Here is a 57671-nt window from a genome sequence, read left to right as displayed (position 1 = left end):
CCCGGGCGGAAGCCGGGCCGAACCCGGACCGGGCCCTGCCGAAAACCGCACGACCCCTGCGCACGGCTGTGCCGACGCCCATGGGACGGACGTCGGCACCATCGTTGCGCAGGGGTCTGACAATCGGCGCCGGAGCGGGCCCGGGCCGGTGCCCCGGAGGTCAGCGGGCCCGGTCGGCCTTCGACTCCTTGGCCTCCTTGGCCGCCTGGGCGGCGGCCTCCTTCTCGTGCTTCTCCTTGATCCGCGCGGTCTCCTTGCGGAGGTCGACCTGGTTGGCGCGCTCGTGCTGCAGCCAGAGCGGGTTCTCGGCCTTGATGGCCTCGATCTCGTCGGTGGTGAGCGCCTCGGTCACGCCGCCGCGGGCCAGACCGGAGATCGACACGCCGAGCTTGGCGGCGACCACCGGGCGCGGGTGCGGGCCGTTCTGGCGCAGCTCCTGGAGCCACTGCGGCGGCTCGGCCTGCAGCGCGTTCAGCTCCTCGCGGGAGACCACGCCCTCCTGGAAGTCGGTCGGCGCCGCGGCGAGGTAGATCCCCAGCTTCTTGGCCGCCGTGGCCGGCTTCATGGTCTGGCTGGTCTTCTGCTTGAGCGATGTCATGGTGACAAGGGTAAGGGAGCGCGCGGGCGCTTCCGGTCACGGTCGGTAGCCTTGCCCTGTGACAGACATGCAGGTGAACCCGACCTTCCGGCTCGTGTACGTCCCGGGCGTGACCCCCGGCAAATGGGTCCGGGTGTGGGGCGAGCGGCTTCCGGACGTGCCGCTCGACCTCCTCGCGGTGCCGGTCGGCGACGCCGAGCGGACCCTGCGCGAGGGCGGCGCGGACGCCGGCCTGGTGCGGCTGCCGGTCGACAAGGACGTGCTCAGCGCGATCCCGCTGTACACCGAGGCCACCGTCGTGGTCTTCCCCAAGGACCACTGGCTCGCCGCCGCGGAGGAGGTGGCGCTCGCCGACCTCGCCGACGAGGTGGTCTTCCACCCGCTGGACGACACCCTCGGCCTCACGGCCGACACCCTGCCCGGGCGCCCCGCCATCGCCCGGCCGGACACCACGGCGGACGCGGTCGAGCTGGTGGCGGCCAATGTGGGCGTGCTCCTGGTGCCGCAGTCCCTGGCGCGGCTGCACCACCGTCGGGACCTCACCTACCGGCCGGTGGCGGAGGCCCCGCAGTCGCAGGTGGCGCTGTCGTGGCAGCAGGAGCGGACGACGGACCTGGTGGAGGAGTTCATCGGGATCGTCCGGGGCCGCACGGTCAACAGCTCGCGCGGACGCGGGCAGGCGGAGCAGCCCGCCCAGCCGAAGAAGGCGGCCGCCCAGAAGGCGGGGAGCCAGAAGGCGGGGAGCCAGAAGGCCGCCGGCCAGAAGACGGGCGGGCAGCGGGCGGGAGCGCAGAAGGCCGGCGGGGCGAGGACGGGCGGCCCGAAGCCGAAGGCGTCGGGGGGCGGTCGGGGCGCGGCGGCGGCCAAGCGGGGCAAGCCGAAGCGCCGTTCGTAGCCTCCGGTGGCGTAGCGTCGGCCCCGTTCCGTCGCGTCGTGGTGGGAGGAGCGGGGCCATGTGGCATGACCTGGCGGTCGTCCAGATTCCGATCGTCGAGAAGGTCCTTCGGACGGTCGCGGTCTACGTGCTGATCCTGGTGCTGTTCCGGTTGGCGGGGAAGCGCGGGCTGGCCGGGCTCAACACCTTCGACATGGTGGTCGTCTTCCTGCTCTCCAACGTGGTGCAGAACGCCGTCATCGGCAACGACGACAGCCTGCTCGGCGGTGCGATCGGGGCGGTCACCCTGATCACGGTGAACGCGGCCGTCACCCGCTGGCTCGCCCGTGACCCGAGGGCGGCCCGCATCCTCGAGGGCACGGCCACCACGGTGGTCCAGGACGGCAAGCTGGTGCCCGGCGCGCTGCACGGCCTGGCGCTGCGCCCGTCCGAGCTGGAGCACGCGATTCGGATCCAGAACGGGGACAAGGTGAGCGGCGTCGCCCGCGCCCGGTTGGAGCCGGACGGGCAACTGCTGGTCAGCCTGAAGAAGAGCGAGCAGAGCGCCACCCGGGGCGATGTCGAGGACCTGCGGCGACGGTTGGAGACGATCGAGCGCCTGCTCGCCGACATCGCCGCCGACCGGCGGCCGCCGAGCTGACCCGGTCGGCGGCCGGAGGGGGCGGCCGAAGGGGGGCGGCGCGCCGTCGTTCCGCCGGGCGCGATCAGGGGTGGACGTCCGCCGTGGCCGGGACGGCGGCTTCGGCCCGGCGGCGGCGCGCGGCGGTGACGGCCGCGGCGCCGGCCAGGGCGAAGCCGAGGGCGGCCGAGACGAGGTGGCCCACGGTGGTGAAGTCCGGTAGCGGGCCGGGCCATTCGCTGTCGCCCGAGAGCGGCCAGGCCACGACGAAGGCGGCCCAGGGCAGGCGGGCCCAGCGGGGCAGCGCGAGGGTGGCGAACGCGAGGGTGGCCTGGGCGCCGTAGCTGATGCCGTAGTCGAAGTCGGCCCGCACGCTGTCCGGGTACCAGCCGTGCCGCAGGGCGGTCAGGATGACGACGGCCGTGACCAGGGTGGCGCCGATGTGCCCGCCGAGGAACACGGCGGCGGCCCGCAGCCGGCCGAAGCGGCGCTCCGCCCAGGCGAGGCAGCAGCAGATGCCGAGGCCGAGGGTGATCAGGGTGCTGGCGAAGCCGGTGGAGGCGACGTCGGTGAGCGTGCCGTCGTAGAGCAGGGCGCTGCCGAGCAGCGCGGTGATCGGATGGTCGTGCAGGTTGTCGAGGTTGGTGCTGAGGTAGGCCCGCACGGTGTCCGCCTGGTCGGCGGAGAGCCGGCCCTCGACCCAGATGTGGCCGAGGACGAGCAGGCCGACGTAGCCCAGCGTCAGGGGCGAGCGCCGCGGGTACGACCGGACGGCGCGGAGCAGCCCGGACAGGAGCCCCCGCGGTGATCGAGCGTTCATGGTCTGATGCCGTCCCAGTCGAGCCGAAAGTCCGACCGGCGCAACCCCGCCGGCCTCCGCGGTGACAGTACCGTCCGTCGGCTGCTGCCCACCCGTCAGCTGCCCACCGATCACCTGCGGTCCGGGGGCCCGTCGGTCCGTCGGCCCGTTGCCCGTCGGCCCGTCCGCCGGCCGTCCGGCGCTCATCTCGACCGGCGGGCCAGGGTGGCGGTGAACGGGCGGGGGGCGAGGGAGGAGCCGCGGGTGGGGCGGACGGGCCGGCCGGGGGTGGGGGTGACGGTCCAGCGGGCGGCGATGGTGGCGATGGCGAGGGCGGCTTCGGTGGTGCCGAAGGTGTCGCCGATGCAGCGGCGGGCGCCGAGGCCGAAGGGGATGTAGGTGCCGGCGGCGGGGTGGGCGGTGGTGAGCCAGCGGTCGGGGTCGAAGCGGTCGGGGCAGGGGAAGAGGTCGGCCCGGCGGTGCAGCAGGTACGGGCTGAACAGGACGGTGGCGCCGGCCGGGAGGTGGTGGCCGCCGAGTTCGGTGTCGGTGGTGACGGTGCGGCTGAGGATCCAGACCGGCGGGTAGAGCCGCAGGGTCTCGCTGACGATCCGGGCGGTGAGCGGGAGGGAGGGCAGGTCCTCGTGGCGGGCGGGACGGCCGTCGAGCACGGTGTCGAGTTCGGTGTGCAGGCGGTCGCGGACGGCCGGGTTGGCGGCGAGCAGGGCCCAGGCCCAGGAGAGGGTGGCGGCGGTGGTCTCCGTGCCGGCCAGCAGGAAGGTGACCACGTGGTCGTGGATCTCCGCGTCGGAGAGGCCCTGCCCGTCCTCGTCCCGCGCGCCGAGCAGCACGGAGAGCAGGTCCCGGTGGTCGCTGGCGTCGGCCCGGTAGTGGGCGATCAGTCGGCGGGTGACCTCGCGCAGGTCCTGCCGGGCGCGTCGGAAGCGGCGGTTGCCGGGGGTGGGGAGGCGGTCGGCGCCGGGCAGCGGCATCATGCCGCGCCGGGCGACGCCGCGGGTGACGGCGGCCATGCTCGCGTGGACGGGCAGCGAGCCGGCCCGTTCGGGTGCGGCGACCAGGCAGCGGGCGGTGACGGCGGTGGCGAGCCGGTGCATCGCGGCGGGGACGTCGACGGTGTCGCCGTGACGCCAGGGGGCGGTGGTGCCGGCGATCTCCTCGGCCATCATGGCGGCGTGGTCGGGCAGCCGGTCGGGGTGGAACGCGGTCTGCAGCATGCGGCGTTGGCGCCGGTGGGTGGCGGCGGGGCAGGTCGCGAGGCCGTCGCCGAGGACCTCGCGGGCCTCGTCGAGGACGAGGCCGCCCTTGTCGTACGTGCGGTGGTCGGCGAGCAGCCGGCGGACGAGCTCGGGGTGGCAGGCGACGTACGCGTCGAGGGGGCCGAGCCGGATCCGGACGAGGTCGCCGTGGGCGGCGAGGCCGGCGACGAAGTCGAGTGGGCGGTGGACGAAGGCGGGGGCGTGGCCGAGCAGGGGGAGGGCGCCGGGAGCGGTGGCGGCGGTGGACCGGGTGGTGGGGAAGAGTCTGGTCGGCACGGGCGTCACCTTGGGTCGGGTGGAGGGGCCGGGGCGGGTGGAGGGGCCGGAACGGTTCGTGGACGTGATCTTTCCCGGCGGCCGTCGGCGAAACGGTCGTGGCCCGGCGGGCGGGGTGAACGTGGGGGCGCATGCCGAACGTCCGTGCTCCATTGAAGATTTAACGGGTCGTTTGGCCATGGACGGGGCCCGGGGATCCGGCGGCGCCGCGCGCGGCCTACACTCGAACGCCGGTGAGACTACTGGTCGGTAGAACCGGGCAGTACCACCCATCGGCGCGACGACCGGACGATCGAACGTCCGGCAGGGAGTGGGGAGTTCGGATGTCCGACGAGCGGGTTCACGCGTTCACCGACGATGCCCTCGGCCCGCACGACGCGGTGGCTCTCGCCGCCCTGGTGCGGTCCGGCGAGGTCAACCCCCGGGAACTGGTCGGTGCGGCCGTCGCCCGCGCCGAGCGGGTGGACAGCGCGTTGCTGCCCGTCGCCCATGCCTCGTACGACAAGCCGCGGATCAGCCGGGAGGGCATCGGCGGCCCGCTGTGGGGCGTGCCGACCTACCTCAAGGACAACGTCGACGTGCGCGGCCTGCCGACCGCGATGGGCAGCGAGGCCTTCCGCCCCCGACCGGCCCGCCGCAACGCGCGTTTCACCGACCAGTTCCTCGCCACCGGCCTGGCCGTCCTCGGCAAGACCCGGCTGCCCGAGTTCGGACTCAACGCCTCCACCGAGTTCGCCACCGCCCAGCCGGTGCGCAACCCGTGGAAGCCCTCGCACTCGCCCGGCGCCTCCTCGGGCGGCGCGGCGGCCCTGGTGGCCTCCGGCGTCGTGCCGATCGCCCACGCCAACGACGGCGGCGGCTCGATCCGCATCCCGGCGGCCTGCTGCGGCCTGGTCGGGCTCAAGCCCACCCGGGGCCGGCTGGTCACCAACGCGCAGGGCGGCAAGCTGCCGATCGACCTGGTCACCGACGGCGTCCTGACCCGGTCCGTGCGCGACACCGCCGCCTTCTTCGCCGCCGCCGAACGGCACCGCCGCAACCCCGAACTGCCCCCGCTCGGCCTGGTCGAGGGGCCCGGCGAGCAGCGGCTGCGGATCGGGCTGGTGGTGGACTCGCCGATCGCCAAGAGCGACGAGCAGACCCGCCGGGTGGTCGAGGAGACCGCCGCCCGGCTGGAGGCGATGGGCCACCGGGTCGAGCCGGCCGCCCTGCCCTTCGGCGAGGAGTTCTCCCGCGACTTCCTCTCGTACTGGGGCTACATCGCCTGGGCGATCGCGGTCACCGGCCGACTGCTGATCGATCCGAGCTTCCGCGCCGACAGGCTGGACGGCCTGACCACCGGGCTGCGCCGCCGGTTCCGGGCGGAGTTCCCGCAGACCCCGGGCGTGCTGCGGCGGCTGCGCCGGGCCGAAGGGGTGTACCGGCAGGTGTTCCGCCACCACGACGTGATCCTCTCGCCGGTGCTCGCCCACGCCGCCCCGCCGATCGGCCACCTGAGCCCGAACGTCGCCTTCGACGAGCTGCTGGACCGGCTGCTGCGCTACGTGGCCTTCACCCCGGTCAACAACGTGACCGGCGGGCCGGGCATCGCGCTGCCGGCGGGCTCCGCGCCCAGCGGCCTGCCGGTCGGGGTGCACCTGTCGGCCGCGCACGGGCAGGAACGGCTGCTGCTGGAGCTGGCCTTCGCGCTGGAGGCGGACCGGCCCTGGCGGCGGATCCAGGACTGAGGGGTTCGGCGGGCGCCGGGCCGGGCGCTCTCCGGGCGCTCACCGGGGGCACGGCCCGGGCCCGGCGAGCCACCCGGCGCGGGAACGCCCAGGCGCGGGCACATCCCGGCGCGGGCGAGCCACCCGGCGCGGGCACGCCCCGCGGGGCGTGCCTGCCGCGGGGCGGGCAGGCGCCCGGTGCTCAGGGCGCGGGTGCGGCCACCGACCGTGCCGCGTGCACCTCGTGGTGCAGCCGGGCCAGCGCGCCGTCGGGCGCGAGCGCGTCCGGGGCCGCCGCCGGCAGCGGCCGGCCGGTGCGCAGCGTCTCGGCGAGATCGGCCAGTTCCCGGGTCACGGCACCGACTTCGGCCGCGGTCGGCCCGGGCGCGCCGTGCTCGATCCGCACCCGGGTCGCGGTGGTGGCGTCCACGATCCGTTCGACCGCGATGACCAGCGGCCACCAGGCCTGCGCCCGGGCGCCGACCGGCGGCGGTTCGGTGAGCGCCCGCTGGAACTCGCTGCGGACGGCCGAGAGGTCCCGGTAGAGCCGCCGCCGGTACCAGGCCCGGGCCGGCTCGTCCCCGCCCGGCCCGGTGGTGAACGCCAGGGACACGTACGAGGCGGTGTCCTGCACGGCGTCGGCCAGGCGGTCGCCGATCCGGGCGTGCCAGGACTCCGGCCAGAGCAGGTAGCCGGCCAGCAGGGTGATGCCGCAGCCGATCAGCGAGTCGTAGAGCCGGGGCGGCACCAGGTGGAAGCCCTGGTGGTTGAGCAGGTCGGAGAGCAGCAGGATCACGGGGGTGATGGCCGCGGTCTGGAAGGCGTAGCCCTTGGCGGACAGGGCGGGGATCAGCGCCGCCAGGGCCGCCATCACCGGGACGTCCCACCAGCCGCGGGGCACCGCGGCGAGCACCGGCGCGGCGATCAGCAGTCCGGCCGCGGTGCCGAGGGCGCGCAGCACCGCGCGGGAGAACACCGAGCCGAAGTCCGGCTTCATCACGAAGGTCACGGTCAGCGTCACCCAGTACGACCGGGGCACGGCGATCACCGAGACCAGCACCTGGGCCAGACCGATGCACAGCGCGAGCCGCAGCCCGTACCGCCAGGACGCGCCGGACAGCAGCAGCGCCCGCGCGGCCCGGCGCGCCCGCACCTCCAGGCCGGCGGGCCGGCCGAGCCGGTCGGCGGCGGCGTACGGGTCCGGCGCGGCCTCGAACACGACGGTGGCGGCGTGCCCGATCGCCTCGACCAGCGCGCGGGTGGACGGCCCGGCGGGCTCGGGCAGGCCGGGCTGCGGGGCGGGGCCGGTGCGGCCCTGTTCGACGGCGTCGGCCAGGGCCCGGACGGCGGCCGGGTAGGCGGCGGGCAGCGGCCCGGCCCCGGCCGGGCGCAGGTGCGCCGCGGAGGCGGCCTCGACGACCGGGATCGCCGCGTTGAGCTGGGCGAGCAGCCGCACCAGGGTGGGCGAGCGCCCGTGCCGGCGGGCCCGGCGGGCGAGCAGCAGGTCGTAGGAGTGGTTGAGCGACTTGGTGAGTTCGCGGCGCCGGGCGTCGTACTCGGCCGTGCCGGTGGCTTCGAGGAGGTCGGCGACCGTGCGGTAGGTGTCGGCGACGACCGAGCGTTCGGGCAGGCCGAGGCGCAGCGGCCAGGCGAGCAGGGTCAGGGCGAGCACCACCAGGCCGCCGAGCAGCAGCAGGCCGGGCGGCAGCCACCAGGGCGAGGGCAGCGGCAGGCCGGCGCCGACGGCCGCGTTGAGCAGCAGGAGCAGACCGGAGGCGGAGGCGACCGCGCCGATCGAGGAGATCATGCCGGAGACCAGAGCGACGAGCGTCAGCACCGTGACGGCCGTCCAGCCGGTGCCGTACACCAGGCTGCCGAGCAGCACCCCGAGGGCACCGAACAGTTGGGGGACGGCGATGTTGAACACCCGCATCCGGTAGGCGTCGGCGGTGTCGCCGATGACCGCGGACAGCGCTCCCATCGACACCAGGGCGCCGTAGGCGGGCCGTCCGGTGGCGGTGCCGACCGCGAGCGGGGCGGAGAGCGCGACGGAGGCGCGGGCGACCGCCGCCCAGGGGACCGGCGCGGCCTGGGGCCGCAGGCTCTCGGTCAGCCAGTCGGGCGGGGCGAGTCGGGCGGCTCCTGGGCGTGGCACGGTCCCAAACTACGGCGGCGGGCTCCGGCGGCCGGGCGTAACACGCGGACGGTGCCGGGCGGTGCCGGGCGGTGCCACGTGAACCGGGATTCGCGGACGAGTCAGGCGGACAACGGTTCGCGGGGCCGGTTCGGTTCAGCGTTCGCGGTCGTGTCGATTTCCGAAACGGGCCCCGGCTTATGTCCGTCCGCGAAACATAAAGCGAACCGGGGAAGCCGTCGTGAACTGCGCCGATTTTCCCAATCGGCCGCCTGCGGGAAAGGGTTGACACCATTACTTGGTCTAGTCCAATGTGTGGTGGGCGCGGTTCGGCGCAGCCTGAGACGTGGTGAGAGGCCTTGTTGCCCCGGCGAGTTGGCCCTCCGGCAAAGCGCCGAGGCGCGGTCGGAGCCGAGCCGAGAACGAGCGTGTGCGGACCGCCGGCGGTTCTCGGGATGAATTCCCGACCCGGTCCGCAGGCCGGTCGAGTGGCATGCCGCGCCCGCACCGACCGCCGAACCGAGCGCCGCGACGACTACGAACCGTGGAGTGACTGCCCATGCCGAGCCCTGACGGACAGGCCGAGGAGTATCTGTACCGCGCCGCCTCGTCGCGCCCCTACTTCAGCGCGGACACCGAGAGCTACCTGGCCCGGACCGCGCTGCGCGAGATCCGCAAGAAGCACCCCCTGCGCGTGCTCTCGGAGGAGGACTACGCCTTCTGGCAGACCTACGGCTACGTCGTCGTACCGCAGGCGATCCCCGCCCCGGCCGCGCAGCGCCTGCTCGACTTCGCCTGGGACTTCCAGGGGCTCTCGCCCGACCGCCCCGAGGAGTGGTACCGCGAGCGCGACTACCGCGACGAACTCGACCGGCACCTGCACATCTACGGCTTCGTCGAGGCCTACCACCACCAACTCCTCTGGGACAGCCGCCAGGCGCAGCGCGTCTACGACGCCTTCGTCGACGTCTGGGACTGCGAGGAGCTCTGGGTCACCCTCGACCGGCTCAACCTCAACCCGCCGAACGTCCGCAACCGCGACCGCGCGCTGATCGAATCCACCGACCGGGGCTTCGACATCGAGCTGCACTGGGACGTCGACACCACTCAGGGCATGCTGCCGCAGCGCGTCCAGGGCATCATCGCGCTCAACGACACCGCCCCCGACCACGGCGGATTCCAGTGCAACCCCGAGCTGTTCCGCCGCTTCAACGAGTGGCAGGCCGCCCAGCCGGCCGACCGCGACCCGATCCGCCCCGCCGTCGACCGGGACGAGTTCCCCGTCGTGCGGCCCCGGTTGAAGGCCGGCGACCTGCTGATCTGGAACGGCCTGCTCGCCCACGGCGTCGAGCGCAACACCTCCGAGCGCGGCGTGCGCGCGGTGCAGTACCTGTCGATGATGCCCGCGCTGGAGGAGGCCGAGCAGCTGCGCCGCTCCCGGGTCGAGTCCTGGCGCACGCTCGCCACCCCGGACTGGAACCGCACCCTGGTCGGCGACGCCACCCGGCACGAGTCGCTGCGCTACGGGCCCGCCCAACTCACCGAACTGGGGGAGAGGCTGCTCGGCCTGCGGTCCTGGAGCGACCGCAGCGCCGGACACCCGGAGGCCGGACACCCGGCGGCCGGGCGCCAGGACACGGAGCACCAACACGCAGAGCACCAACACGCAGAGCACCAGGACGCGGAGCAGCAGGACGTGACGGGGGAGCGGGAATGCGTGACGTCTGCCTGACCCTGCCCACCAACCGCGAGTGCGCGGACACCATCACCGCAATCGGCGCCGAAGCCGCCTACGCCGCACGGCGGTTCGACGTCCGGGTGCACCTGCTGGTGCTCGACTCCGCCGACCCCGCGGCGCGCTCCCGGCACGCCCGGGCGGTCGCCGCCCTGCCCGCCGTCGAGGGCGTGGTCGTCCACCACCTGGACGAGGACGCCCAACGCGACTTCCTGCGCGAGGTGATCGACCGGTCCGGCGCCGCCGGCCCGGACAAGCTGCTGGACCTCATGCTGCCGGCCGCCGTCTCCTACGGCGCCTGCACCAACCGGGCGTTCCTGCTCGCCGCCGCGCTCGGCTGCGCCTCGGTGCACCGCCGCGACTCCGACAGCCGCTACCAGTGGCTCGACGGCGCACCCGTGTACCCCATCGAACACGAACTGGCCACGCTCGGGCTGAAGGCCGCAGACGCGGCCGCCGCCGTCACCGAGTACACCCTGGACCCGGTGCACGCCGACAAGCCCGTCGCCCTGGTCGGGGCCTCCTTCGTCGGCGAACTCTCCGTCGACCTCGGGGAGGTCCGCGAACTCGACCCGGAGGTCTACCACGACGTCGTCGCGCTCTGGGCCCCCACCGGAGCGAGCGAGCAGGACCGGCGCGAGCTCGTCGGCGCCTCCTTCGTCGGCGGCGGCACCGAGCCGTTCACCGCCGACCGCGCCGTCCTCGACCGGCCCGGCATCTGGCACATCGACATGTGCAACATCGGCCTCGACCACGAGGTGTACGAACGCGTGCCGCTGCCGCCCGCCACCGAGACCATCGGCAGCGACTACTTCCTGCACCACCTGGTGTACGACGCCACCCTTCCCGGCGTCACGCACAACCGCCACATCGTCAACTTCCACACCCCGGAACGGCGGACCGGCGCGGGCTTCACCGCCTACCAACTGCGCTACGCCAAGTTCCTGCTCTCCATGCTCTACCTCTACCCGGTCTACACCGAGATGGAGGAGGCCGGCGGGGCCCTGCTGGACGAGCACCACCACGTACGGCCCGGGGCGATCGCCGACGCCGCCCGCCGCAGCGCCGGGACGGACCGCGCGGAGAACCGGCGCCGCCTGGCCGAACTCGACCGCTGCTACCGGCGGCTGGGCGGGAAGTACGCCGAGTTCGCGGACCACCTGCTGCCCAGGCGGGCGCGCCTGCTGGACGAGGCGCAGACGGACATCGAGGACTTCGCCCTGCTGATCGACGCGTGGGGCCCGCTCGTGCGGGCGAGCAAGGCCACCCCCGCCGACCGGCTGCCGAACAGCCGGAGGACCGGGAACCCAACGTGATACGCCAGACAGCGCAGCAGAACACGGTCCAGCAGAAGACGACCCAGCAGAACACGGCCCAGCAGAAGACGACCCAGCAGAAGGCAGCCCACCAGGCTGCGACCCACCCGGGCGCGACCCACCCGGGCGCCGCCCGTGAGAAGGCTGCCCGCCCGACGTCGGCCCACCAGGCGACGGCGGACCGGACGCCGGCCGCGCCGGCCGCCCGCCGCGCCTCGACCGATACGGCGGTCCACACCGGCGCACCCGGCCCCGACCCGTACGACCGGACCGCGCTCCGCACGGCGCTCGCCGCCGCCACCGACGACCGGATCATCTACGACCTGGACGGCATCGGCCGCCAGTATGCCGCCCTGCGCGCCGAACTGCCCGGAGTGGCCGTCCGGTTCGCGATGAAGGCCTGCCCGGTGGACGAGGTGCTCGGCCACCTCGCCGCGCTCGGGTCCGGCTTCGACGCCGCCGGCCCGCAGGAGATCGTCCAGGCGCTGCGCACCGGCGTCTCCCCCGAACTGATCCACTACGGCAACACCGTCAAGTCCGACCGCAACATCGCCGAGGCCTACCGGCTGGGCGTGCGCGACTTCGCCACCGACAGCCTGGAGGACGTCACCGCGATCGCCGAACACGCGCCCGGCTCACGGGTGTTCTGCCGGCTCGCGACCACCGGCGAGGGCGCCCTGTGGGGCCTGAGTCACAAGTTCGGCTGCTCGCCCGAGGACGCCGTGCGGGTGCTCGGCGAGGCTCGCACCGCCGGGCTGGTGCCGTCCGGACTGTCGGTGCACGTCGGCTCCCAGCAGATGACCGCCGAGGCCTGGGCCGAAGCGATCGACTCGCTGGCCGCCGTCCTCGAAGCGCTCGACCGGCGCGGCATCACACCGGACCGGATCAACCTCGGCGGCGGCCTGCCCGCCCTCGGCGTCCTCGACCGGCGCGGCCGGCCGCTCGACCCGCCGCTGGACAAGATGTTCGCGGTGATCCGCGAGGGCATGGACCGGCTGCGCGCCGCCAACGCGGGGCCGCTCGAGTTCCTGCTGGAGCCCGGCCGCCACCTGGTCGCCGACCACGGCGCCATCCGGGCGCACGTCGCCCGGCTCACCTCCCGCCACCGGCTCGACGGCGGCCGGGAGGACTGGCTCTACCTCAGCTGCGGCAAGTTCAACGGCCTCTACGAGATGGACCAGTTGCAGTACCAGCTGGAGTTCCCCACCGACCCCGGCGGCCGGTTCGTCAACGCCGTGGTGGCCGGGCCGACCTGTGACAGCGACGACGCGTACGCCCAGGAGGGCGGCCTGGTGCGCGTCCCGCACGCGATCGGCTCCGGCGACCCGGTCTGGATCCACTCCTGCGGCGCGTACGCCACCGCCTACGCCACCCGAGGGTTCAACGGCTTCGCGCCGCTGCCGTACACCTGCATCGGCGGGACCGGCGACGGCCGGAGAACCGGCACCGACACCGGCACCGGCACCGACACCGACACCGACACCGGCACCGGCACCGACGCCGCCACCGCCCAGGAGGCCGGCACCGAAACGGGCACCCGCACCGGACCAGGCACCGGCCCCCACACCGACAGCCGCCCCGAGGGAGGCACCGCATGACCGACATCCGGATCCGGCTGCTCCGGGAGGACGATTGGGACGGCGTGGTCGCACTGGAGGAGCGCGCCTACGCCGCCAGCGGCCTGTCCGAGGGCCGTGAGGCGTTGCAGTCCCGGCACCGCGCCTCGCCGGACACCTGCTTCGTGCTGGACCACGCGGGCGGCCTCGGCGGCTACCTGCTCGCCCTGCCGTACCCGCTGGGCCGCTGCCCGGACCTCAGCCGCAGCGAGGACGAGGAGGGGGACGGCGAAAAGAGGGGCGGGGGCGGTGCGCGGCCGACCAACCTGCACGCCCACGACCTGGTGATCTCCGAGGACCTGCGCGGCCGGGGACTGTCCCACCGGCTGCTGCGGCACCTGGAGGACACCGCCCGGGCGGCGGGCCACCGCACCGTCTCCCTGGTCGCCGTCCGCGGCTCGCACGTGCTGTGGGCCCCGCTGGGCTACCGGGCCCGGCCCGAGATCGAGCTGCCGGCGAGCTACGGCTCCCGGGCGGTCTACATGGCGATGCCGCTGGAGCCCGCCCCGGCCCGGCCGCTGCCGCACTCCACCGACCCGATCCCCGGGCCCCGAACCAGAGCCGAAGTGGGCTGATGCCGATGTCCCCCGTCCGCGACGACTTCCGCCGGTCCCAACTGGCCATCGGCGCGCTGTTCTTCGTCCTCGGATTCCAGTACGCGACCTGGGTGTCCCGGGTGCCCGCGCTCAAGGCCCGGCTCGATCTGGGCGAGGCCCAGATCGGCCTGCTGCTGATGACCTGCGGCATCGGCGCGGCGGTGTCCTTCCCGCTGGTGGCGGTGCTGATGCGGCGGTTCGGCTCCCGCCTGCTCTCGGTGCTGTCGGCGCTCGCCCTCGGCGTGATCCTGCTCGCGCTGTCCGTGGTGCCGAACTACCCGGTCACGCTGCTGGTGCTGTTCTGCGACGGCGTCGCGGTCGGCTGCCTCAACGTCGCCATGAACGCGCAGGGCGCCGCTCTGGAGGCCCGGTTCGAGCGCACCACGATGTCCCGACTGCACGCCACCTTCAGCGCCGGCTCGCTGCTCGCGGCCCTGCTGGCCTCCGGCGTCAACGTCTTCACCGGCACCCTCGCGGTGCACTTCGGGCTGGCCGCCGTGCTGCTCGCCGCCCTGGTCGCCACCGCCCGGGCGGGACTGCTGGCCGACGGCCCGCAGGAGGCCGCCACGCAGGAGGCCGTCACACAGGAGGCCGCCACGCCGGACTCCGCCACGGCGCAGGGGAGGAAGGGGCGCCGGGGCTTCGCGCTCCCCACCGTCGCGACGCTCTGGATGGGCCTGGCGATGGTGTTCGGCACCGTCACCGAGGGCGCCATGAACGACTGGTCGGCGCTCTACCTCAAGGACGTCGTGGACGCGGGCGCCGGCCTCGCCCCGCTGGGCATCGCGGTCGTCTCGGTGATGATGGTGTGCGCCCGGGTCTTCGCCGACGGCTGGCGCACCCGCTTCGGCGACGGCCGGATCGTGCGGACCGGCAGCCTGCTGGCCGGCCTCGGCCTCGCCCTCGCCCTGGCGGTCGGCGGGCTGGTGCCGACCCTGATCGGCTTCGCCTGCGTCGGCCTCGGGGTGGCGGCGGTGACCCCGTGCGTCTACGTCGCCGCCGCCCGCCAGGGCTCCGACGCGCTCTCCCTGGTCGCCGCGATGGGCACCACCGGCCTGCTCGCCGGCCCCGCCGTGATCGGCTTCGTCGCCGGTGCCACCAGCCTGGTCTGGGGCATGGCCGCGGTGGCGGCCTCCGCCGCGGTCGTCTCCCTCTGCGCCACCCGGATCAGCTGGCCCGCCGCCCGGGACGCCCCGGCCGACACCCGGCTCGCCCCCGAGCCGACCTGACCGGCCCGCGAGGTGGCGGCCGGTCGACTCCGGCTGCCCACCGTGCGGGGCCTTCGGCGTGACGTGCCGGGCGAGGCTGTCCCGCAGCTCGGTGAGGCGGGCGATCTCGGCGTCGAGGGAGGCGAGGCGGGCGTGGACCACGGGGGCGAAGGTCTCGGGGCCGGGGTCGTCGGAGCAGCGGCCCGGCGGGTCTTGGTCGATCAGGTCGAGGCGGTGGACGCGGCTGACCACGTCCTCCACCGTCAGGCCGACGGCGAGGAGCCGGCGGATCGCCCGGACCCGGGCGACCTCCGCCGGGCCGTACTCGCGCTGGCCGGAGGCGGAGCGGGCGGGCGGGCGGAGCAGGCCGCGTTGCTCGTAGAAGCGCAGCGCCCTGGGGGTGGTGCCCGCCGCTGCCGCCGCGTCGCCGATCCGCATGCCTGTGCCTCCCCGCTCAGAGTTCCACGATGGTCATGCCGTACGTGCCGCCGGTGAACAGCTCGGTCAACGCTGCGGGAGCGCGATCGATGCCCGCGACCGGGTTCCACGGCACGGTGAGTTCCCCGGCGCGCAGCCAGGCGCCCAGGCGCTCACGCCACTCGGCGCCGAGGTCCGGGTGGTCGAGGTGGGTGTAGCCGCTGAGGGTCAGGCCGAGGGTGACGACCCGGAAGCTGTCGATCACGGCCGGCGCGTCACCGCCGCGGCGGTCCGGCGCGAACTGGCCGTCCAGCGCGCCGACCAGGGCGAACCGTGCGCCGCGCCGGGCCGCGTCCACGGCGGCGGTCAGCTGCTCGCCGCCGACGAGGTCCAGGACGACGTCGATCCCGTCCGGAGCGGCCCCGGCCAACTGCTCGGCGAGCGGCCGTTCGCCGGGCACCAGCGCCGCGTCGTAGCCGAGTTCGGCCGTCAGCCGCTTCGCCTTGGCGGGCGAGCGGGTGGTGCCGATCACCCGGGAGGCGCCGAGCAGCCGGGCGACCTGCCCGGACACCGTACCGACCCCGCCGGCCGCGCCGGTCACCAGCACCACGTCGCCCGGGCGCACCCCGGCGCCGCGCGTCAGCCCGCCGTAGCCGGCCGCGGCGACGGAGAGCAGGGCCGTCGGCTCGGGGAAGTCCGCGGGGACGGGGGTGAAGTGCCCGGCGTCGGCCAGCGCGTGGTCCCGCCAGCCGTACATGTGGGTCACCAGGTCCCCCGGGTGCAGCGGCCCGCCCTGCGGCGCGGCCAGCACCTCGCCGAGGGCCGGCCCGAACAGCGCGTCGCCCGGGGTGAGGTGCGGCAGCGGCAGGCCTGAGCCCCCGCCGCCGATCAGGGTGCGCAGGCCGGGGAAGACCAGGAAGGACCGGTTGCGGACCAGCACCTCCCCGGCGCCGGGAGCCGGCAGCGGCTCCTCGGCCACGGTGAAGTCCTCGGGTGCGGGCAGCCCGGCCGGCTCGGCGGTCAGCCGGACGACACGGGCGGTGGTGGGCAGGGCCATGGCGGCGCTCCTCGGGAAGAAGGGGGAGGCGGCGGACGGTGCCGCGCCGAGTGCCGGGACGCTAACCCCTGACCCGTGCGTCAGGGTCAAGGCCGCCAGGTGGGAAGGTGTCTGACGGTGCGTGGGGGACGCCGGTCTTCTAGAGTCACCTGCGGTACGAGCGTACGAGCGTACGACCGTGAGCCGCACCGAGAGGGAAGACCACCATGAGCGAGCAGGCCCCCGCACCCTTCGAGCCCCTCGACGAGGACTGGCAGACCGCGCTGGCGATCGTCGCGCACCCCGACGACATGGAGTACGGCGCCGCCGCGGCCGTCGCCCGCTGGACCTCCCAGGGCAAGAAGGTGGTCTACGTGATGGCCACCAGCGGGGAGGCCGGCATCGACTCGATGGACCCCGCCGAGTGCCGGCCGCTGCGGGAGGCCGAGCAGATCGCCTCGGCGCGCGTGGTCGGCGTGGACACCGTCGAGTTCCTCGGCCACCCGGACGGCGTGGTGGAGTACGGGCTGCCGCTGCGCCGGGACATCGCCCGCGCGGTGCGCCGGCACCGACCGGACATCGTGATCACCAGCAACTTCCGGGAGACCTACGGCGGGGTGTTCCTCAACCAGGCCGACCACATCGCGGTCGGCCGGGCCACCCTGGACGGCGTCCGGGACGCCGGGAACCGCTGGGTGTTCCGCGAGCTGCTGGCGGAGGGCCACGAGCCGTGGAACGGCGTGCGGCAGATCTGGGCGGCGGGCTCGCCGGAGTCGAAGCACGCGGTGGACACCAGCGAGCACTTCGACCTGGGCGTCGCCTCGTTGGAGGAGCACAAGGCGTACCTGGCCGGGCTCGGCGGGGCGATGGCGGACGCCCGGGAGTTCCTCGAGGGCTTCGGCCGGAGCGCGGGCAGCCGGCTGGGGACGCGGTTCGCGGCGCCGTTCGAGGTGTTCCCGCTGCGCTGAGTCAGCCCGCCCCACCGGGGTCGGTCCCGCCGCCTGTACCCGGACCGGCGTCGGGTTCCGGACCGGCGTGGGGTTCCGGACCGGCGTGGGGTTCCGGACCGGCGTCGGGTTCCGGACCGGCATCGGGTTCCGCACCGGCGTGGGGTTCCGTACCGGCGTCGGCGGCTGTCCCGCCACTGCCACTGCCACCGCCCGGCGCCGCGGAGCTGGCGTCGGTGTCGGCGCCCGCACCCTCGCGGCGCCGGCGCCGGTAGCGGAGCACCTGCCGGAGCAGGAACGCCGCGACCAGCACCCCGAGGCCGATCGCGAACCACAGCTGGTAGCGGATCGCGGTCCGGTACACGGCGCCGATGTTGGCCCCGGCGAGGTAGCCGAAGGTGCCCCAGACGCCCGTCCACAGCACCGCGCCGAGGACGTTGAACGGCAGGAAGCGGCGCCAGGGCATCCCCGTCGTGCCGGCGATGATGCCGTTGGTCTGGCGCAGCACGTCCACGAAGCGGGCGACGGTGACGACCTTGCCGCCGTGCCGTTCGAAGAAGCCGTCCGCGCGTTCCATCCGGGCCGGGGTGAGCAGCACGTAGCGGCCCCAGCGGTGGACGAAGGCGCGCCCGCCGGTGCGGCCGATCAGGTAGCCGAGGCTGTTGCCGATCGTGGCGGCGGCGGCCGCGATCAGCAGTACGGCGGCGAAGTCGAGGTGTCCGGCGCCCGCGTACACCGAGGCGAGCACCAGGATGGTCTGCCCGGGCACCGCGATGCCGCAGTTGTCCAGCAGCACGAGCAGCGCCACCGCGAGGTACCCGTAGTGGTCCAGCAGTGGCGCGAGCCCGGCGAGTGCCCCGGGCAGGGGGGTCGTGGGGGCGGACACCGCTCCTCACCACCTCGCTCGGGTGGAGGGCGGGGCGGTGGGGGCGTCGGTCAGCGTCCCGCCTGGCGCTGCTCGATGTTGCAGTCGGGGCCGGGGTAGACCAGGCCCTGGTGGCCGTCCTCGAAGCGGACCACGTACGGCGGCTGGCCGTCGGTGCCGCGCACTTCGATGATCTCGCCCTTCTGGTCCACCATGCCCACCGACCTGCTGTGGATGTGGAGCTGGTCGCCTACCGCTGCGTGCATGGTCTGCTCCTCGGGTTTCCTCGGGTCGGAGCGGGCCGTCTTCGCGGCCGTTCCGCTATCCACTGTGCTGCGGGGGCGGCGGGCTCGCAACGGCTCGGGCGGACGGGCCCGGTGGGCGCGGCGGGGCCGCCGGGCGCCGAACGGCGCGTGGGCGCCGCGGGCCGGGCGTCAGCGGGCGGGCAGTCGTTGCGCGAGGTAGCCGCGGACCAGCCGCTTGCATTCGGCGATGAGTGCCGGGTCGCCGTCCGGGTCGCCGCGGAAGGCCAGTTTGAGCACCGCGTCGGCGGCTTCCAGCGCGACCCGCAGGGTCAGCGTGGTGGCCGCCGGGTCGCCCGCCCGGAACAGGTCGCCGCCGAGCGCCTGCAGGCGCAGGGCGACGGCGGTGTTGTTGTCCACGCCCGTGTCCAGCAGGTGCCGGTCGTCCCGGACTCCGGCGGGGACGACCGGGCCGGCCAGGCCGAAGTCGACCTGGCCGAATCCGGGCACGGTGCGCTTCATCGCCACGAACTCCTCCACCGCGAGGTCGGTGAAGGCGGCCGGGTCGACCGGGGCGGCGGCGGCGAGCCGGGCGTCGAGGCGCTGGAGGTACCGGTCGAGGTTGCGGCCGGCGAGCGCGGCCAGCAGGTCCTCCTTGCCGGCGAAGAACTGGTAGAGGGTGCCGATCGGCACCTGGGCGCGCTGGGCGACCTCCTTGGTGGTGAGCGCGGTCGCCCCGACCTCGTCCAGCAACCCGGCGCAGGCGTCCAGGATGCGGCCGTACCGCTCCTGGCTGCGCTGCTGGACCGGGCGACGCCGGGCGGACTGGCCCATCCGTCCGGTGGTGGGGTGACTCCGGGTGTCCGAGCTCATGGGCTCACTCTGCCGCATCCGCTGTTCCGGCGGCGAATCACCGGGGCGGCAGCGGTCCGGAGTTCCGGGTGGGGCGGGAATCGACTGGTGGCCGGAGCTGAACGGCACGGTGGCGGGAAGGCGTCCACGAGTCGGCTTTGGTCTTGTCGTGGACGCGCAGACCGGTTCATACTCCTGGGGCGGACTACCTTGCGTGATCGAAGCGTGTCTCTTCGTGGTGATCGCGATTCAGTCGTGGCGGCCGTGGCTCCTGTGACGGACGCGCCGCCGCCACCCCGAGGTCTGGACGGACCCGTGTGCCCCTTTGCTCGCCGCGTGACCCGTTGTTCGTCCCGCAGAACGGAAGGAGGGGGTCGGTACGGTGACCCTGTCGTCCGGAGGGCGTGAAACCCTCGACACCGGCTACCACCGCCAGTTCCTGGAGTCCGGGTACCTGGTCCTGCCCGGCCTGGTGCCGGAAGCGCTGCGCGAACGGCTCGTCCCCGAAGTGGACCGGTGGGTCGACGAGGGCCTGAGGGCCCGGTCGATCGCCGCCTGCACCGACCCCGCCCGGCACGGGCCGCCCCCGCTGCTCGAACTGGAGCTGCCGGCGCACGGCCAACTGCTCACCCACCCACCGCTGATGGGGACGCTGACCCGCCTGCTCGGGTCGTCCTTCGTCTTCCACCACCTGCACAGCGACCGCCAGGACCCGGGGATCCCGGGCAAGCCCTGGCACCACGACTGCGAGCCCAACGACCGCTCCGACCCGGCGCTGCTGATGGTCCACGCGCTGCACTACCTCGGCGGACTCGACGAGAAGGTGGGCGGCCTCGCCGTGCTGCCCGGCTCGCACCGCAGCACTGTCGGCAAGGCCGCCTTCGCCCACCACGGCACCGGCGAACTGCCCGGCGAGGTGGTGATCGACCGGCTGCCGCCCGGCTCGACCGTGCTGCTCAACTCGGCGCTGTTCCACACCCGCAGGCCGGCGCCCGACGGGCCGGGCCGCCCCCGGTACTTCATCGACGCCTCCTACTGCCAGGTGGGCGCGCGCTGGCGGCCGGTGAAGCCGCACTGGCGGCAGATGCTCGCCCGCGCCCGCGAGCTCGACCTGGCCGACGGCCAGTGGCCCGAACTGTTCGCGGAACGGCACTTCACCGAGTACACCGGAACCCTCTGAGGAGCACTGCCGTGGAGATCGTCACCGCCGTCGCCTACCCCGAGGTCCACCGCGCCTACCTGCGGGACCACCCCGTGGAGCGGACCCACGAGGCGAACAGCAACCCGGCCGGCGAGGAGAACCTCGAACGCGCCGACCGCATCCCCGGCGGCTGGTGGTGGGTCCGGCTCGCGCGGTCGGACGTCCTGGGCGTGGTCCTGCCCTGGCACCTCAGCGAGGGCGGGCGGCTCGAACTGGTACCGCGCTCCGGCCTGACGGTCGGCGAGGCCGCCGACCGGATCCGCGCCGGCGGGCACGCCTGGGCGGCCGCCAACCCGGTGTGCTCGGCGAAGCTGCGGCTGCTGCGGTGGTCCCCGCTCACTCCGGTCTTCCTCAGCACCGCCCCGGTGGACCACTCCGACTACGGGGACCTGGCCGTCCGGGCCGGGCTGATCCACCTCGACGGCCTGCACCGCATGCTGGCCTGGGAGTTGGCCGGACGGCTGCCCGAACGGGCGGAGTTGGGCGGGTACCTCGCGGGGGACCCGGGGGTGGTCGCCGGGCCCGTCCGGGCGGGCCGGACGGGGGACGAATCGGCGTGACCTCCGCGACGCGGCACGTCCGGTCCAGTCCTTCCACTCCTTCCAGTCCTTCCACTCCTTCCACTTCGACCGCTGTGTCCAACGCGTCCGCTGGGTGCGCTGCGTCCGCTGCGTCCGTCCACCCGGCACGCCCCGCCCGCTCCCTGCCCGAACTCCTCGACCACCTCGCCCGGGCCCACCCGGACCGGCCCGCGCTGAGCGACGGCGCCCGGACGGTCGACTACCGCGCGTTGGACACCGCGGCCGGCCGGATCGCCGCCCGGCTCGCCGCCGCCGGCACCGGGCGGGGGGACCGGGTCGCCCTGCTCGGCCCCCGGGACGCCCGGATGCTGGTCCTCCTGCACGGGGTGCTGCGCTCGGGCGCGGCGGCGGTCCTGACCGACCCCGACTGGTCCCCGGCGGACCTCGCGCGGCGGCTGGCGGCGGTAGGGGTCGGGCGGGTGCTCGCGACGGAGGCCGGGCTCGGCGGGGAGGTGGTGGAGGTCGGCCTCGGCGGTGAGGTGGCGGCCGGGGAGGCCGTGGAGGTCGGCCTCGGCGGCGAGGTGGCGGCCGGGGAGGCCGTGGACGCAAGGGAGCCGGTGGGCGCCGGGGCGCCACCGGAGCCGGCCGCGCGCCCGAGCGAGGTGCTGGGAGAGGACCTCGCGTACCTCTCCTTCACCTCCGGGTCGAGCGGCGAGCCCAAGGCCGTCGCCGTCACCCACGCCAACGCCGTGCACTACGCGCAGGCGCTGGCCGGGCGGCTCGCCTTCACCGAGGCCGACGCGCCGTGCACCGGGCACGTCACCACGCTCGCCGCCGACCTCGGCCACACCGCCTGGCTGCTCGCCCTCGCCACCGGCGGCTCGGTGCACGTCGTCCCGGACCGTGCGGTCCGCGACCCGGAGGCCTTCTGGGCCTCGCTCCGGCACGCCGGGGTGAACGTCCTGAAGACCACCCCCTCGCACCTGTCCGCCCTGCTGGAGGGCCGGCCGGCCGACACCCCGCCGCTGCACACCCTGCTGCTCGGCGGGGAGCCGCTGCCGCGCCCGCTCGCCGCCGCCCTGCTCGACGGCGGCACCACCGCACGCCTGGCCAACCACTACGGCCCGACCGAGACCACCGTCGGCGCCGCCTGCCTGCTCGCCGCCGCCGCCCACGACCTGCCCGCCGACGAACCGACCGTGCCGATCGGCACCGGCATCGGCGAGGTGCTCCTCACCGTCGTGGACGGGGCGGGGCGCGCGGTGCCGGACGGCACCGTGGGGGAGCTGCTCATCGGCGGCCGCGGCGTCAGCGCCGGGTACTTCGGGAGGCCGGCCGAGACGGCCCGAGGCTTCGTCCGGCGGGGCGGCCGGCTGATGTACCGCACCGGTGACCGGTGCCGCCGGCGGGCGGACGGCGCACTGGTCTTCCTGGGCCGGGTGGACCGCCAGGTGAAGGTCCGCGGCTACCGGGTCGACCTCGCCGAGATCGAGCGGGCGATGGACGGCCACCCGGGCGTCGCCCGCTCGGCCGTGCTGCTGCGGGAGACCGCCGTCGGAAGCCAACTGCTGGGCGCCGTAAAGCCGTCGGACGGATTCGGCGGGCCGGAAGCCCTCGCCGGCTACCTGCGGGACCGGCTGCCCGGCTACTCCGTGCCGCAGCCGATCCTGGTGCTGCCGGACTTCCCGGTCGGGCCGAACGGCAAGCTCGACCGGGGGCGGCTGGGTGAGCTGGTCGCCGAACTGGTCGAGGCCCGCGCCGAGTCGTCGGGCGCCGGGGCGACCGGCCTGGCCGCGGACATCGCCCGGTTCTGGGCGGGCGCGCTCGGCCTGCCCGCCGTCGGGCCGCACGCCGACGTCCTGGGCCTCGGCGGGGACTCCATCCTCGCCATGCGCACCATCGCCTTCCTGCGGCGCTCGGGCCTGCGCGTCGGCCACGAGGACTTCTACCGGCACCCGACGGCGGAGGGCCTGGCGTCGGCCGCCGTCCCGGCGACCCCGTCCGCCCCGGCGACCCCGTCCGTCCCGGGCCCGCGCACCGGCGCCGACAGCGGCCGACTCGCCCCGGCGCAACGCTGGCTGTACCGGCAGGGAGCACTGGAGGACGTGCGGCACTGGAACCAGTCCGTCCTGCTGCGGTGCCGGACGGCGGTCGACCCGGCGGCGCTGTCGGCGGCGGTCGCCGCCGTCCTGGAACGCCACCCGGCGCTGCGTCGACCGCTCTCCCCGGACGGCTACGGCGAGCCCCGACCGGTGGCCGAGCTCGCCCCGGTCTCGTACTCCCGGATCCCGCGCGAGGCCGGCCCGCTCGCCGACACCGTCGCCGGGGTCTGCACCGAACTCCACCGCAGCCTCGACCCGTCGGCCGGCCGCCTGCTGCGTGCCCACCTGTTCACCGGACCGCCCGGCACCGACGACCGGCTCGCGCTGATCGCGCACCACCTGGTGGTCGACGGGCTGTCCTGGCGGATCCTGCTCGACGACCTGGCGCACGCGTACCGGGCGGCGCTCGACCGGAAACCGGCCGACCTGCCGCCGACGGCGGACTTCTACGCGTGGGCGGCGGCGGCCCCACCCGCCGTGGCCGCCACCGAAGGCCCGACCGGCGGCGCCGAACCTGCCGTCCGGGCCGAATCCGCCGTCCGGGCCGAACCCGCCGCACTCAGCTGGGCGCTCGACCCGGACGCCACCGCCCGGCTGGTCGCCCGGCACGGCGGCGGGGCCGGGCTGGAGGCCGTCCTGCTCGCCGCCTTCGCCGACGCCGTCACCGGCTGGTACGGCCGACCCCGGCTCGCAGTGGAGGTCGAGACCCACGGCCGGGACACCCTCGGCGACGCGGGCGAATTCCTGGACACCGTCGGCTGGTTCACCGCCGTCAAGCACGTCGGCCTGGACGCCGGGGTGGGCCCCGGGGCAGCGGCGCGGCGGCTGCGCGAGGCGCCCGTCCGCGCGATGGACGCGCCCGGGCCGCGGCCCGCCGTCGGGTTCAACTTCCTCGGCACCTTCCGGCTGCCGGAGGAGCCCGCGCTGGACTGGACGGCGGCCGCCGAGCAGGCCGGCGTGGCACGGTGCGCCGGCGGCGACCCGCTGTACGGACTTCGGCTCACCGCAAGGATCGTGGAGCAACGGCTGGTCGCCGACCTGGTGTACGGGTGGCCCGGCCTGTCGCACCCCGGGGCCGAGCGGATCACCACCGCCTTCGCCCGGGCCGTGGCAGCACTGGCCGCCGGGGAAGCCGAAGCGGTCGAGACGGGAGACGGGGGCCCGGCCGAGGCGCGGGAGGGAGCCACCGCGGCCACCGCGGCCCGCGCGGCCACTGCCGCCACCGCGTTCGCCCGGGCCGTCCCGCGCCCCGTCCGCGTCCCCCTCTCCACCTCCGGACAGCTGCTGCACGCGGGTGTACCGCCGGCCGCCCGGGCGGCGGTGCGCGAACCCGCCCGGGTGCTGCTCACCGGCGCCACCGGCTACCTCGGACGCCACCTGCTGGACGCCTTCCTCCGGCGCGGCGCCGAGGTCACCTGCCTGGTGCGGGCCGCCGACGACGCCGGGGCCCGCGCGCGCCTCGGCCCCGGAGTAGCCCACGCCGTCGCCGGGGACGTCGACCGGGACGGCCTCGGCCTCTCCCCGGCCGGCCTGGCCCGCGCCCGGGCCGCGCAGGTCGTCGTGCACGCGGCGGCGGACGTCCGGCTGGTGGCCTCGCCCGACGAACTGGAACGCACCAACCACACGGCGGTGCGCCGACTGCTCGCCTGGATCGGCGAGAACACCCCTCAGGCCAGCGTCCACCACGTCTCCACGCTCGCCGTCTCGGGCGGCGTGGACGGCCCACCGCGCCGCTTCGGGGAGGCCGACCTGTGGATCGGCCAGCACTTCCGCACCCCCTACGAGCGCACCAAGTACCGGGCCGAGCAGGCCGTCCGCGCCTGGGCCGCCACCGGACACGCGGCCTACCTGCACCGCAGCGGCCACATCGCCGCACACAGCCGGACCGGCGCCTTCCAGGCGAACATCGGCGACAACCGCGTCTACCAGCTGATCCGCGGCTACCTGCTGGCCGGCGCGGCCCCGAGCCGGCCGGACACCTCCTTCGCGTTCTCGCACGTGGACACGGTGGCCGCCGGGATCGCCGCGATCGCCCTCGACCCGTACGCCGCTCCCGGCGCGTACCACGTCGAATCGCCGTACGCGGTCGCCCACGACGAGTTGGTGGGGTGGCTCGCCGGGCACGGCTACCCGGTGCGGCTCACCGACGACGGGACCTTCGCGGCCGCCATCGCCGCGGCCGAGCGGCGGCACCCGACGGCCGCCCGGCTGGCCGCCGCCTGGGCGCAGCAGGAGGAGCGCAACGTCCGGGTGGACAGCGCCTACACCACCTCCGTGCTCGACCGGCTGGGCGTCCGCTTCACCGCCCCGACCCCGCAGTGGTGGGCGTCGGCACTCGCCTGGGCCGTCCAGGCCGGCTACCTGCCGCCCGCCGGCCCGTCCCCCCTCGACTCCGAAAGCAGGACCCACTCGTGAAGGCAGGATCCACCGTGCAGGCAGCTTCCGTATCCCGGCTCTCCCCGGTGCTCAGGCAGGCCACCCCGGTCGTCGCCGTGCGCGGCGAGGGCCTCCACCTCTTCGACGCCGACGGCCGCCGGTACCTCGACTTCACCTCCGGCGTGGGGGTGACCAGCACCGGCCACTGCCACCCCAGGGTGGTCGAGGCGGTCCGCGAGCAGGCGGGCCGGCTGATCCACGGCCAGTACACGACCGTGCTGCACGATCAGCTGCTCACCCTCACCGAGCGGCTCGGCGAGGTGCTGCCGCCCGGCCTGGACTCGCTGTTCTACGCCACCGCCGGCACCGAGGCGGTGGAGGCGGCGCTGCGGCTCGCCCGGCACGCCACCGGACGGCAGAACGTGATCGTCTTCGAGGGCTCCTTCCACGGCCGCACGATGGGCGCGGCCTCCCTCACCACGGCCGGCACCCGGTTCCGGGCGGGCATCGGCCCGCTGATGCCAGGGGTGGCGGTGGCGCCGTTCCCGGCCGCGTTCCGGCTGCGCCTGTCGCTGGGGCTGTCCGAGCAGGAGGCGGTCGAGCATGCGCTGCGCGGCCTGGACGAGGTGCTGGCCACCGTCTCCGCGCCCGCCGAGACGGCGGCGATGTTCGTCGAGCCGGTGCTCGGCGAGGGCGGCTACGTCCCCGCCCCGCCGGGCTTCCTGGCCGGGCTGCGGGAGCGCGCCGACCGGCACGGCATCCTGCTGGTGGTGGACGAGGTGCAGACCGGCTTCGGCCGCACCGGCCGGTTCTGGGCCCACGAGCACGAGCACGCCCACGGGCACGTCCGTCAGCCCGTCCACCAGCACGAGCACGCCCGCGGGCAGGCCCAGGGGAACGGCCACGAGCACGCCCGTCCGGGCGGGGCCGGCTTCCGCCCCGATGTGCTGATCACCGCCAAGGGCCTGGCCAGCGGCTTCCCGCTGTCCGCGATCGCCGCGCCCGCCGAGCTGATGGGGCGCGCCTGGCCCGGCTCCCAGGGCGGCACGTACGGCGGGAACCCGGTGGCCTGCGCCGCCGCCCTGGCCACCCTGGACGTGCTGCGCGAGGAGCGGCTGGTGGAGAACGCGGCCGAGCAGGGCGCGCGGCTGGTCGCCGGACTGCGGGCCGTCGCCGCCGAGGCCCCGGGGATCGCCGACGTCCGGGGCGTGGGGCTGATGGCGGCCGCCGAGTTCTGCGGCCCGGGCGGCTCGCCGGACCCCGAGGCCGCCAAGCGCGCCCAGCAGGCGGCGGCCGAGCACGGCCTGCTGCTGTTGCTCTGCGGGATCCACCTCAACGTGGTGCGGATGGCCCCCGCCCTGGTGGTCACGGCCGGGCAGGTCGACGAGGCGCTGGAACTGTGGACCAAGGCCGTCGCGGCCGGCAGCCGGTAGGGAGGGGACCTCATGGACGCGGTGAAGGAAATCGGCTGGAGCAGCCTGGAGTTGGAGGCCCGGCGGGAGATGTGGTCGCTCCCGTTGGGGGAGGAGGAGCGGCGGCTGCTCTGGGCCGACGCGCGGGCCGGGCGGTGGGGCGCCGCCGAACCGGTGCGCGCCAGGCTGCGGGACTTCGTCCGGGACGCCGTGGCCTCGGTGGGCATCACCCACGTCAGCGGCCTGGTCGACCCACAGCGCCCGGAGCGGCAGATCACCGAGGTGCTCTCCTTCCTGCTGCGGGACTACGGGCGGATCGTCCCGCAGAACGGGCGCGGCGACCTCGCCTCGGTGCTGCGCGACCAGGACGGCGACGGCAACACCGAACTCGGCTTCCACTGCGACACCTGTGACCTGCTGGTCCTGCTCTGCCTGCGGCCGGCCTTCGACGGCGGCGGACTGACCAAGCTGGCGAGCGCGCGGCACGTCCACGACCTGATCGAGCGGGAGCGGCCGGACGCCCTGGCCACCCTCTGCGAGGACTGGACGTTCGACCGGGCCGGCCGGGCGGGCCCGCAGGTGGTGGTCACCCCGATCCTCTACCACCAGAAGGAGGGGACGGTCGGCTGCTACTACCAGACCCGCACCGTCCGTTCCTCGCCGGACCGGGGCGGCCCGGAACTGACGGACCGCCAGTGGGAAGCGTTGGGCGTGCTGGACGAGGTGCTGTACCGCCCGGAGATCGCCTTCGGGCTGCCGATGGCCGCCGGCGACCTGCTGATCATCCGCAACAGCCGCGTCCTGCACGGCCGTTCGCCGTACGTCGACGAACCCGGCCGGTACGCCCGGCGGATGCTGCGGATCTGGGTCAACGAGGGGGAGGCATGGGCGCGGTGAACGCACCGAACGGGCGGGTCGCGATCGTTACCGGTGGGGGCAGCGGGCTCGGCCGGGCCTCCACGCTGGCCCTGCTGGAGGCCGGCTGGACCGTCGTCGTGGCCGGGCGGCGCAAGGACGCGCTGGAAGGGACGGCAGCCCTCGCCGGCCCCGCCGCCTCCCGGGTGCTCGCCGTCCCCACCGACATCCGCAGCCCGGAGGAGGTCGCCCGGCTCTTCGACACCGTCCGCGACCAGTACGCGCGGCTGGACCTGCTGTTCAACAACGCGGGCGCCGCCGCCCCGCGCCGGCCGATCACCGAGACCCCGTTCGAGGACTGGAACCGGGTGCTCGACACCATCGTCACCGGCGGCTTCCTCTGTGCCCGCGAGGCCTTCCGGATGATGAGCACCCAGACCCCGAAGGGCGGCCGGATCATCAACAACGGCGCGCCGTCGGCGTACGTGCCGCGCCCCAACTCCATCGCCTACACGGCCGCCAAACACGCCGTGCTCGGGCTCACCAAGGTGCTCGCACTGGACGGCCGGCCGTACGGCATCTCCTGCGGGCAGATCGACGTGGGCAACGTCACCCCCGTCGACGGCGGACCGCAACCCGCCGCGATGCAGGCCGACGGCACGACGGCCGTCGAGGCGACCATCCCGGTGGAGCGCTTCACCGAGGCCCTGGTGCTGATGGCCGCGCAGCCGCCGGACACCAACATCCAGTCGCTGGTGGTCCTGCCGACCACCATGCCGTTCGTCGGGAGGGGGTGAACCGTGCTGGTCAGCGCACGCTCCTTCGAGGAGTACCGCGCGATGTTCGCCCTCACCGGGCGTGACCTGGACCAGCGGATCCTGGACTGCCCGGGCGGCGCGGCGAGTTTCGTCGCCGAAGCCGGGCGGCGGGGCATCGACGCGGTCGCGGTGGACCGCCAGTACGCCTACCACCGCGAGGAGTTGGGCCTACTGGTCGAGCGGGAGACCGCGTTCAAGCGGGAGCTGTTGGCCGAGGAGACGAAGGACTACCCCTGGTCGTGGTACTCCGACGCCGACGACATGGTGGCCCGGTGGATCGCGAACGCCCGGGTCTTCCGGGCGGACATCGCCGCCCGCCCGGACCGCTACGTCGCCGGCTCGCTGCCCGAACTCCCCTTCGGGGACGACTCGTTCGACCTGGTGCTCAGCTCGCACCTGCTGTTCTCGTACGGCAACCGGCTGGGCGAGGAGTTCCACCGGGCGGCGCTGCTGGAGCTGGCGCGGGTCGCGCGTCGGGAAGTCCGGCTCTTCCCGCTGATGGTGTACGACACGCGGGTCCGCTACGAGGGGCTGGAGCGGCTGCGGCGCGAACTGGCCTCGCACGGGATCGCGAGCCGGGTGGAGCGGGTGGCGTACGAGTTCCAGCCGGGCGACAACGACATGCTGGTGCTGTCCTGCGCGGACTACCGGGCTCCGGCCCGGGCGGGGGCACAGGCGCAGGCACAGGCGCAGGTTGAAGTGCAGACGGAGGCCCGGGCGGAGGCACGGGCGGAGGCGCGGGCGGAGGTGCAGGGGTGGACACGGCGGGGCGAGGCGGACGATCCGGTGCGGTGGCGGCACCGGGAGGCGGCCCGGCCTAGGCCTTGACCAACTGGCCCGGTGCGGGCTGCCTTTGGCTTCGGGGTGCTCCTGGTGTTCTGATGTGACCTCAGAACAGCATTCACGGAAAGTGGGGGATCGCCATGACCGAGCCGTTGCCTGTGACCGCGTACGTCCGCGTCTCGTCCGGCAGCTTCGACCCGAGCCGGTTCGCCGAGGTCGACGCCGCGAACATGAGGACCTCGGAGTACCTGATCCCGGCCATCAACCGGCTGCCGGGGCTCATTCGCCACTACGTGGGCGTCTCGCCGGAGGGGACGATCGTGCACATCGGCGTCTGGGACTCCGAGGAGCACGCGCGGCAGATGGACGGGCTGAAGGAGATGTCCGTCGTGGCACGCGCGGAGATGGAGGCGCACGGCGTGACGTTCCGGCCGATCGTCAACTACCCGCTCAGCTGGACCAACTGACCTGGTCCGCCACCCCGGCGCTCGCAGCCGGGCCGACGCGGAGAACCGGCCGCCCCCGGTCCGGTCAGCAGCGGGTGAGGCGCACCGAGAGGCCGGTGTGGGTGTACAGCGGCGTGGCCCGGTACCCGTCGGCGTCGACCGTGATGCTGTCGAACCCGCCCTGCAGGGAGCGCCCGCCGATCACCGGCACCACCACGTCCGGGCCCAGGTCGCGGACGTCCGACGGCCGGACGGTGAGCCGGGCGCCGGGCTCCAGGGTCACCCGGCCGCCGACCTCCAGTGCCGGAGCGCGGTGGTGGTGGAGCGTCACCTCCAGGCCGGCCCCGGCCGACTGCAGGTACGCGCCGCGCACCCGGACGGAGCCCTGCCGGGCGTCCAGTCGCAGGGCGCCGCCGCGGACCCGGACGTCGCCGCGGCCGAGGGCGTCGCGCGAGGCGGCTGTGAGGACCCCGGCTTCCACCGCGGTGCCCCCCGCGTAGCGGTTGGTGCCGGTCAGGGTGAGCGTGCCGGTGCCGCGCTTGGTGAGCCCGCCGCGGCCGCCGATGTCGTTGCGCCAGGTGTCGGCCGCGTCGAACCCGCCGCGGGCGGCGTCCGGTTCGACGGTCACGTCATCGTCGAACGCGCCGTAGCCGTCCGCCGCGGCGAACAGGTTGAGGCGCCCCCACATTTCCGGGCCGTCCAGCAGCACGTAGCCGGCCGGCAGGGCGGTGGTGCGCAGCACCTCGCGGCGCTGGGCGGCGTCGAGGTAGGGCAGACGGGTCTCCAGCAGCACCTCGGCACCCTTGGGCACGGTCATCGGGACCTCGCGGCCGCGGCGGCGCAGGACGTACGTCAGGCGGGGGGTGACGCGCTCGGAGTTGGCCTCGCGGTCGGCGTAGGGGTCCTCGGCGGGGGCGGCGGAGTGGGCGAAGGCGTACAGGGTGTCGGCCGTGGTGCCGGTCCGGGACCGGAAGTACGCGGCAGCCTGGCTGCGGGCGGCGGCCTTGAGGGCGGCGTTCTGCGGGTCGGCCAGGGTGGCGGCGGCGAGCGCGGTGGCGAGGATCCGGCCGCCGATCACGTCGAGCGGGGAGTGCATGCCCGCGGTGATCCGGGTGTGGCTGAGGTCGAAGGCCCGGGTGATCAGCTCCTGGAAGCGCTCGGGCACCGCGTACGCGAGGGCCAGCGCGGCGAGGTGGAAGGCGTTGGTGTGGCCGCTGACGAAGCCGCCGTCGTCGGCCGGGGAGGTGCTGCGCTGACGCAGCAGCTGCGGGGCGACGACGACCTGGGAGTCGTAGACCGGGTAGCCGAGGGCGTCGGTGGTGCCGGTGTCGACGACGGTGCTGTCCTCGGTGAGCCGCCAGGGGCGCGGGTACCGGTAGGCGTACTTGGCCGGGTTGCCGGAGGCGTGCGGTCCGCGCAGCGTGTTGACGAGGGTGACGACCTGCCCCAGTTCCGAGTCGACGGCTCCCGGGCCGATCCGGGATCCGGCGGGCGCGCCCGCCGGGACGGCGTCGTCGACCTGCGCGGGCGGCGTGGAGTCGGGTGCCGTGGTGATCGAGGTGACGGCCTTGGCGCCGCCGCGGTACAGGTCCGCGAGCGGGCCGAGACCGGCGATCACGGCGTGGCTCTGGTGCTGGCGGTCGTAGACGAAGGCCTCCCGGGCCTGTGCGGCGGTGCGCCGGGTGGTGGTCGTCACGCAGTAGCGCACGTTGGCGCGGAGGATGTCGGCCGTCAGCGGCGAGCCGGTGTTCCAGGAGCCGCCCGTCTTCCAGAGCCGGTTCATCCCGGTGAGGATGCGGACGGCCGCGTTCCCCTCCGGGGTGAGGTCGACCATGGTGTTGGTCGCGTAGTCGTCCACGAAGGGGAGGGCCTGGGCCGGCCCGGCGGGCGCCGCCGCGGCCTGCTGCGGGTTCGCCAGCAGGCCCAGGGCCGTGGGCGCCGTGAGGAGGCCGGCTGACGCGCCGGCGGAGTTCCGCAGGAAGCGGCGGCGGTCCATGGCGTTGACGTTCCGGTCGTTCATCTCTCGTCTCTCAGCGTCGGGTGAAGAGGAAGCCGAGCTTGTCGACCCCGTCGCCGGCGCGGCCGTCGAAGCCGGCGACCTGCCACCCGTCGGGCGCGGTGCGGGTGACGCAGTCGGCGGTGGTCGTGCCGCCGGCCAGGGACCGGCCCAGGCTGGTGGTGAACTTCGCGTAGAAGATGCGGGTGTGGCCCTGGTAGGACCCCTGGCAGAGGGTGGCGGCGCTGACGTACTCGCCGCTGCCCAGGCCGAGCGTCGACGCGGTGCCGCCGGAGCCCCCGTGGGTGAGGGTGGTGCCGTTCCCGAGCGTCAGCTGGACCTGGTCGACGCGGTCGCCCGCCCGCAGGCCGATCGCGGCGGCCTGCGCACCGGCCGGGACCTGGTCGATGTCGGTGAAGTGGTCGCCGTGCGGGCCGCCGAACTGCTCGCTCGCCCGGTACGCGGGGTTCTGGGTCCAGTCGAAGCCGACGGCGATCGGGTCGTGGTCGGAGAGCATCGCGCCGGCGCCGTCCAGGAAGTCGGCGTGCCGGTTGTGGTACGAGGTCGCGTTGAGCGAGACGAGCGCGCTGCTGCGGTAGAGGACCTTGTCGACGACCTCGCAGGTGTCGGTGATCGCGTTCTGGTCGCACAGCAGCGGGTCGGCGCCGCGTGCCGGTGCCACCCCGCCGCGCTCCAACTGCACCCAGGCGTCGGTGAGTCGGTTGTCGGCGGCGAAGGCGGCGATGGTGTCGTCGGCGCGCGTGTAGCGGGTGTTGGTGTCGCCCATCACGATGACGGCGTTCCCGGCCGAGTGCGTCCGCACGTAGGCGGTGAGCTGCGCCAGGTTCGCGGCGCGAGCGGCCTCGTCCCCGGTGGTCGTGCCCGCGTTGGCGTGGAGGTTGTAGACGTCCACGTACACGCCCTCGGCCAGCCGGGCCCGCAGGAAGGTGAAGCCCTTGGGGGTCAGGCAGTCGCCGGAGTCCAGCCGGCAGTCGTTCCACTTGACGCGCTCGAAGTCGTCGGTGTCGTAGGCGAGACCGGACAGGGTGTTGAGCCCGCTGCCGATGCCCGCGCCGCCACTGGTCGGCGTGCGGAAGGGGTGGGAGTCCGCGGCGTAGAGGGCGGCGTGGTAGTTGAAGTCCTCCTGGACGTTGACCAGGTCGTACGGCGTCAGGCGGCTGCCGATCGCGGTGGTGCTGGACTGCCGGTCGGTCGAGGCGCTGGACAGCACCTGGGGAAGCCCGGCGACGTTGTAGGCCAGGACGGCGAGCGACCCGCCGCCGGAGGTGGTCGGCGCGGTCGGCGCGGCCGGGGCGGCCTGCGCGGCCGGCACGCCGATCAGGCCGCCGAGGGCAGCGGCCGCGGCGAGCGCGCCGGCGAGCACGGTCCGGGCGAGGGGGCGGCGCGGGAAGGGCTTGGACATCGCTGCTCCGATGGGGAGTTCGACTGGCCGGGGATCCGGTGCCCCGGAGCGTACGAGCCGCCCATGTGCGCGTCAACAGGGCAGCTGGCTGGCCGTCAGCCCGCTGACCTGCGCTTTTCTGTCACCGTGTCGGATGATCGCGGAAAGGTTCTGTGAGCGTTAACAGAGAATTCCGCCGGACGACCGACCCCAGGGTGACGGCCTCGGCGGCGGAGCCCGTCGCGGCGACCCGTCAGGCGGTCCGGCGAGGGCCGCTGTCGGCAGCCGATCCGCGAAGCCGTTGCCCGTAGCCGATCCGCTGCCCGTAGCCGATCCGCTCCCCGTGGCCGCTCCGCTCCCCGGACAGCTGCTGCCCGTGCACCACCGCCGGTTGGGCCGCTGTCGGTCGAACCGGTGCCCGAAGTGGCCGGCCGGGCCGTAGAGTACGGGCCCGTGACCCTCACCGCCGACCCCGGCGGGGCCCGACTCGCCGCCCTGCTCGCCGATGTCCGAGACTCCGCCCGCCGCTTCGTCGCCACGCTCGACGGCCTGGGTGACCCGCAGGCCCGCGGCGCGTCCGCGCTGCCCGGTTGGAACCGCGCCCAGGTCGTCACCCATGTCGCCCGCAGCGCGGACGCGTACCGCTGGCTGCTGACGTCGGCCCGGACGGGCGCCGAGCCCGGCCCTCGGGCGGACGCGGCCGCATTGGACCGGGCGCTGCGGGAGGGGGCCGGGCGCGGGGCGGCCGAACTGGTGGACGACCTCCGGTGCAGCCTCGACCGGTTCCTCGACGAGGCGGCCAGCATGCCCGCCGAACGCTGGCCCACGCCGGTGACGGCCCTCGCGGGGTGGCGGCACCCCGCCTGGTTCACCCTCCACCGTGCCCGGCGCGAACTCGAAACCCACCACGTCGACCTGAACCTCGGCCACGGCACGGCCGACTGGCCCGCCGACTACGTCGCCTGGGCGCTCGACGCGACCGCCGCCACGCTGGCCGCGCGAGGCTTCCCGGTGGCCCGCTTGGCCGCCACCGACCTCGGGCGCGCCTGGCCGCTCGGGCCGACCGGCCCTGCCGTCACCGCCCCCGGACACGTCCTGCTCGCCTGGCTCGCCGGTCGCGGCCCCGCCCCGGCAGCCGATCCCGACCACCCGCTGCCGACCCCGCCGGTATGGCCGCTCCCGCCGGTACCCGGCTGGGGCTGAGAACCCCTGGGGGTTTCGCGGAAACCACGTCGGGCGGCGCTCCGGGAGCGGCGGGGTACGGCCCGGGGCCGGGCGCGCCCGGGGGGTTCGCGTCCGGCCTCGGCACCCAGCAGAGCGACGGGGGCGGTGAAATCGGCGAAGAGGCCGTGTACGCGGGCGGAGGCCGGGCAGGCGTGACGACCCGGGCGCCGTCGGGCCCCGGGAGGACGCACGCCCGGGAACGGGAGACAGGAGAGCCACGCATGGGAACGCCGCCGAACGACCCGGTACCGCCGAGCCCCACGCCTGCGCCGGGGCCGGGGCCGGGACCGCAGCCCGGACCGCTGCCCGGGCCGATCCCCGCTCCCGGCGGTCCGGACCCGGTGCCGCCCGGACCGCCCCCGCCCGGCCCGGATCCGCAGCCGGCGCCCCCGCCGGGGCCGGACCCGCATCCGCAGCCCGGGCCGCTGCCCGGCCCCGGGCCCGCTCCCGCGCCGGTCACCTGAGCCACAGCAGCCCCCGCCCGGCGTCGGACGCCCGGGCTGCCGGGGTGGCGCCGCCCGCCGCGCCGGCGGAGCGGGCGCCAAAGGGAATCCGGGTCGATCGCGAGGCGGGGGCATGGGGCGACGTCCGACACTGGTCGCTGTGAGCGGCCCGCCCGGGGCGGGCAAGACCACGCTGGCGCTCGCCCTCGCCGACGCGCTGGGCTGGCCCGCCGTCTGCCGCGATGAGATCAAGGAACGGATGGTCGCCGCCGACGCCGGTCGGGCCGGAAACCCGGACCTGAGGACGCTGCACGAGTTCTTCCGCACCATCGGTGACCTCCTCACGGCCGGGCGGAGCGTGGTGGCGGAGGCGGCCTTCCAGGACCGTCTGTGGCGGCCGGGCCTGGAACCGCTCGCCGAGTCGGCCGACCTGCGCGTCGTGCGCTGCGCCGTCGACCCCGAACTCGCGCGCCTGCGGATCGCCCGGCGGGCCGCCGACGTGCCCTCGCGCGCCGTCCACGCCGACGCCGACCTGATGCGCCGCATCGAGGCGGGGGAGCGCCCGATCGAGGCGTGGGTGCCGATCGCGCTCGACGTCCCCCGCCTGGTCGTGGACACCACGCAGGGGTGGGAGCCGTCCCTGGCGCGGATCGTTCGGTTCGCCGCCGGGTCTTCCTGAGGCCCGGCCCCTGTGCGCCCTCGCCGGCCGCGGCCGAGCGTTACCCTCGCGGTATGGACGCGCCCGAAACCGCCGCCGCACAAGCGCCGGAGAGTCTGGCCGCTCCGGCCGCTCCGGCACGTCCGGAGGGTCCGGGGGGACCGGCGGGCCCGGAAGGCCTGGCGGCCCTGGTGCGGCTGCTGCACCGAGGCGGCGCGGTGGTGCTCAGCGGTGCGGGTCTGTCCACCGAGTCCGGCATTCCCGACTACCGGGGCGCCACCGGCCGCCGCCGCACCGGCACACCGATGACCTACCAGGAGTTCACCGGCAGCGAGAGCGCCCGCCGCCGCTACTGGGCCCGCAGCCACACCGGGTGGCCGGTGTTCGCGCGGGCCCGGCCCAACACCGGCCACCACGCGGTGGAACGGCTGCGCCGCTCGGGGCACGTCACGGCCGTGATCACCCAGAACGTCGACGGCCTCCACCGCGCGGCCGGCACCCGGGAGGCCGTGGAACTGCACGGGGGGCTCGACCGGGTGGTCTGCCTCGACTGCCGGCGCACCAGCTCCAGGGCCGAACTCGACCTTCGCCTGGACGAGTTGAACCGGGGCTTCCGCCGCCCCGGAGCCGTCCTGCGCCCGGACGGCGACGCGCAGCTGTCACCGGAGCTGGTGGCGGGGTTCCGGGTCGCGCCCTGCACGGCCTGCGGCGGCGTGCTCAAGCCGGACGTGGTCTTCTTCGGCGAGAACGTGCCCACCGCCCGGGTCGAGCGCTGCTGCGAACTGGTCGACGCGGCAGAGGCGTTGGTGGTCCTCGGCTCCTCGCTCGCGGTCCTGTCCGGCCTCCGCTTCGTCCGGCGCGCCGCCCGCGCCGACCTGCCGGTCGTCATCGTCAACCAGGGCCCCACGCGCGCCGACGACCTCGCCGCGCTCCGCCTCGACCTCCCGCTGGGCCCCACCCTGAGCGAGGCCGCCCGGCTGTTGGGCGCTGTCTGAACCGTCCGCCCGTCCGCCGGGGTTCCGGCCCGGCACGCGGTGGGACGATCCCGGGCGTCCTCGCCCCGCTGATTCCCCCAGCCCGCCGATTCCCCCCACCCGCCGATGCCCCAGCCCGTCGGCGCCGTCACCCCGCCGGCTGCCAGGGCCGTCCCGGTACCCAGAGCGGGGCCGCGCCGCCGCGCGGCATGGCACGGGCCGCATCCGCCTCCAGCCATCCGGAGACGCGCCGCGGATCGCCTTCGCTCAGTTCCACCAGTGCGGCCGCGGCGATCCGGGTGCAGCCCAGCACCAGCGCGAGGGTGTCCTGGCGGCGATGCCGGTCCCGGACGTAGGCCTCGCCGCGCTCGTCGATGCGCCGGTCGTGCTCCGGCACCGCGTCGGCGTGGTCGGCGGCGTCGGCGTCGGCGTTTGCTTGGGCCTCGGCTTCGGCTTGGGCTTCGGCTTCGGCGGCCAGGGCCTGGACGCCGTGCCACACCAGCGTCAGCGCGCAGGGCTCGGCCGGGTGCGTGACGCCGTCCGAGTCGGCCCGCTCGCGGGCCTCCGCCGACCGGCGGCCCAACCACTCCAGGGCGGCCGGCTCGTCCCCCGCCCGGGACCGGACGACCAGCTCGGCGGCCCGTCGGACGACCGCTCGCAGCACGGCCGGCGCCGGCACCCGCAGCCCGGGCGCCGCCGCTTCGTCGAACGCCAGCCAGGCGTCCGCGAACGAGGCCGCCCGTAGGCCTCCCACCCAGGCGGGCGCCGTGCCCGCCGTGCCCAGCCACTCCTGGGCGCCCAACCGGACCAGCCCGACAGCGACCAGGCACGCCGCGTCCCCGTCCAACCCCAGCAACCGTCCACTGCGCATCGCACACACCCCCACCAGCGGTCATCACCCCGTGACCCGGACATCCCACCACACCGGGACGCGAACGAACTAGACAGGGGCACGTCACGAATCGGAGCCGATGCCGCCCGCGGCGGCGGACCGGACGCGCCGCCGGGGCGACCGACCGGGGGATGTTCCGGCGGACGCGGCGACCGGCTGGCGGTGGCGCGCCGTCAGGAGTGCTCTGCTGGCGGGCGGGTGGCACCCGCCGCCCTGTCGACCAAGGAGCGAACCATGCCCCGCCTGCTCGGATCCCCCCGCCCGCCCGGCGCCCGCACCACCGCCGCCGTCTCCACGGTGTGCGCCGCCCTGGCCCTGCTGGCCGCGACCCCGGCCGTCGCCGTCGCGCCACCGCTGTCCGACCCGCGGATCGTCGCCCACTTCGACCTGTCCCAAGGCCGGCAGCCCGAGAACATCGCCCTGGAACCGGACGGCTCCGCCGACCTCACCCTGTCCTTCGCCCGGCAGATCGGCCGGGTCGACCCCGAAGGCCGGCTCACCGTCCTCGCCACCCTGCCCGCCCCCGTGAACCCCGCCACCCCGCTCATCGGCGCCGCGATCGTCACCGGCATCGCCCGCGCGCACGACGGCACCCTCTACTTCGGCTACGCCACCGGCACTCCGGACCTGCACGGCATCTGGCGGCTCTGCCCCGGCGGCACCCCCGAGCGGATCGCCGCCCTGCCCGTGACCGGCCTGCCGAACGGACTCGCCCTCGACGAGCGCCACGGCCGCCTCTACACCGCCGACTCGGCGCTCGGCGTGGTCCACGCCGTCCCGACGGACGGCGGCGCCGCCACCACCTGGTCCGACGACGCCCTGCTCAAGCCCACCACCGGCTTCGGCGCCAACGGCCTCAAGGTGCACCACGGCGCCGTCTGGGTGAGCAACACCGACACCGGCGACCTGCTGCGCATCCCCATCCGGGACGACGGCACCGCCGGGCCGGCCGAGGTCCGCGCGAGCGGCCTCCCGGGCATCGACGACTTCGCCTTCACCGGGCGCGGCGACGCGCTGATCGCCGCGCTGGACGTGCCGAACGAGGCCGTCTACGTCGCGCCCGACGGCAGCCACCACACCGTGCTCACCGCCGCCGACGGCCTGTCCAACCCGACCTCGGTGGCCGTGCGCGGCGAGACCGTCTACGTGCCGAGCGCGGCCTACTTCACCCGCACCGACCCGAACCTGCTGCTCGCGACGCTTCAGCGCTGACCGACGGCGCTCACCGACGGCGCTGACCGAGGGCGCTCACCGACGGCGCTCACCGACGGCCGTGACCGACGGCGCACGGCCCCCGAGGGCGAGTCCGTTCGCCGCGACGGTGGAGGGGGCCCGGTCGGAGCACGGGGGCCGGCGGCGTGCCAGGCGGCGGCTCGCCGCACCGGGGCCGTACCGTCGGCGCATGATCATCGGCCTGTTGTCCGCCCTGCTGGCTGCGCTGCTCACCGGTTCGGCCACCGTGCTGCAGGCGGTCGGCGCCCGCCGTGCCGCGACCGCGCGCGGCCGGGCCGGGGAGGCGGCCGCCCTGGCCGGCGCCTTGCGGCAGTGGCCGTTCCTGGCGGGGGTGGGGATGGACATGTGCGGGTTCGCCGCCGAACTCGTCGCCCTGGAACGGCTGCCTCTCTACGTCGTCGAGGCGGCGTTGGCCTCCGCGCTCGCCGTGACGGCCGTCGGGGCGGCCCGGGTGCTGGGGGTGCGGCTGCGGCGCAGCGAGTGGGCGGGGGTGGTGGCGGTGTGCGCGGGGCTGTGCCTGCTGGCGATCACCGCGGGACGGGACGGCCACGGGACGGGCGGCGACGCGCTGCGGCTGGGCGTGCTGCTGGTCGCGGTGGCGCTGCTCGGCGCGGGGTGGGCGGTGGTGCGGTACGGGGGCCGCCGCCGCGCCCCACTGCTCGGGCTGGTGGCGGGCCTGCAGTTCGGGGTCGTCGGGGTGGCGGTGCGGGTGCTGCCCGAGCCACGGCTGCCGGCGCTGGCGGCCGAGCCGTCGGCGTACGCGGTCGTGGTGGCGGGCCTCGGCGGGTTCGCCGCGCTGACCTGGGCGATGCAGCACGGCTCGGTGACGTCCGCGACCGCCGCGATGGTGCTGGGGGAGACGGTGGGCCCGGCCGCGGTCGGGGTGCTCGTCCTCGGCGACCACACCCGGCACGACCTCACCCCGCTCGCCGTCCTCGGCTTCGCGGCCGCCGTGCTCGGCGCGCTGACCCTGGCCCGCTTCGGCGACGCGGAACAGCCGGCCGCAACGGCCTGACCCCCGGCCGGGCCTCGGGACGCGGACAGCCCGGGGTGTCGGCCGGGCTGTCCGCGTCGCGGGCGGTGGGGGCGTCGGCGTCAGCCGTCGTCGGCCGCCGAGTCGGCGTCGGCTTGGGCCGCCGCGCTTTCGGCGGCGTCGACCTTGTGCTGCATGTCCTGGACCTGGCTGCTGTCGGCCGTTCCCGACGCCGGGTGCCCGCCGGGGCCGCAGGCGGTGAGGAGGGCGGTCGCGGCGAGGGCGAGGGCGGCGAGCGCGGTGCGGGCGACGGTCGGGCGGCGGATCACTTGGACGCGCCCTGGCCGTGGGCGTCGCACCAGGTGGCGACGGACCGGAGGTCGTTCTGCCGGGTCTGCAGGGTGGTGACCAGGTTCTTCCGGGCGGTGAGGCGGTCGTTGAGGAGCGTCTCGATCTCGGTGTGGCCGGCGGCCTTGGCATCGGCCGCCCGCTGCTGCAGGCGGGCGACCGACCCGGCCACGGTGGCGTCGCCGCCCAGGCGGGTGAGCGCCTTGCTGACGCGCTGCTCGGTCTTCGGCAGCCGCTTGCAGATCCCCTTCGCGCCGTCGCCCGTCGGCGCGGACGCGGTGGACGAGGCCGCCGGGGCGGCGGACGGGGAGCCGTTCGGAGCGCCGTCGGCCTGGGCGGGGACGGCGGCGAGCAGCGAGCCGGCGAGGGCGAGGGCGCCGAGGGCGGCGGCCCTGCGGCCGACGGACCTGGCGGACCGCGCGGACGTGGCGGACTGCGCGGAGGTGGCGGGCGTACGGGTGGCGGACACGGGCGTCCCTTTCTGCCGTGGACGGTCTCGGGTGCCGGGCCGGTTCGGTCAGGCCGACGCGGTCAGGCCGGTTCGGTCAGGCCGGTTCGGCCAAACCGATGCGGTCAGACCGGTGCGGTCGGGCCGATGCGGTCCGGTCGCCGGGAGCGTAGGACGGCTTCTTGTGGATTCCCTGTGGAACGGGGGCGGGAGCAGCGGTGCTCCGCTCGGGAGCCGCCCCGCTCAGCGTTCCTCGCCCGCGATCCAGTCCCGCCGCGCCGGCAGCCGTACGGTCGTGGTCGCGTCGGCGTCCGCCGCCGGGAGCGGCAGACGGACCTCGACCCGGCACCCGGTGCCGTCCGGCGGTTCGGTGATCCGCGCGGTGCCCCGGTGCAGTGCGGCCTGCTGGGCGACCAGGGTGAGCCCGAGCCCCGAGCCCGGGCTGTCGCGACGGCGGTGGAAGCGGTGGAAGACGGCCTCGCGCTCGGCCGGCGGGACGCCGGGCCCGGCGTCGTCGACGGTGAGCAGCGCGACTGCTCCGGCCGGGGCCAGCCGGACGGTCAGCCGGGCCGGCTCCGATCCGTCGCACCCGTGCACGGCGGCGTTGACCAGGAGATTGACCAGCATGATCCGTAGCCCGGGCTCCCAGCCGAACACCCGGAGTTCCGAAGGGAGTTCCATGACGATCTCGACGTCGGGGTGGCGGCGCCGGGTCTCGGCGGCGGCCGCGTCGGCGAGTTCGGCGAGATCCACCGGGCCGAACGAGTCGACCTCGACGAGGTCGCCGCGCGCGAGTGTGCCGAGCGCGGTGAGCAGGTCCAGGAGCCGGGCGTGGTCGTCGCGCAACTCGGCCACGATCTCGGCCCGTTCGCCGGCCGGGAGGTCCTGGTGGACGGCCAGGACGTCCAGGTTGGTGCGCAGGCTCATCAGCGGGGTCCGCAGTTCGTGCGAGGCGGCGGCGGAGAACGAGCGTGCGGTGTCGAGGGCTTGGGCGGTGCGCAGCGCCTGCTCGTCGTAGCGGGAGAGCAACAGGGCGAGGGCGGAGGCCAGTTCGTCCACTTCGGCGGTTCCGCTGCGTTCCGCCGTGAACGGGGTGGGGCTCTCGGTGCCGGGCAGCGGCGGGGCCGCCGGATCGAGTTCCGCCGCCCGGCGGCTGAGCCGGCGCAGCGGCGCGGTGGCGCGCTCGGCGAGGGCGAAGCCGATCAGGGCGGAGAGCGGCGCGGCGATCACCGCCACCAGCAGGACCCGCCGACGCACCGCCGCCGTCTGGTCGCCGGCCAGGCCGCCGGGCTCGCTGACCCAGAGTGTGCCGCTGCCGCCGTCGGCCCCGGTGCCGGCGACGTGGACGGTCAGCACCCGCCAGGCCGCGCCCCGGTCGCGGACGGTCGCGGGGCCGCCCGGCACGGTGGGGAACACCCGGTCGTCGGCAGGCTGCGGGCCGACCGACAGCAGGACGCTGCCGTCCTGGGCGGTGACGCGTACGCCCGAGTCCAGGGCGGCGTCCAGCACCTTGCGCTGCTGGTTCTGTTCGGCCTTGGACCGGCCCCGGGTGTCGGCGGCGACCAGGGCGCGCACGCTCGGCAGGACGGCGGCCGCCCGGTCTCCGAGCCGGACGTCCTGCTGGTGGCGCAGGTCACGGCCGACGAGGGGCAGCAGGAGCAGCCCGGCCAGCGCCACCAGCAGCGGCACCACGGCGGCGGCCCACAGGGCGATCCTGGTGGAGAGCCTCACGGCGGCCGCTACCCGTTCCCGCCGGGCAGCCGCAGGACGAAGCCGACACCCCGGACGGTGTGGATCAGCCGGGGCCGGCCGTCGGCCTCCAGCTTGCGCCGCAGGTAGCTGACGAAGGTGTCCACGGCGTCGCTGCGCACCTCGAAGTCGTACCCCCAGACGCGCTCCAGCAGCAGCTCGCGGGAGAGCACGATGCCCGCGTTCCGGGCGAGCTGGGTGAGCAGTTCGAACTCCCTCCGGGTGAGGCGCAGTTCCCGGCCGTCGAGGTGGGCCTGCCGGGTGGCCGGGTCGATGGACAGCGGGCCGGCCAGGACGCGGTCGGCGGGCTGCGGCGGTCGGCGGCGCAGCAGGGCGCGCAGCCGGAGCACCAACTCCTCCAGGGCGAACGGCTTCACCAGGTAGTCGTCCGCCCCGGCCTGCAGGCCGGCCACCCGGTCGGCGGGCTCGTCCAGTGCCGAGAGCATCAGGACCGGGAGGTCGTCGCCCCGGGCGCGCAGGGCCCGGCAGACCTCGGCGCCGCTGAGGCCGGGCATCGAGACGTCGAGCACCAGGACGTCCGGTGCGGTCGGCGGCGGCGCGGCGTCCGGGGCGGCCGGCAGCAGGCGGGCGAGCGCCGTCTCGCCGTCCTCGGCCAGGGCGACGGCGAAGCCGCTCAGGCGCAGGCCGCGCTCCAGGGTGCGGCGGATCGCCGCGTCGTCGTCCACCACCAGGACCCGGCCGGCGCCGCCGGGGCCGCCCGTGCTCCCGGGCCCGTTCCCGTGCATCGGCTCCTCCTCGCGTTCGGGCCGCCGACTCTCTCACACCTGCCGTCCCCGGTGACTGCGGGGGGTGGTGGGCGGGGCAGGGGTGTGCGCGGCGGACGGGCGGGGCGGGCGGTGCGGGCGGGCGCGGGTTCCGTGGGAGGGCGGGTGCATACCGGCCGGGGATCGGGGCACGCGGGCACCCAGAGGCTCCCGCCGGGTGCGGCGGGAGCGGGAGGAGAGGAGGAGACGGTGGGAAGGATCGAGGAGTCGATAGAGGTACAGGCCCCCGTCGAGACGGTGTACGAGAGCTGGGTCCGGTGCGAGGAGTTCCCGCAGTACATGCGCGGCGTGGTCAGCGTCGACGTGGACGGCTCGGGCAACAGCGCCTGGGTGGTTCAGGTCGCGGGCGCGCGGCGCGAGTTCGAGGCGGTGACCACCGAGGTGGTGGCGGGCGAGCGGGTGGCCTGGGACGGCGGGGACGGCCCGGTGCGGCACTCCGGCGTGGTGACCTTCCACCACGTGGACGACCGGACCACCCGCGTGATGCTCCAGCTGGACATCGAAACGCACGGGATCTGGGAGCACCTGGCCGAGGCCCTCGGCTTCGTGGACCGCCGTGTCATCGACGACCTGAACGACTTCAAGCACCACGTGGAGCAGTACGCCTAGAGCGGCCAGACCGGGAGTTGACGGACAGTCAACCCGCTTCTGCCACAGGCGGACAGTTCGTCCGTCTGCAACCGTGAACGACGAACGACGAACCTCCCGGGAAGGGGAACCCGCTCGATGGAACGTCTCACCACCCGGATCGCCATGCGGCTGATGACCGGCGACGAACGCAGCCGGGACCTGGACGTCGCGTGGTCCTACCGGCCCTCCGACCCCTACGCGATAGACCTGGACTTCAGCGACTGCCAGGCCGACACGGTGTGGACGATCTCACGCGACCTGCTCACGGCCGGCCTGCACACGCCCGTGGGCGAGGGCGACGTCCACGTCGCACCGTACGGCGACACCCGGCTGCTCATCGCGCTCGCCGGCCAGGAGGGCGTGGCCCTGCTGGCGGCCCCCGCGGAGGAGGTCGACCGGTTCGTCAACGCCACCGCCGAACTCGTGCCGGCCGGATCCGAGCACACCCGGATCGACTGGGGCGGCGGTCTGGAGGAGCTCCTGGCCTCCTGACCCGCCCGAGCACGTCCGAGCGCGTGTGAGCGCACGCCCGAGTACGAGCGAGCGCACGTCCGGGCGCGTGCGAGCACGTCCGCAACCGACAGGAGCCCGTCATGACGACCACCCCCGCCCGGCCCGGCCTTCCGTGGCCCGCGGCCTCCGCCCATCCGGAGCCCCCGGCGGCGCCGAGCCCGCCCGGTCCTCGGGTGGTGCCCGACCCTCCGGCGCCGCCCGGCGTGCCGGTACCACCGCCCGAGCCGGCCGCCCCCGCGCCGGCCACCCCCGCGCCTGCCGACCCCGGACCGGTCACCCCCGGGCCGGCCGGCCCCCAGCCGCTCCACCCCGAGCCGCCGGACTGAACCCGCCTCGCCCGGCCCGGCCCGGTTCGCAGCCGTTCCGATCGGCTGGCCGCTGTCGGCCGCTGTCGGCCGCCGAGGTGTGCCGTGGGCCCGCTACGACGCGACCGGTTCGGGCCGGTAGGCGCTGTCGATGTTGTCCTCGACCCACGCGCGGAGAGCGTTGAGCGGGACGGCGGCGCTCTGGCCGAGCGGGGTCAGGGAGTACTCGACGTGCAGCGGGACGGCCGGGTAGACCGTGCGGTCGAGGATGCCGAAGTCCTCCAGGCGGCGGAGCGTCCGGGTGAGGACCTTGGGGCTGATGCCCTGGAGCTTGCGCTGGAGCTCCCCGAATCGTCGGGGGCCGTCCTCGAGGGCGCCGATGGCGAGTGCGGACCACTTGTCGGCGAGCAGGTCGAGCAGGGCGCGGCAGGGGCACTGGGCGGCGTAGACGTCGTGGTGCGCGTGCTGGCCGCTGGGGCAGGTGGTCGTCATGTTCACACTCCTCACCAGGTCACTTCCCAAAGGGAAGTACTGGACCTTGAAGGTAACCATACCTCCGGGGATAGCGTCGTCGACGTCGAGGGAGGGCCCGCAGCGGCCTTCCGCAGAGTGCTCGTTTCAGGAGATGACGCATGTCCGCAGACATGATGCGTGCGGTGGTCCAGGACGGTTTCGGCGGCCCGGAGGCACTGCGGGTCCGGCAGGTGGCGCGTCCGGTGCCGCTGCCGACCGAGGTGCTGGTGCGGGTGCACGCGGCGGGGATCAATCCGGTGGACTGGAAGACCCGCGGTGGCGCCGGCATGGCGGGCGTGCTGGGCGAGCCGCCGTTCACCCTGGGGTGGGACGTGTCCGGCGTGGTGGAGGAGGTCGGCTTCGGGGTGACCACCCTGAAGGCCGGCGACGAGGTCTACGGGATGCCGTGGTTTCCCCGCGCCGCGAACGCCTACTCGGAGTTCGTGACCGCGCCGGCCCGCCAGTGGGCACGCAAGCCGGTCACCCTCGACCACGTGCACGCCGCCGCCGTGCCGCTGGCCGCGCTGACCGCCTGGCAGGCCCTGGTCGACACCGCCGGGGTGCGGGCCGGCCAGCGGGTCCTGGTCACCGCTGCCGCCGGCGGGGTGGGCCACTTCGCGGTCCAGTTCGCCCGGCACCTGGGCGCCCACGTGATCGCCACCGCCAGCGCCGCCCGCCACCCCTGGCTCGCGGAACTCGGAGCGAACGAGAGCATCGACTACACCACCACCCGCTTCGAGGACGCCGCCAAGGACGTCGACGTCGTCATCGACCTGGTGGGCGACGCCCACGACAGCACCAGCACCCGCTCGCTGAAGGTGTTGCGGCCGGGCGGACTGCTGGTCGCCGTCCCGGCCGGCGTCTCCCCGGAGCTGGCGCGGGCCGCGGAGGCGGCCGGGGTGCGGGCCACCCCGTTCCTGGTCGAGCCGGACGGCGCCGCGCTGACGGCGATCGCCGGCCTGATCGACGCCGGCGAGGTGGCCGTCGAGGTGGAGGAGACCTTCCCGCTGGAGCAGGCCGGCGCGGCCCACGCCCGCGGCGAGGCCGGTCGCACCCGCGGCAAGCTGGTCCTGACCGTCGCCGACTGACCCGTCCCCGCAGGGAGTTCGGCGGACCGGGGGCCGACCCGGCCGCCGGGTTCCGGCGCCGCGCGGTGCGCACGGTGGCAGGTGGACGGCCGGAGGCCGGGGCCGGGCGGCGGGATCGAGCGGCCCGTCCCGTTGCCCCGCAGGCCCACGAACCGATCATGCGACGCGGGATGACGTGGCGTCAACCTGGGGTTAACGCTCCGTTCACCGTCGGGGCCGTCGCTGCTCCGTTTCCACCGGTCCGCCGACCCCGCCGGGTCCGCACGTGTGCGGACTTTCCCGGGGCGCCAAGTCCGCGAGTGACCGGATTTGATCGAACAGCTCGTGCAGGGCAGGCTCGGTGCCGCACAGTGGCGGATCCGCCACGGTCCGGCACGGAGGGAGCCGCATGTCCGGGACCGAGCACACCAGGCCGACTGCACACGTCGTCGTCGGGTACACCCCTCAGGAAGGCTTCGTCGCCGTCCAACTCAGCCCGCCGCCGCAGGAGTACGTGTGGCACGACCGGCAGGCCGAGCACCGCCAGGAGCGGTTCGGGCCGGGCAACCGCTACCAGCAGTGGCTGGCCGTCGACCTGGGCACCGGGGCGATCTGGTTCGGGGACACCGACTGGCGGACGCAGGACGGGAACGCGGTCCCCCGGCTTCCCGGGCACCGCCGGGCCGACGCCGGCGACGGCGCCCTGCCGTCCCCGGCCGTGTTCGCCCACCCGCTGACCCACCGCACCACCGACGAGCAGGGCGCCGACACCTGGCGCTTCTTCACCGCGGAGGAGCTCTACGCACTGGCGCTGCGGATCCTGCCGCTGCTCCAGCGGGTCATCGGCTCGCTGCACCGCGTCGGCCCGGCCGGGGATCCGGAGTGGTCCGCCGAGGCCGCAACGGCCTGGACCGATCTCGAACAGGCCTGCCGCTACACGCTCGACGCGACGGGAACGGTGTCCTGGTCCGAACCCCGCACGCGCCCGGTGCCCGGACGGTGGGTCGAAGTGGCGGACTTCCTCGCCCGGAACCCGGAACTGTGCGATCCGGCCTGGGCGACGGCCACCGACGCCGAGTTGGACGCCTACGCCGCCTGGGAACCCGATTCCGGGTACGGCGGCGTCCCGGGGCGGATGTGCGCTCCGGCGGGCGTCCGGATCGAGGAGGGCTACACCTTCTACGGCCACCGTGCGGCCCTGTACGCCTACCGCGCGGCCGCCTGCGGCGACCTCACCCCGGTCGAAGCCGGGCGCTGGCTGCAGACCAGCGACGCCGGGCGGCGCACCTGGGAGAGCGCGAAGGTCGTGGGCGCGAGCCTCGCCGACGCCACCGACTGCGTGCTGGACCACCTCGCCGAGACGTTCCGCGGCGCTGCGGCCGACGACGGCGTGGCCCTCACCGGCCTGACGGCCTACCTGTGGCAGCAGCGGGCCGCGGAAAGGGCGGCGGTCGACGACACGCTCGCCGCCACCGGCGAGGAGCTGAAGCGCCTGGAGGAGGTGCTCAAGGAGGTCCGGCTGGTCCGGAACACCGTCCTGACCCGAGTCATCAGCTGGACCGACGGGCGGGGCGACGAGGCGATCGCCCGCCTCGCGGCGATGTCCCCCGTCGCGGTGGCCGAGTGGCGGGAGCGCCTCACCGCCGACCGGAGCGCCCAGCCGGAGGGGTGAGGGGCCTTCAGGGCCCGTCCCGTCGCCGCCTGTCCGCGGCGCACCCACCCGCTGCCGTCCACCGACCGGTGGACCCGAGGTTCGACCGGCCGGACGTGTCGGGCTCCGCCCCCGGCCGAGCAGGATCTCGGGTATGAGTCAACTCCCTGTGCGGATAGCCCGTTGGAGCGCCCGGCACGCCTGGCGCGCGATCGCCGGCTGGTTCGCGTTCGTCGTTCTGTGCCTCGGGGCCGGCATCGCGGCCGGCTCCCATGAAGCGACCACGGAGGACTACCGGGTCGGTGAGGCGGGGCGGGCCGAGGCCATCGCGAGCGCGGGCGGCATGCAGCAGCGGCCGACCGAGCAGATCATCGTCCACGCCAGGTCCGGGCCGCTGGACCCGGCTGCCGCTGCGGCCGCGGCGCGCCGGGGTCGTCGCCCTGCTGGCCTCGGAGCCCACCATCGACATCGTCGGCGAAGGCGACGACGGCCGCGCGGCCGTCGAACTCGTCGAGCGCCTGAAACCGGACGTGGCACTGGTCGACCTGCGGATGCCGGTCCTCGACGGGGCGAGCGCCACCGCCGAGATCGTCGCCCGCCACCCGGGAACCCGGGTACTGATCCTGACCACGTACGACACCGATGCCGAGATCGAGCGCGCGGTCGAGGCCGGCGCGATCGGCTACCTGCTCAAGGACACCACGCGGGACCAGCTCGTCGACGCCATCCGATCCGCGGCCCGGGGCGAGACCGTCCTCGCCCCGAGGGTCGCGGAGCGGCTGGTCGCCCGCATGCGGCGGCCCGCTCCGGTGGCCCTGACCGCCCGGGAGGTGGAGGTGCTGAGCGCGGTCGCCGACGGGCTGTCCAACGTGGAGATCGGCCGGCGGCTGGTCATCACCGAGGCGACGGTGAAGACCCATCTGCTGCGGGTCTTCGCCAAGCTCGACGTCAGGGACCGCACGCATGCGGTGGTCGTGGCCCTCGACCGGGGCCTGCTGGAGAGGCGTGAGCCCAGATGACCAGGCCTTCCCCGCGCCGCCGAACGGACCGCGACCGACCACCGCACCTGACTCCGGCCGCGACGAGGAAGCGGAGGCCGGCTCGGGCGTGACGAACCGGCGAACCCGCTGCCGGTTACCCCTGTGGTGTGATCGGCGAGGGTCGATGCCCCGCAGAACGCGTGTCGGAAGGGCACAGCTCGCCCCCTGGACATAACTAGATCATATGCCTGGCTGGAAACTGTCCCTCTGCGCGACTGTCGCCGGCCTGGTGCTGGTCGGCTCGGTCGCCGACCTACCGCTGGCCAACTCGGCCGCCGGCCTCCCCGACGGCGAACCGGGGACCGGCGAGTTGGTGCTGTCGGTGACCGTCGACGGCCACCCAGGCACCCCCGGGGTGAAGACCGGCGACGAAGTGCGGGTGAGCTACCAACTCCGCAACGACGGTGAAACCCCGCTGGCCGACCTGCAGATCACCGACACCCTCGCTCCCGGGGCCGAACCACGCTGCCCGGGCCGCGGGACCGGAGACGACCCCCGACTCCGTCCCGCTACCACCATCGTCTGCACGACGACCCTGCGCGCGCTGCCCGGCGAACACGAAGGCCTGGTCACCGCCCGGGGGGTGACCACCCCCAGCCACCGCACCCTCACCCGTACGACGCACTCCGGCTACACCGGAGTGGGCGCCGGCCCGACACCCCCCTCTGGAGCGGGAGCGCGCGGCACCGGAGCGCCCACTCCGGAAGCCGCGGCGACGGGAACGAAGGTGACGGCTCCGGGACCACCCGGCCCACCCACCTGCGGAGCCGGGGCCCCCGCACCCGAGGCTCCCCCGGGGGTTCCTGCTCCTGGCGGGGTTGTGCCTGGTGGTCCCGCTCCGGGGGGTGCGGCTCCGGGTGGGGCTCTGCCTGGTGTCCCTGCTCCGGGTGTTCCTACTCCTGCCGGGGTTGTGCCCGGTGCTCCTGCTAGTGGCGGGGTTGTGCCGGGTGTTCCTGCTCCGGGTGTTCCTGCTCCGGGTGGTGTTGTGCCGGGTGTTCCCGCTCCGGGTGGTGCCGTGCCCGGTGTTCCCGCTCCGGGTGGTGCTGCTCCGGGTGGTGCTGTGCCCGGTGTTCCCGCTCCGCGTGGTGCTGCTCCGGGTGGTGCTGTGCCCGGTGCTCCTGCTCCGGGTGGTGCCGTGCCGGGTGGTGCTGCTCCCGGTGCTCCTGCGGGCGGAGCGAGGGTACCTGCGGGCGGGGCTCCCGCCGCCGGGGCTCCTGCGCCTGGGGCTCTCGCAGCCGGGGCGCCCGGACCCGGGGCCGCCGTACCTGGGGTGCCCGCTGCCGGAGTTCCGGCACCTGGGGCCGCCGTACCTGGCGCTGCCGTGCCTGGGACTCCCGTCCCGGGGGCTGCCCTAGCCGGGGCTCCCGCACCTGGGGCTCCCGCACCTGGGACTCCCGCCGCCGGGGCTCCCGGACCCGGGGCCGCCGTACCTGTGGTGCCCGCAGCCGGAGTTCCGGCACCTGGGGCCGCCGTACCTGGCGCTGCCGTGCCTGGGGCTCCCGCCCCTGGGGCTCCCGCCCCTGGAGCTGCCGGACCCGGGGCTGCCGGACCCGGGGCTGCCGGACCCGGGGCTGCCGGACCCGGGCGCCCCGGGGCAGGGGTGCCCTCGGGCGGGGGGAAAGGGGCCGGGACCGGGGCTTCCGCTACTGCGGTGCCGGGCGGAGGGCGCAAGCCGGTGCAGACCTCGCCGAGTGCGTCCGGTACCCCGTCCGCGACACCCTCCCGCTCCGGACCTGGGGCCGGGGGAGGCCACGTCACGTCACCTCTCCTGCACTCCGGCCGCTTCGGCCACGGCACGACTCCGTTGCCGCGCAGCTTCCTCGTCCTGTTCTTCCTGCTCCTGTTCGTTCCCGCGACCGCCGCCGCAGCCATCGCGCGGCGTCGCCGTAAGGCGCGCCGCCGATCCGACCCAAGTTCAGGGGCACCATGGCACACGTGATCGGAGTGATCGGCATCGTCGCCGGATTCGTCGTCGTCGCCGGGGGCGCCGCCTTGCTCAACGCCCGGAAGTCCAGGCGGACGGCGCCGGCGGATGAGGCGCGCGACGACACCGCCGAGTACCTGACGATGATGGTCGGCGTGTTGTACGCCCTGGTGCTGGGTGTCGCGTTGATCTCGGTGTGGGAGGTCAAGGACGACGCCGGTACCAACATCAGCACCGAGGCAGGGGCACTGCACCAGACGTACCTGCTGGCCGACGGACTCCCGCCCGACGCGGCTCAGCGGGTGCGCTCGGCGGCGGAAAACTATGCGACCTACGTCCGGACCGAGGAGTGGCCGCTGATGGAGCAGCGCAAGCCGTTGGGCGCGCGCGGCTGGACGCTTCTGCATGACGTGCAGAACGCGTGGACGTCCTTCGAACCCACCACCAACGCGCAACAGCAGGTGGATCAGTTGGCGTTCGGGCAGATCTCCGTCGCCTATCAGGCGCGCCATGGACGCGAGGCGGACGGAGGGCGGGGCATGTCGGGCGTGATGTGGTTCGGCCTGCTCGCCGGCGGCGCGCTCACCCTGGGCCTGATGTTCCTCTTCGGAATCGAGCGCACCCGCACCCATCTGGTTCTGGCAATGGGTTTCACCAGTCTCATCGCCTTCATGGTCGTCTTCATCTACGCCTTGAACTCCCCGTTCGGGGGCCCGCTCGGACTGAGTCCCGCGCCCTTCGCCGCTGTCGGGATCGGAGGCTGATCGGAGGGCTGGCGGGGGGCTGATCGGAGGGTTGATGGGAGGCCCGGGGGCTGGGCGAAGCCGATCTGGTCGGCGCTTCTCAGGATTCCAGGTACCGCAGGACCGCCAGGATCCGCCGGCTGTAGCCGGTGGTGTGGCTCAGTTCCAGCTTGTCGAAGACGGCGTTCAGGTTCTTCTCCACCGAACTCAGGGAGATGTGCAGTTTCTGCGCGATGGCCGAGTTGGTGTGCCCCTGGGCCAGGGCCTCCAGCACGGTGCGCTCGCGCGGGGTGAGCCGGCCCAGCGGGTCTCCGTGCGTGGTGCGGATGACCAGCCGCCGGACGACCTCCGGGTCGATCGCCGCCCCGCCCGCGTGGATGCGCTCCAGTGCGTCGAGGAACTCCTCGACCTGGGCCACCCGGTCTTTGAGCAGGTAGCCGACCCGCTCCGCGTTGGACGCCAGCAGCTTGGCCGCGTAGTGGCGCTCGACGTGCTGCGAGAGCACCAGCACGCCCACCTCCGGCCGGCGCTCGCGGATCTCCACGGCGACCCGCAGCCCCTCGTCGGTGTGGGTCGGGGGCATCCGGATGTCGACGACGACGACGTCCGGCTTCCGCGCCTCGACCTCCTGGCGGAGTGTCACCGCATCACCGAGGGCCGCCACGACCTCGTGCCCCTCCTCGGCGAGCAGCCGGACCAGGCCCTCCCGCAGCAGGGTCGAGTCCTCGGCGAGGATTACGCGCATGGGATCTCCGCGGTGATGGTGGTCGGTCCCCCGAGGGGGCTGTCGACGTGCAGGACGCCGTCGAGTGCGGCCACCCGGCTGCGCAGCCCGGTCAGGCCGCTGCCGGCCGGGTCCGCGCCGCCCGCGCCGTCGTCCTCGACCCGGACGGTGAGCAGTGTGCCGTCGAGCGTCACCCGCACCGAGACGGCCGAGGCCGAGGAATGCTTGGCGGCGTTGGTCACGGACTCGGACACCACGAAGTAGGCGGCCGTCTCGACGGGCTTGGGCAGCGCCGCGCCGACCTCGAACCGCGTCCGCAGCGGGATGCTGCACCGTTCGGCCACCCCGCCCAGCGCCTCCTGGAGACCGAGGCTGTCAAGCGCCGAGGGGTAGACCCGCCAGGTCACCTCGCGCAGTTCGGTCAGCACTGCCTGGGACTCCTGGTGGGCCTGGAGCAGCAGCGCGCTCGCCTGCTCGGGGGTGCGGCCGCGGCGGGCCCTGCCCAGCAGCATGCCCAGCGCCACCAGGCGCTGCTGGACGCCGTCGTGCAGATCGCGTTCGATGCGCCGTCGCTCGGCGTCCACGGCCTGGACCACCGCGGCCCGGCTGGTGGAGAGTTCGTCGACCCTGTGCCGGAGCAGCTCCCGCTCGGAGGGGCCGAAGCACTCGCGGGCGATCCGGGTGTCCAGGGCCGCCAGCGAGTACAGGCCCTGCAGGTCGAGGAAGAGCAGGACACCGCCCAGCAGCACCTGGGTGAGGAACTGGCCCCAGCCGAGCGTCCCCCGGATCGCCCCGTTGGCCGTCAGCCCGGCCAACACGCCGCCGAAGCCCAGCAGTCCGATGACGACGGCGCAGAGCAGCCCCGTGTAGCAGCGGACCGCCAGGTAGCGCAGGAGCTTCTGGTCGGACGCCTTGTAGTGCTCGGGGAAGCGGTCGCCGAAGAAGACGGAGCGCCGGTTCCGCTCCAGGCCCGTGAGCCGGCGGGCCCCGGCCATCAGGACGTCCAGGGCCCCCGGGCGGCTGCGCGGCCAGAGGAGGAAGGGGCCGAGGACGATGCCGACGGCAAGGAAGTGCAGCGCGCCGAACAGGGCGGTCAGACATCCGATCAGCACGCCCAGGCTGCGGCGCGGCCAGGAGGGGGCCTGCGTGACGGCCCCGTCCGCCGGGTGGCCCCGATCACCGGGAGACCCCGTCGGGCGGCGGGTGGCTTCGCCTCCTGGATCTCCTTTCACGAAGCCCGAGCCTAGTGCGGCCGCGCAACCCGAGCAAGATCGCCAACGGCGCCGGTGCCAGGAGCCTTCCGTGCGCCGGTGGTTACGGAAAACCGCATCGGGATCGGGCGGTTGACCGCATGGTGGCGGCCGTGTCGTCCTCCTAGCGTGAACGGCATGATCGCAACCTTGGCTTCCGCGCCGCACCCCACCTCCGCCGAGCCCATGGGCGGCATCGCCGGATGGGCCGTCGATGTCATGGCCACCCTCGGGGCCCCCGGCGCCGGCCTGACCAACCTGGTCGACACCGTTCTGCCGTTCATTCCCAGCGAGATCATCCTCCCGGTCGCCGGATTCGCCGCCGGGCAAGGCAAGTTGGGTCTGCCGGCCGTCATCGTCTGGACCACCGTGGGCTCCGTCGTCGGGTCCTGGATCGTGTACGCCGCGGGCGCCCTCCTGGGTCGCGACAGGACCCGCGCACTCGCTGCCCGCATCCCGTTCATGAGCGCGCACGAGATCGACCGGGCCGATGCGTGGTTCGAACGGCACGGCCGCAAGGCCGTGTTCATCGCCCGGATGGTGCCGGTGGTGCGCAGCATCATCTCCGTGCCGGCCGGGATCCAGCGCATGCCACTGCCGGCCTTCACCGCCATGACTGCTGCCGGAAGCCTCGTCTGGAACACGGTGTTCGTGCTGTTGGGATACTGGCTGGGCGACAACTGGCAGCTGGTGGAGGAGTGCGGGGGGTGGGTGTCGAAGGGGGTGGTGGCGGTGGCGCTGCTGGCCGTCGGCCGCTGGGTCCTGGTCCGGATGCGCCGTCGGCCGAGCGCCCGGCACCGTGGATGAGGCACGTGCCGTGCAGCGGCCGGCCGACGCGAACGTTTTTATGACGGCCGGTCACATCCCGTTCGCGACAACGGACGTCGGCGCCGCGGCGCAGCATTTCGAGTGCGACGGCCGTGGTGGTGTCAGAACAAGGCTGTGGCTGAAGAGGACTGACTGGGGCGAAGGGATCTGGCGTTCCGGCGCAGCGTCGGTAACATGAGCAATCCTCATGTTCTAGCAGGAGGCTGACATGCCTGATCGCTACGACCTGCCGGCGGGATTCCGCTGGGGTGTCGCCACCGCCGCGTACCAGATCGAGGGGGCGGTGGGGGAGGACGGGCGCGGGCCCTCCGTCTGGGACACCTTCGCCGCCCGCCCGGGCGCCGTACGGGACGGTCACACCGGTGCGGTGGCCTGCGACCACTACCACCGGTACCCCGAGGACATCTCCCTGATGAAAGGCCTCGGGCTGGACGGCTACCGCTTCTCCATCGCCTGGCCCCGGATCCAGCCCGGCGGCAGCGGCCCGCTGAACCCCGCCGGCCTCGCCTTCTACGACCGCCTCGTCGACGCGCTGCTGGAGGTGGGCATCACCCCACTGCCCACCCTCTTCCACTGGGACCTTCCGCAGGCCCTGGAGGACGACGGGGGCTGGCTCGACCGCGACACCGCGTACCGCTTCGCCGAGTACGCTGCCGTGGTGGCCGACCGCCTGGGCGACCGTGTTCCCGCCTGGATCACCCTCAACGAGCCCTTCGTGCACACGGTGTTCGGCTACGCGATGGGCGTCCACGCCCCCGGCCGCGCCCTGATGTTCGAGGCGCTGCCCGCCGCCCACCACCAGCTCCTCGGTCACGGCCTGGCGGCGTCGGTCCTCCACGAGCGCGGCCTGGAGGTGATGCTCTCCAACAACCTCACCCCCGTGCAGCCGGCCTCCTCCGACCCCGCCGACGTGGCTGCCGCCGAGGCCTACGACGTTCTCCACAACCGGATGTTCACCGACCCCGTCCTGTTCGGCCGCTACCCCGACCTCTCCGCCCTCGGCGTGCCCGACGACATCTACGGCGCCGTCCACCCCGGCGACACCGACCTCATCCACGCCCCCGGCCTCGACGGCCTCGGCGTCAACTACTACAACCCCACCCGCGTCGCCGCCCCCACCGACCCCGGCCTGCCCTTCGACCTCGTCGACATCCCGGACGTCCCCCGCACCGCCTTCGGCTGGCCCGTCGTCCCCGACGGAATCCGCCAACTCCTCGTCGGCTTGAAAGAGTTGTACGGCGCAGCGCTCCCACCCGTCACCATCACCGAGAACGGCTGCTCCGTCGACGAGTCCGCCGACCCCGACCAACCCCGCATCGACTTCATGTCCGCCCACCTCGACGCCCTCGCCGCCGCCGTGGCGGAAGGAGTCGACATCCGCGGCTACTACACCTGGTCCCTCCTCGACAACTACGAATGGGCCGAGGGCTACCACCAGCGCTTCGGGCTCGTCCACGTCGACTTCGCGACGCAGACACGGACGCCGAAGGCGTCGTACACCTGGTACCGCGACCTGATCGCCGGCCACCGGGCCGGCCGGCCAGAGTAGTCAGCCCCCGGTCGCGGTGGGGGCGCGGTCGTCGGCACCGGGAAGCCGTCCGGTCGGTGCCGCCCGGACGACTTCCCGGTCGACGCCGTCGGGTCGGCGTTCCCTCGGCGGGGTAGGGGTGTGGTCACTCCGACCGCCGCCGAGGGAACCGCGGTCACCGCGACAGGTGTACCCGTCGGGTCACCCCAGAGTCCACTGCTGGTTCCTGCCGCCGCTGCAGGTCCACAGCTGGACGGGCGTGCCGTCGGCCGTGGCCAGGCCCGCCACATCCAGGCAGAGCCCCGACTGCGCGCCGGTGATGGTGCCGTTCGGGTTCAGCGTCCACTGCTGGTTGGCCTGGCCGTTGCAGGACCAGACGATCACCTTGGTGCCGGGGCTGGTGCCGTGTGCGCTGGCGTCCAGGCAGAGCGTGGTGCCGGCGACGGTCACGGTCAGCTGGTTCGACGACGTACGGGTCCAGGTCTGGTTCGCACCGCCGTTGCAGGCGTAGATCTGCTGTTGCGTGCCCACCGTCGTGTTGTTCGCATCGGTCAGGCACTTGCCTGCATCCACCGCGTGCAGCGCGCCGGTCGTGCCGCCGCCGGAGGGCCCCGCGTCCAGGCCCATGAAGTGGACGGCGGAGGCGGCCATCGCGGTGCCCTGCACCGGCAGCTGGTGCCCGGCTCCGGCGATGCTGTACGCCTCGACCTGGGTGGTGCCGGCGCTGTTGTTGTACCGAGTGCGGTTCCAGTTGGCCGCGGGGGTGTCCGTGGCGGACGGCGTCTGGCTCACGCCGAGGACGTCGGTCCACTGCTTGATCTCTTCACCGAGGTTGTTGAAACTCAACGTGGTGTCGGCCGTACCGTGCCACAGCTGTACGCGCGGACGCGGACCGTTGTAGCCGGGATCGCCCGTGTTGCGGACCAGGCCGCCCCACTGCTGCGGGGTCATCGAGATCCGGCCCTGCGCGCAGGCCGAGTTCCAGCCGCGCGTGGAGCCGGTGTAGAAGCAGTGGTAGGGCACTCCCATGAACGCCGCGCCCGCCTTGAACACGTCGGGGTAGTCGGCGAGCATCACGTTCGTCATCATCCCGCCCGACGACTCGCCGGTCACGTACACGGCGTTGGCGTTGCCGCCGTAGTGCTGCTCCGTGTAGGTGATCATCGACATCAGCCCGACCGGGTCACTGCCGCCGTTGCGGGTCAACGCCTGGTCGGACGAGACGTCCCAGCAACTTCCGCTGGGGTTCGTCGAGGGGTAGATGACCAGGAAGCCGTACTGGTCGGCCAGCGACGCGAAGTCGGTGCTCGAGTACATGTAGGGCCCCGTCCCCTGACACCCGTGCATGGCCAGGAGGATCGGGGGGTTGGCCTTGACCTTGGCCGGCACGTAGAGGTGCATGAGCAGGCCGGTCGGATTGGTGCCGAAGTTCGTGATCTGGGTCAGCGACGAGGCGGCGACGCGGGGGGCGGCGGTGGCCTGCGGGACGGCTTGCAGGCTCACGCCGACCGCGAGGCCGACCGCGGCGGCTATGCCCAGTAAGCGGGCCTTGAGGGAACGGGATCGAAACACAGGTGGCCTCTCCGTCCGAAGTTTGTCATGAGCGTGAATTATCTTCCCGTGCCACCGCCGAAGAAACACTGCCGAAACACGCCCGGCCGGGGCCGGCGAGGTGCCGCCGGCGATGGCGGCCGGGGGCAGGGGAGTCCAGCGTGGAGGGCGTGCCGGTGGTGTCGCCGGGCTTCCACACCTCGCCGCTCGGTGCGGAACCGTGCTTGCGCGGTGCTCAGGGAGGAGAGGGAGGCGCGGGTGTAGCAGCGGCCGAAGCGCCGCAGGCGGTGTTGGTGGCCGGGGTGTGAGGTGCGAGGCGGGCGGGTACCGCGCAGCGGTGACGTGCGCGGCAGGGCGCCCGTCCCGAGGCATTTGTTTTCGAGGGCGAAGTGGGAGTACTGTCTCCCAGTCGCTCGGCTGGGAGCACCGGACACGCGTCTGCGCGGACGGTCCCGGGGCGGCCAATCCCCTGAAACACCACTTCCCAGGTTCGGGCTGGGTCGCGTCGGCATTTCCGATTCGCGGCTCGGCGCTTATGTGGCATGTGCGTTTTATCGGATTGCGGCTGGATTCGCCTTTCGAGGCGGGGATCGGCTAGAGTTTGAAACGTCGGACAGGGCGTCAAGCCCCG

General features: G+C 74.6%; 50 protein-coding genes and 1 pseudogene. 31 read left to right on the top strand and 20 right to left on the bottom strand.

Annotated elements, in window-relative coordinates; translation table 11 throughout:
* Positions 1–160: 160 nt before the first annotated feature.
* Entirely contained in the window at positions 161–598 is a 438-nt protein-coding gene (locus IF30_RS0118960; protein ID WP_037900465.1) for a DUF5997 family protein, read from the bottom strand.
* A 67-nt stretch (positions 599–665) separates the two neighbouring features.
* Here IF30_RS0118960 and IF30_RS0118955 point away from each other — a divergent pair, with 67 nt between their 5' ends.
* On the top strand, positions 666–1493 hold the full coding sequence (locus tag IF30_RS0118955) for a LysR substrate-binding domain-containing protein (RefSeq protein WP_420791149.1): 828 nt from the start codon (positions 666–668) through the stop codon (positions 1491–1493).
* Positions 1494–1551: 58 nt separating this feature from the next.
* Entirely contained in the window at positions 1552–2133 is a 582-nt protein-coding gene (locus IF30_RS0118950) for a DUF421 domain-containing protein (protein WP_030239575.1), read from the top strand.
* Between the two features lie 64 nt (positions 2134–2197).
* Here IF30_RS0118950 and IF30_RS0118945 read toward each other — a convergent pair whose 3' ends face one another.
* Positions 2198–2932: a rhomboid-like protein gene (locus IF30_RS0118945; protein ID WP_051710594.1), complete on the bottom strand. Its 735-nt coding sequence runs from the start codon at positions 2930–2932 to the stop codon at positions 2198–2200.
* A gap of 182 nt (positions 2933–3114) precedes the next feature.
* Positions 3115–4464, bottom strand: a complete 1350-nt coding sequence (locus IF30_RS0118940) for a cytochrome P450 (RefSeq protein ID WP_107054442.1) — start codon at positions 4462–4464, stop codon at positions 3115–3117.
* 323 nt (positions 4465–4787) lie between these two features.
* On the opposite strand from IF30_RS0118940, the gene IF30_RS0118935 reads away from it, so the two are divergent.
* Positions 4788–6191, top strand: coding sequence for an amidase (locus IF30_RS0118935; RefSeq protein ID WP_030239569.1), 1404 nt, complete (start codon positions 4788–4790; stop codon positions 6189–6191).
* 181 nt (positions 6192–6372) lie between these two features.
* Here the strand turns inward: IF30_RS0118935 and IF30_RS0118930 are convergent, their stop codons facing one another.
* Positions 6373–8325 carry an FUSC family protein gene (locus tag IF30_RS0118930; RefSeq protein WP_030239566.1) on the bottom strand — a complete coding sequence of 651 codons (1953 nt, stop codon included), beginning with the start codon at positions 8323–8325 and terminating at the stop codon, positions 6373–6375.
* Between the two features lie 538 nt (positions 8326–8863).
* Between IF30_RS0118930 and IF30_RS0118925 the strand changes: the two genes are divergently transcribed.
* The 5 genes from IF30_RS0118925 to IF30_RS48700 all read left to right on the top strand — a co-directional run bounded on the left by IF30_RS0118925 (position 8864) and on the right by IF30_RS48700 (position 14796).
* Entirely contained in the window at positions 8864–10036 is a 1173-nt protein-coding gene (locus IF30_RS0118925; protein ID WP_078891507.1) for a phytanoyl-CoA dioxygenase family protein, read from the top strand.
* A complete protein-coding gene (locus IF30_RS0118920; protein ID WP_030239561.1) occupies positions 10018–11355 on the top strand; it encodes a DUF6271 family protein in 1338 nt (445 codons plus the stop codon). Before IF30_RS0118925 ends, IF30_RS0118920 begins: the two co-directional genes overlap by 19 nt.
* Positions 11356–11666: 311 nt before the next feature.
* Positions 11667–12953: a type III PLP-dependent enzyme gene (locus tag IF30_RS0118915; protein ID WP_078891518.1), complete on the top strand. Its 1287-nt coding sequence runs from the start codon at positions 11667–11669 to the stop codon at positions 12951–12953.
* Positions 12950–13546, top strand: a complete 597-nt coding sequence (locus tag IF30_RS0118910; protein ID WP_030239555.1) for a GNAT family N-acetyltransferase — start codon at positions 12950–12952, stop codon at positions 13544–13546. The genes IF30_RS0118915 and IF30_RS0118910 overlap by 4 nt, the downstream gene beginning before the upstream one ends.
* Positions 13547–13551: 5 nt before the next feature.
* Positions 13552–14796 carry an MFS transporter gene (locus IF30_RS48700; protein WP_030239554.1) on the top strand — a complete coding sequence of 415 codons (1245 nt, stop codon included), beginning with the start codon at positions 13552–13554 and terminating at the stop codon, positions 14794–14796.
* A 240-nt stretch (positions 14797–15036) separates the two neighbouring features.
* Here the strand turns inward: IF30_RS48700 and IF30_RS50600 are convergent.
* Positions 15037–15213 (bottom strand): annotated as a pseudogene (locus IF30_RS50600) (MerR family transcriptional regulator); the annotation flags it as partial.
* Positions 15214–15229: 16 nt separating this feature from the next.
* Positions 15230–16249, bottom strand: coding sequence for an MDR family NADP-dependent oxidoreductase (locus tag IF30_RS0118900; RefSeq protein ID WP_030239552.1), 1020 nt, complete (start codon positions 16247–16249; stop codon positions 15230–15232).
* Positions 16250–16455: 206 nt separating this feature from the next.
* On the opposite strand from IF30_RS0118900, the gene IF30_RS0118895 reads away from it, so the two are divergent.
* Positions 16456–17196, top strand: a complete 741-nt coding sequence (locus IF30_RS0118895) for a PIG-L deacetylase family protein (protein ID WP_030239551.1) — start codon at positions 16456–16458, stop codon at positions 17194–17196.
* 1 nt (position 17197) lies between these two features.
* Here IF30_RS0118895 and IF30_RS0118890 read toward each other — a convergent pair whose 3' ends face one another.
* The 3 genes from IF30_RS0118890 to IF30_RS0118880 form a co-directional block, all read right to left on the bottom strand.
* A complete protein-coding gene (locus IF30_RS0118890) occupies positions 17198–18061 on the bottom strand; it encodes a VTT domain-containing protein (protein ID WP_063752697.1) in 864 nt (287 codons plus the stop codon).
* A 50-nt stretch (positions 18062–18111) separates the two neighbouring features.
* Positions 18112–18306 (bottom strand): DUF1918 domain-containing protein, encoded by a 195-nt coding sequence (locus IF30_RS0118885; RefSeq protein ID WP_030239545.1) that lies wholly within the window; start codon positions 18304–18306, stop codon positions 18112–18114.
* A 168-nt stretch (positions 18307–18474) separates the two neighbouring features.
* The gene (locus tag IF30_RS0118880; protein WP_234322754.1) at positions 18475–19155 is read right to left on the bottom strand and encodes a TetR/AcrR family transcriptional regulator; all 681 of its coding nucleotides are present in this window, start codon (positions 19153–19155) and stop codon (positions 18475–18477) included.
* A gap of 361 nt (positions 19156–19516) precedes the next feature.
* Here IF30_RS0118880 and IF30_RS0118875 point away from each other — a divergent pair, with 361 nt between their 5' ends.
* From IF30_RS0118875 to IF30_RS0118840, 8 genes are all read left to right on the top strand, one after another.
* The gene (locus IF30_RS0118875; RefSeq protein ID WP_234322753.1) at positions 19517–20314 is read left to right on the top strand and encodes a phytanoyl-CoA dioxygenase family protein; all 798 of its coding nucleotides are present in this window, start codon (positions 19517–19519) and stop codon (positions 20312–20314) included.
* A gap of 11 nt (positions 20315–20325) precedes the next feature.
* Positions 20326–20895 carry a DUF6309 family protein gene (locus IF30_RS0118870; protein ID WP_030239538.1) on the top strand — a complete coding sequence of 190 codons (570 nt, stop codon included), beginning with the start codon at positions 20326–20328 and terminating at the stop codon, positions 20893–20895.
* A gap of 74 nt (positions 20896–20969) precedes the next feature.
* Entirely contained in the window at positions 20970–25373 is a 4404-nt protein-coding gene (locus IF30_RS50255; RefSeq protein WP_063752696.1) for an AMP-binding protein, read from the top strand.
* Between the two features lie 14 nt (positions 25374–25387).
* A complete protein-coding gene (locus IF30_RS0118860; RefSeq protein WP_030239532.1) occupies positions 25388–26767 on the top strand; it encodes an aspartate aminotransferase family protein in 1380 nt (459 codons plus the stop codon).
* A gap of 12 nt (positions 26768–26779) precedes the next feature.
* The gene (locus IF30_RS0118855; protein WP_030239529.1) at positions 26780–27643 is read left to right on the top strand and encodes a TauD/TfdA family dioxygenase; all 864 of its coding nucleotides are present in this window, start codon (positions 26780–26782) and stop codon (positions 27641–27643) included.
* On the top strand, positions 27631–28398 hold the full coding sequence (locus tag IF30_RS0118850; protein ID WP_030239526.1) for an SDR family oxidoreductase: 768 nt from the start codon (positions 27631–27633) through the stop codon (positions 28396–28398). The genes IF30_RS0118855 and IF30_RS0118850 overlap by 13 nt, the downstream gene beginning before the upstream one ends.
* 3 nt (positions 28399–28401) lie before the next feature.
* On the top strand, positions 28402–29247 hold the full coding sequence (locus IF30_RS0118845) for a class I SAM-dependent methyltransferase (RefSeq protein WP_030239523.1): 846 nt from the start codon (positions 28402–28404) through the stop codon (positions 29245–29247).
* Positions 29248–29342: 95 nt separating this feature from the next.
* Positions 29343–29669: a hypothetical protein gene (locus tag IF30_RS0118840; RefSeq protein WP_030239521.1), complete on the top strand. Its 327-nt coding sequence runs from the start codon at positions 29343–29345 to the stop codon at positions 29667–29669.
* Between the two features lie 64 nt (positions 29670–29733).
* Here the strand turns inward: IF30_RS0118840 and IF30_RS0118835 are convergent, their stop codons facing one another.
* Positions 29734–31668 carry a phosphatase PAP2 family protein gene (locus IF30_RS0118835; RefSeq protein ID WP_030239518.1) on the bottom strand — a complete coding sequence of 645 codons (1935 nt, stop codon included), beginning with the start codon at positions 31666–31668 and terminating at the stop codon, positions 29734–29736.
* A 10-nt stretch (positions 31669–31678) separates the two neighbouring features.
* Positions 31679–33067, bottom strand: coding sequence for a jacalin-like lectin (locus IF30_RS0118830; protein WP_030239515.1), 1389 nt, complete (start codon positions 33065–33067; stop codon positions 31679–31681).
* Positions 33068–33499: 432 nt separating this feature from the next.
* Between IF30_RS0118830 and IF30_RS0118825 the strand changes: the two genes are divergently transcribed.
* The 3 genes from IF30_RS0118825 to IF30_RS0118815 all read left to right on the top strand — a co-directional run bounded on the left by IF30_RS0118825 (position 33500) and on the right by IF30_RS0118815 (position 36366).
* Positions 33500–34249 carry a maleylpyruvate isomerase family mycothiol-dependent enzyme gene (locus tag IF30_RS0118825; RefSeq protein ID WP_030239513.1) on the top strand — a complete coding sequence of 250 codons (750 nt, stop codon included), beginning with the start codon at positions 33500–33502 and terminating at the stop codon, positions 34247–34249.
* A 597-nt stretch (positions 34250–34846) separates the two neighbouring features.
* A complete protein-coding gene (locus IF30_RS0118820) occupies positions 34847–35392 on the top strand; it encodes an AAA family ATPase (protein WP_030239510.1) in 546 nt (181 codons plus the stop codon).
* 53 nt (positions 35393–35445) lie between these two features.
* On the top strand, positions 35446–36366 hold the full coding sequence (locus IF30_RS0118815) for an NAD-dependent protein deacetylase (protein ID WP_199807888.1): 921 nt from the start codon (positions 35446–35448) through the stop codon (positions 36364–36366).
* A gap of 127 nt (positions 36367–36493) precedes the next feature.
* Here the strand turns inward: IF30_RS0118815 and IF30_RS0118810 are convergent, their stop codons facing one another.
* Positions 36494–37216: a hypothetical protein gene (locus IF30_RS0118810; RefSeq protein ID WP_158835243.1), complete on the bottom strand. Its 723-nt coding sequence runs from the start codon at positions 37214–37216 to the stop codon at positions 36494–36496.
* A gap of 255 nt (positions 37217–37471) precedes the next feature.
* On the opposite strand from IF30_RS0118810, the gene IF30_RS0118805 reads away from it, so the two are divergent.
* Positions 37472–38449: a hypothetical protein gene (locus IF30_RS0118805; protein WP_030239503.1), complete on the top strand. Its 978-nt coding sequence runs from the start codon at positions 37472–37474 to the stop codon at positions 38447–38449.
* Positions 38450–38639: 190 nt separating this feature from the next.
* Complete coding sequence (locus tag IF30_RS0118800; RefSeq protein WP_030239498.1) at positions 38640–39485, top strand: hypothetical protein; 846 nt, start codon at positions 38640–38642, stop codon at positions 39483–39485.
* Between the two features lie 80 nt (positions 39486–39565).
* Here the strand turns inward: IF30_RS0118800 and IF30_RS0118795 are convergent, their stop codons facing one another.
* The 4 genes from IF30_RS0118795 to IF30_RS0118780 all read right to left on the bottom strand — a co-directional run bounded on the left by IF30_RS0118795 (position 39566) and on the right by IF30_RS0118780 (position 42734).
* Entirely contained in the window at positions 39566–39772 is a 207-nt protein-coding gene (locus IF30_RS0118795) for a hypothetical protein (protein ID WP_030239496.1), read from the bottom strand.
* Positions 39769–40260, bottom strand: coding sequence for a hypothetical protein (locus IF30_RS0118790; protein WP_267884549.1), 492 nt, complete (start codon positions 40258–40260; stop codon positions 39769–39771). The genes IF30_RS0118795 and IF30_RS0118790 overlap by 4 nt, the downstream gene beginning before the upstream one ends.
* A 222-nt stretch (positions 40261–40482) precedes the next feature.
* Positions 40483–41970 carry a sensor histidine kinase gene (locus IF30_RS0118785; RefSeq protein WP_030239491.1) on the bottom strand — a complete coding sequence of 496 codons (1488 nt, stop codon included), beginning with the start codon at positions 41968–41970 and terminating at the stop codon, positions 40483–40485.
* A gap of 8 nt (positions 41971–41978) precedes the next feature.
* A complete protein-coding gene (locus IF30_RS0118780; protein ID WP_051710587.1) occupies positions 41979–42734 on the bottom strand; it encodes a response regulator transcription factor in 756 nt (251 codons plus the stop codon).
* 228 nt (positions 42735–42962) lie between these two features.
* Here IF30_RS0118780 and IF30_RS47940 point away from each other — a divergent pair, with 228 nt between their 5' ends.
* Together IF30_RS47940 and IF30_RS0118770 are read left to right on the top strand one after the other, a co-directional pair.
* A complete protein-coding gene (locus tag IF30_RS47940) occupies positions 42963–43382 on the top strand; it encodes an SRPBCC family protein (protein WP_030239486.1) in 420 nt (139 codons plus the stop codon).
* 117 nt (positions 43383–43499) lie between these two features.
* On the top strand, positions 43500–43895 hold the full coding sequence (locus IF30_RS0118770) for an SsgA family sporulation/cell division regulator (protein WP_051710585.1): 396 nt from the start codon (positions 43500–43502) through the stop codon (positions 43893–43895).
* 440 nt (positions 43896–44335) lie between these two features.
* Here the strand turns inward: IF30_RS0118770 and IF30_RS0118760 are convergent, their stop codons facing one another.
* Positions 44336–44713 (bottom strand): winged helix-turn-helix transcriptional regulator, encoded by a 378-nt coding sequence (locus tag IF30_RS0118760; RefSeq protein WP_030239480.1) that lies wholly within the window; start codon positions 44711–44713, stop codon positions 44336–44338.
* A gap of 140 nt (positions 44714–44853) precedes the next feature.
* Here IF30_RS0118760 and IF30_RS0118755 point away from each other — a divergent pair, with 140 nt between their 5' ends.
* From IF30_RS0118755 to IF30_RS0118735, 5 genes are all read left to right on the top strand, one after another.
* Positions 44854–45822, top strand: a complete 969-nt coding sequence (locus IF30_RS0118755; protein WP_030239477.1) for an NADP-dependent oxidoreductase — start codon at positions 44854–44856, stop codon at positions 45820–45822.
* A gap of 388 nt (positions 45823–46210) precedes the next feature.
* Positions 46211–47473: a hypothetical protein gene (locus IF30_RS0118750; RefSeq protein WP_030239475.1), complete on the top strand. Its 1263-nt coding sequence runs from the start codon at positions 46211–46213 to the stop codon at positions 47471–47473.
* A gap of 383 nt (positions 47474–47856) precedes the next feature.
* A complete protein-coding gene (locus IF30_RS0118745) occupies positions 47857–48471 on the top strand; it encodes a response regulator (protein ID WP_037900477.1) in 615 nt (204 codons plus the stop codon).
* Positions 48472–49409: 938 nt separating this feature from the next.
* A complete protein-coding gene (locus IF30_RS50250; RefSeq protein ID WP_158835240.1) occupies positions 49410–49847 on the top strand; it encodes a hypothetical protein in 438 nt (145 codons plus the stop codon).
* Positions 49848–50427: 580 nt separating this feature from the next.
* A complete protein-coding gene (locus IF30_RS0118735; protein ID WP_158835237.1) occupies positions 50428–51180 on the top strand; it encodes a DUF4239 domain-containing protein in 753 nt (250 codons plus the stop codon).
* 79 nt (positions 51181–51259) lie between these two features.
* Here IF30_RS0118735 and IF30_RS0118730 read toward each other — a convergent pair whose 3' ends face one another.
* The gene (locus IF30_RS0118730) at positions 51260–51904 is read right to left on the bottom strand and encodes a response regulator (RefSeq protein ID WP_030239463.1); all 645 of its coding nucleotides are present in this window, start codon (positions 51902–51904) and stop codon (positions 51260–51262) included.
* Positions 51895–52995: a sensor histidine kinase gene (locus tag IF30_RS0118725; RefSeq protein ID WP_324605642.1), complete on the bottom strand. Its 1101-nt coding sequence runs from the start codon at positions 52993–52995 to the stop codon at positions 51895–51897. Before IF30_RS0118725 ends, IF30_RS0118730 begins: the two co-directional genes overlap by 10 nt.
* Positions 52996–53271: 276 nt before the next feature.
* On the opposite strand from IF30_RS0118725, the gene IF30_RS0118720 reads away from it, so the two are divergent.
* Positions 53272–53940, top strand: coding sequence for a DedA family protein (locus tag IF30_RS0118720; RefSeq protein ID WP_030239457.1), 669 nt, complete (start codon positions 53272–53274; stop codon positions 53938–53940).
* Between the two features lie 229 nt (positions 53941–54169).
* Positions 54170–55510, top strand: coding sequence for a GH1 family beta-glucosidase (locus IF30_RS0118715; RefSeq protein ID WP_030239455.1), 1341 nt, complete (start codon positions 54170–54172; stop codon positions 55508–55510).
* Positions 55511–55690: 180 nt separating this feature from the next.
* Here IF30_RS0118715 and IF30_RS0118710 read toward each other — a convergent pair whose 3' ends face one another.
* Positions 55691–57061: a PHB depolymerase family esterase gene (locus IF30_RS0118710; protein ID WP_030239452.1), complete on the bottom strand. Its 1371-nt coding sequence runs from the start codon at positions 57059–57061 to the stop codon at positions 55691–55693.
* Positions 57062–57671: the final 610 nt, after the last annotated feature.

The sequence above is a fragment of the Streptomyces sp. NRRL S-350 genome (assembly GCF_000719705.1).
GTDB lineage: Bacteria > Actinomycetota > Actinomycetes > Streptomycetales > Streptomycetaceae > Kitasatospora.
This window is presented reverse-complemented; position numbering and strand designations above follow the sequence as displayed.

Coding starts and splice junctions, on each gene's coding strand:
- IF30_RS0118880 (WP_234322754.1), bottom strand. CDS start 19,155: ATGAGCTCGGACACCCGGAGTCACCCCACCACCGGACGGATGGGCCAG.
- IF30_RS0118770 (WP_051710585.1), top strand. CDS start 43,500: ATGGAACGTCTCACCACCCGGATCGCCATGCGGCTGATGACCGGCGAC.
- IF30_RS0118730 (WP_030239463.1), bottom strand. CDS start 51,904: ATGCGCGTAATCCTCGCCGAGGACTCGACCCTGCTGCGGGAGGGCCTG.
- IF30_RS0118750 (WP_030239475.1), top strand. CDS start 46,211: ATGTCCGGGACCGAGCACACCAGGCCGACTGCACACGTCGTCGTCGGG.
- IF30_RS0118830 (WP_030239515.1), bottom strand. CDS start 33,067: ATGTCCAAGCCCTTCCCGCGCCGCCCCCTCGCCCGGACCGTGCTCGCC.
- IF30_RS0118900 (WP_030239552.1), bottom strand. CDS start 16,249: ATGGCCCTGCCCACCACCGCCCGTGTCGTCCGGCTGACCGCCGAGCCG.
- IF30_RS0118885 (WP_030239545.1), bottom strand. CDS start 18,306: ATGCACGCAGCGGTAGGCGACCAGCTCCACATCCACAGCAGGTCGGTG.
- IF30_RS48700 (WP_030239554.1), top strand. CDS start 13,552: ATGTCCCCCGTCCGCGACGACTTCCGCCGGTCCCAACTGGCCATCGGC.
- IF30_RS0118910 (WP_030239555.1), top strand. CDS start 12,950: ATGACCGACATCCGGATCCGGCTGCTCCGGGAGGACGATTGGGACGGC.
- IF30_RS0118760 (WP_030239480.1), bottom strand. CDS start 44,713: ATGACGACCACCTGCCCCAGCGGCCAGCACGCGCACCACGACGTCTAC.
- IF30_RS0118835 (WP_030239518.1), bottom strand. CDS start 31,668: ATGAACGACCGGAACGTCAACGCCATGGACCGCCGCCGCTTCCTGCGG.
- IF30_RS0118950 (WP_030239575.1), top strand. CDS start 1,552: ATGTGGCATGACCTGGCGGTCGTCCAGATTCCGATCGTCGAGAAGGTC.
- IF30_RS0118895 (WP_030239551.1), top strand. CDS start 16,456: ATGAGCGAGCAGGCCCCCGCACCCTTCGAGCCCCTCGACGAGGACTGG.
- IF30_RS0118945 (WP_051710594.1), bottom strand. CDS start 2,932: ATGAACGCTCGATCACCGCGGGGGCTCCTGTCCGGGCTGCTCCGCGCC.
- IF30_RS0118800 (WP_030239498.1), top strand. CDS start 38,640: ATGATCATCGGCCTGTTGTCCGCCCTGCTGGCTGCGCTGCTCACCGGT.
- IF30_RS0118805 (WP_030239503.1), top strand. CDS start 37,472: ATGCCCCGCCTGCTCGGATCCCCCCGCCCGCCCGGCGCCCGCACCACC.
- IF30_RS0118715 (WP_030239455.1), top strand. CDS start 54,170: ATGCCTGATCGCTACGACCTGCCGGCGGGATTCCGCTGGGGTGTCGCC.
- IF30_RS0118850 (WP_030239526.1), top strand. CDS start 27,631: ATGGGCGCGGTGAACGCACCGAACGGGCGGGTCGCGATCGTTACCGGT.
- IF30_RS0118780 (WP_051710587.1), bottom strand. CDS start 42,734: ATGCACGGGAACGGGCCCGGGAGCACGGGCGGCCCCGGCGGCGCCGGC.
- IF30_RS0118810 (WP_158835243.1), bottom strand. CDS start 37,216: ATGCGCAGTGGACGGTTGCTGGGGTTGGACGGGGACGCGGCGTGCCTG.
- IF30_RS0118960 (WP_037900465.1), bottom strand. CDS start 598: ATGACATCGCTCAAGCAGAAGACCAGCCAGACCATGAAGCCGGCCACG.
- IF30_RS0118920 (WP_030239561.1), top strand. CDS start 10,018: ATGCGTGACGTCTGCCTGACCCTGCCCACCAACCGCGAGTGCGCGGAC.
- IF30_RS0118855 (WP_030239529.1), top strand. CDS start 26,780: ATGGACGCGGTGAAGGAAATCGGCTGGAGCAGCCTGGAGTTGGAGGCC.
- IF30_RS0118815 (WP_199807888.1), top strand. CDS start 35,446: ATGGACGCGCCCGAAACCGCCGCCGCACAAGCGCCGGAGAGTCTGGCC.
- IF30_RS0118820 (WP_030239510.1), top strand. CDS start 34,847: ATGGGGCGACGTCCGACACTGGTCGCTGTGAGCGGCCCGCCCGGGGCG.
- IF30_RS0118840 (WP_030239521.1), top strand. CDS start 29,343: ATGACCGAGCCGTTGCCTGTGACCGCGTACGTCCGCGTCTCGTCCGGC.
- IF30_RS0118955 (WP_420791149.1), top strand. CDS start 666: ATGCAGGTGAACCCGACCTTCCGGCTCGTGTACGTCCCGGGCGTGACC.
- IF30_RS0118925 (WP_078891507.1), top strand. CDS start 8,864: ATGCCGAGCCCTGACGGACAGGCCGAGGAGTATCTGTACCGCGCCGCC.
- IF30_RS0118755 (WP_030239477.1), top strand. CDS start 44,854: ATGTCCGCAGACATGATGCGTGCGGTGGTCCAGGACGGTTTCGGCGGC.
- IF30_RS0118720 (WP_030239457.1), top strand. CDS start 53,272: ATGATCGCAACCTTGGCTTCCGCGCCGCACCCCACCTCCGCCGAGCCC.
- IF30_RS0118935 (WP_030239569.1), top strand. CDS start 4,788: ATGTCCGACGAGCGGGTTCACGCGTTCACCGACGATGCCCTCGGCCCG.